Annotated in this window: 53 protein-coding genes, 1 tRNA gene, 1 pseudogene and 1 riboswitch (1 of these 56 cut by a window edge); of the genes and pseudogenes, 27 read left to right on the forward strand and 28 right to left on the reverse strand. The window is 69.9% G+C overall.

Features of this window, described 5'->3' with window-relative positions; genetic code table 11:
- Positions 1-246: 246 nt before the first annotated feature.
- From ACX938_RS12180 to rocF, 3 genes are read right to left on the reverse strand one after another with little or no spacing between them, the layout of a single operon-like run.
- A complete protein-coding gene (locus ACX938_RS12180) occupies positions 247-1,305 on the reverse strand; it encodes an ornithine cyclodeaminase (protein ID WP_459431257.1) in 1,059 nt (352 codons plus the stop codon).
- A complete protein-coding gene (gene ctlX / locus ACX938_RS12185) occupies positions 1,302-2,228 on the reverse strand; it encodes a citrulline utilization hydrolase CtlX (RefSeq protein WP_459431258.1) in 927 nt (308 codons plus the stop codon). Before ctlX ends, ACX938_RS12180 begins: the two co-directional genes overlap by 4 nt.
- Position 2,229: 1 nt before the next feature.
- Positions 2,230-3,150 carry an arginase gene (gene rocF / locus ACX938_RS12190; RefSeq protein ID WP_459431259.1) on the reverse strand — a complete coding sequence of 307 codons (921 nt, stop codon included), beginning with the start codon at positions 3,148-3,150 and terminating at the stop codon, positions 2,230-2,232.
- Positions 3,151-3,269: 119 nt separating this feature from the next.
- Between rocF and ACX938_RS12195 the strand changes: the two genes are divergently transcribed.
- A complete protein-coding gene (locus tag ACX938_RS12195; protein WP_232753164.1) occupies positions 3,270-3,713 on the forward strand; it encodes an Lrp/AsnC family transcriptional regulator in 444 nt (147 codons plus the stop codon).
- A gap of 236 nt (positions 3,714-3,949) precedes the next feature.
- On the opposite strand, the gene ACX938_RS12200 is transcribed toward ACX938_RS12195, so the two are convergent.
- On the reverse strand, positions 3,950-4,408 hold the full coding sequence (locus ACX938_RS12200) for a disulfide bond formation protein B (RefSeq protein WP_459431260.1): 459 nt from the start codon (positions 4,406-4,408) through the stop codon (positions 3,950-3,952).
- A complete protein-coding gene (locus ACX938_RS12205; protein WP_232753162.1) occupies positions 4,405-4,983 on the reverse strand; it encodes a YqaA family protein in 579 nt (192 codons plus the stop codon). The genes ACX938_RS12200 and ACX938_RS12205 overlap by 4 nt, the downstream gene beginning before the upstream one ends.
- A 113-nt stretch (positions 4,984-5,096) precedes the next feature.
- Here ACX938_RS12205 and ACX938_RS12210 point away from each other — a divergent pair.
- Positions 5,097-5,182: transfer RNA gene (locus ACX938_RS12210), tRNA-Leu, on the forward strand.
- Positions 5,183-5,362: 180 nt separating this feature from the next.
- Here ACX938_RS12210 and ACX938_RS12215 read toward each other — a convergent pair.
- From ACX938_RS12215 to ACX938_RS12230, 4 genes and pseudogenes are all read right to left on the reverse strand, one after another.
- Positions 5,363-6,364, reverse strand: a complete 1,002-nt coding sequence (locus ACX938_RS12215; protein ID WP_459431329.1) for a FecCD family ABC transporter permease — start codon at positions 6,362-6,364, stop codon at positions 5,363-5,365.
- 49 nt (positions 6,365-6,413) lie between these two features.
- Positions 6,414-7,352 carry an ABC transporter substrate-binding protein gene (locus tag ACX938_RS12220; protein WP_459431261.1) on the reverse strand — a complete coding sequence of 313 codons (939 nt, stop codon included), beginning with the start codon at positions 7,350-7,352 and terminating at the stop codon, positions 6,414-6,416.
- A gap of 263 nt (positions 7,353-7,615) precedes the next feature.
- Positions 7,616-8,179, reverse strand: a pseudogene (locus ACX938_RS12225) (ABC transporter ATP-binding protein); the annotation flags it as partial.
- Positions 8,176-8,472, reverse strand: coding sequence for a hypothetical protein (locus tag ACX938_RS12230; protein ID WP_459431262.1), 297 nt, complete (start codon positions 8,470-8,472; stop codon positions 8,176-8,178). The gene ACX938_RS12230 and the pseudogene ACX938_RS12225, both read right to left, overlap by 4 nt.
- A gap of 141 nt (positions 8,473-8,613) precedes the next feature.
- Positions 8,614-8,796: riboswitch (cobalamin riboswitch) on the reverse strand.
- A gap of 273 nt (positions 8,797-9,069) precedes the next feature.
- On the opposite strand from ACX938_RS12230, the gene zrgA reads away from it, so the two are divergent.
- From zrgA to ACX938_RS12255, 5 genes are read left to right on the forward strand one after another with little or no spacing between them, the layout of a single operon-like run.
- Positions 9,070-9,750 (forward strand): zinc uptake protein ZrgA, encoded by a 681-nt coding sequence (gene zrgA, locus ACX938_RS12235; RefSeq protein ID WP_459431263.1) that lies wholly within the window; start codon positions 9,070-9,072, stop codon positions 9,748-9,750.
- The gene (locus tag ACX938_RS12240) at positions 9,747-10,433 is read left to right on the forward strand and encodes an ABC transporter ATP-binding protein (RefSeq protein WP_459431264.1); all 687 of its coding nucleotides are present in this window, start codon (positions 9,747-9,749) and stop codon (positions 10,431-10,433) included. The genes zrgA and ACX938_RS12240 overlap by 4 nt, the downstream gene beginning before the upstream one ends.
- Positions 10,430-11,680: an ABC transporter permease gene (locus tag ACX938_RS12245; protein WP_232753156.1), complete on the forward strand. Its 1,251-nt coding sequence runs from the start codon at positions 10,430-10,432 to the stop codon at positions 11,678-11,680. The genes ACX938_RS12240 and ACX938_RS12245 overlap by 4 nt, the downstream gene beginning before the upstream one ends.
- Positions 11,677-12,183 carry a DUF3299 domain-containing protein gene (locus tag ACX938_RS12250; RefSeq protein ID WP_459431265.1) on the forward strand — a complete coding sequence of 169 codons (507 nt, stop codon included), beginning with the start codon at positions 11,677-11,679 and terminating at the stop codon, positions 12,181-12,183. Before ACX938_RS12245 ends, ACX938_RS12250 begins: the two co-directional genes overlap by 4 nt.
- A complete protein-coding gene (locus tag ACX938_RS12255; RefSeq protein ID WP_459431266.1) occupies positions 12,180-12,686 on the forward strand; it encodes a DUF3299 domain-containing protein in 507 nt (168 codons plus the stop codon). Before ACX938_RS12250 ends, ACX938_RS12255 begins: the two co-directional genes overlap by 4 nt.
- A 96-nt stretch (positions 12,687-12,782) precedes the next feature.
- Here the strand turns inward: ACX938_RS12255 and merA are convergent, their stop codons facing one another.
- Entirely contained in the window at positions 12,783-14,195 is a 1,413-nt protein-coding gene (gene merA, locus ACX938_RS12260; protein WP_459431267.1) for a mercury(II) reductase, read from the reverse strand.
- Between the two features lie 12 nt (positions 14,196-14,207).
- Positions 14,208-14,435 carry a mercury resistance system transport protein MerF gene (merF, locus tag ACX938_RS12265; protein ID WP_459431268.1) on the reverse strand — a complete coding sequence of 76 codons (228 nt, stop codon included), beginning with the start codon at positions 14,433-14,435 and terminating at the stop codon, positions 14,208-14,210.
- A gap of 268 nt (positions 14,436-14,703) precedes the next feature.
- On the opposite strand from merF, the gene ACX938_RS12270 reads away from it, so the two are divergent.
- Positions 14,704-15,156, forward strand: coding sequence for a MerR family transcriptional regulator (locus ACX938_RS12270; RefSeq protein ID WP_459431269.1), 453 nt, complete (start codon positions 14,704-14,706; stop codon positions 15,154-15,156).
- Positions 15,157-15,273: 117 nt separating this feature from the next.
- On the opposite strand, the gene ACX938_RS12275 is transcribed toward ACX938_RS12270, so the two are convergent.
- The 6 genes from ACX938_RS12275 to ACX938_RS12300 all read right to left on the reverse strand — a co-directional run bounded on the left by ACX938_RS12275 (position 15,274) and on the right by ACX938_RS12300 (position 22,226).
- Positions 15,274-16,302, reverse strand: a complete 1,029-nt coding sequence (locus tag ACX938_RS12275) for a trans-3-hydroxy-L-proline dehydratase (protein ID WP_459431270.1) — start codon at positions 16,300-16,302, stop codon at positions 15,274-15,276.
- Between the two features lie 207 nt (positions 16,303-16,509).
- The gene (locus ACX938_RS12280) at positions 16,510-18,402 is read right to left on the reverse strand and encodes a bifunctional sugar phosphate isomerase/epimerase/4-hydroxyphenylpyruvate dioxygenase family protein (RefSeq protein WP_459431271.1); all 1,893 of its coding nucleotides are present in this window, start codon (positions 18,400-18,402) and stop codon (positions 16,510-16,512) included.
- A 19-nt stretch (positions 18,403-18,421) separates the two neighbouring features.
- On the reverse strand, positions 18,422-19,696 hold the full coding sequence (locus ACX938_RS12285) for a TRAP transporter large permease (protein ID WP_459431272.1): 1,275 nt from the start codon (positions 19,694-19,696) through the stop codon (positions 18,422-18,424).
- Positions 19,697-19,699: 3 nt separating this feature from the next.
- The gene (locus ACX938_RS12290; protein ID WP_459431273.1) at positions 19,700-20,224 is read right to left on the reverse strand and encodes a TRAP transporter small permease; all 525 of its coding nucleotides are present in this window, start codon (positions 20,222-20,224) and stop codon (positions 19,700-19,702) included.
- Between the two features lie 71 nt (positions 20,225-20,295).
- Positions 20,296-21,306 (reverse strand): TRAP transporter substrate-binding protein DctP, encoded by a 1,011-nt coding sequence (gene dctP, locus ACX938_RS12295; RefSeq protein ID WP_459431274.1) that lies wholly within the window; start codon positions 21,304-21,306, stop codon positions 20,296-20,298.
- Between the two features lie 23 nt (positions 21,307-21,329).
- The gene (locus ACX938_RS12300; protein ID WP_459431275.1) at positions 21,330-22,226 is read right to left on the reverse strand and encodes a shikimate dehydrogenase; all 897 of its coding nucleotides are present in this window, start codon (positions 22,224-22,226) and stop codon (positions 21,330-21,332) included.
- A gap of 141 nt (positions 22,227-22,367) precedes the next feature.
- Between ACX938_RS12300 and ACX938_RS12305 the strand changes: the two genes are divergently transcribed.
- Both ACX938_RS12305 and ACX938_RS12310 read left to right on the forward strand, forming a co-directional pair.
- Positions 22,368-23,027, forward strand: coding sequence for a TetR/AcrR family transcriptional regulator (locus tag ACX938_RS12305; protein WP_232753142.1), 660 nt, complete (start codon positions 22,368-22,370; stop codon positions 23,025-23,027).
- 170 nt (positions 23,028-23,197) lie between these two features.
- The gene (locus ACX938_RS12310) at positions 23,198-24,649 is read left to right on the forward strand and encodes a fused MFS/spermidine synthase (protein WP_459431276.1); all 1,452 of its coding nucleotides are present in this window, start codon (positions 23,198-23,200) and stop codon (positions 24,647-24,649) included.
- Positions 24,650-24,679: 30 nt separating this feature from the next.
- Here ACX938_RS12310 and ACX938_RS12315 read toward each other — a convergent pair whose 3' ends face one another.
- Positions 24,680-25,360, reverse strand: a complete 681-nt coding sequence (locus ACX938_RS12315) for a GntR family transcriptional regulator (protein ID WP_459431277.1) — start codon at positions 25,358-25,360, stop codon at positions 24,680-24,682.
- 194 nt (positions 25,361-25,554) lie between these two features.
- Here ACX938_RS12315 and ACX938_RS12320 point away from each other — a divergent pair, with 194 nt between their 5' ends.
- The 11 genes from ACX938_RS12320 (at position 25,555) to ACX938_RS12370 (ending at position 39,396) form a co-directional block, all read left to right on the forward strand.
- Positions 25,555-26,865 carry a M20 family metallopeptidase gene (locus tag ACX938_RS12320; protein ID WP_459431278.1) on the forward strand — a complete coding sequence of 437 codons (1,311 nt, stop codon included), beginning with the start codon at positions 25,555-25,557 and terminating at the stop codon, positions 26,863-26,865.
- A gap of 69 nt (positions 26,866-26,934) precedes the next feature.
- Positions 26,935-27,780, forward strand: coding sequence for an ABC transporter substrate-binding protein (locus tag ACX938_RS12325; RefSeq protein WP_232753138.1), 846 nt, complete (start codon positions 26,935-26,937; stop codon positions 27,778-27,780).
- Between the two features lie 67 nt (positions 27,781-27,847).
- On the forward strand, positions 27,848-28,576 hold the full coding sequence (locus ACX938_RS12330) for an amino acid ABC transporter permease (protein WP_459431279.1): 729 nt from the start codon (positions 27,848-27,850) through the stop codon (positions 28,574-28,576).
- A gap of 16 nt (positions 28,577-28,592) precedes the next feature.
- Positions 28,593-29,414 carry an amino acid ABC transporter ATP-binding protein gene (locus ACX938_RS12335; RefSeq protein WP_459431280.1) on the forward strand — a complete coding sequence of 274 codons (822 nt, stop codon included), beginning with the start codon at positions 28,593-28,595 and terminating at the stop codon, positions 29,412-29,414.
- Between the two features lie 26 nt (positions 29,415-29,440).
- Positions 29,441-30,448, forward strand: coding sequence for a phosphotriesterase family protein (locus tag ACX938_RS12340; protein ID WP_459431281.1), 1,008 nt, complete (start codon positions 29,441-29,443; stop codon positions 30,446-30,448).
- Complete coding sequence (locus tag ACX938_RS12345; RefSeq protein WP_459431282.1) at positions 30,445-31,338, forward strand: dihydrodipicolinate synthase family protein; 894 nt, start codon at positions 30,445-30,447, stop codon at positions 31,336-31,338. Before ACX938_RS12340 ends, ACX938_RS12345 begins: the two co-directional genes overlap by 4 nt.
- A 5-nt stretch (positions 31,339-31,343) precedes the next feature.
- A complete protein-coding gene (locus tag ACX938_RS12350; protein WP_459431283.1) occupies positions 31,344-34,166 on the forward strand; it encodes an FAD-dependent oxidoreductase in 2,823 nt (940 codons plus the stop codon).
- 13 nt (positions 34,167-34,179) lie between these two features.
- A complete protein-coding gene (locus ACX938_RS12355; protein WP_459431284.1) occupies positions 34,180-34,593 on the forward strand; it encodes a DUF3830 family protein in 414 nt (137 codons plus the stop codon).
- A gap of 368 nt (positions 34,594-34,961) precedes the next feature.
- Positions 34,962-35,303 (forward strand): hypothetical protein, encoded by a 342-nt coding sequence (locus tag ACX938_RS12360; RefSeq protein WP_459431285.1) that lies wholly within the window; start codon positions 34,962-34,964, stop codon positions 35,301-35,303.
- Positions 35,304-35,527: 224 nt separating this feature from the next.
- Positions 35,528-38,200 (forward strand): Hint domain-containing protein, encoded by a 2,673-nt coding sequence (locus tag ACX938_RS12365; protein WP_459431286.1) that lies wholly within the window; start codon positions 35,528-35,530, stop codon positions 38,198-38,200.
- Between the two features lie 533 nt (positions 38,201-38,733).
- Positions 38,734-39,396, forward strand: a complete 663-nt coding sequence (locus ACX938_RS12370; protein ID WP_459431287.1) for a Hint domain-containing protein — start codon at positions 38,734-38,736, stop codon at positions 39,394-39,396.
- 239 nt (positions 39,397-39,635) lie between these two features.
- Here the strand turns inward: ACX938_RS12370 and ACX938_RS12375 are convergent, their stop codons facing one another.
- A complete protein-coding gene (locus ACX938_RS12375) occupies positions 39,636-40,262 on the reverse strand; it encodes a nucleotidyltransferase family protein (protein WP_459431288.1) in 627 nt (208 codons plus the stop codon).
- 226 nt (positions 40,263-40,488) lie between these two features.
- Between ACX938_RS12375 and ACX938_RS12380 the strand changes: the two genes are divergently transcribed.
- Positions 40,489-41,634 (forward strand): sensor histidine kinase, encoded by a 1,146-nt coding sequence (locus ACX938_RS12380; RefSeq protein WP_459431289.1) that lies wholly within the window; start codon positions 40,489-40,491, stop codon positions 41,632-41,634.
- On the opposite strand, the gene ACX938_RS12385 is transcribed toward ACX938_RS12380, so the two are convergent.
- The 4 genes from ACX938_RS12385 to ACX938_RS12400 all read right to left on the reverse strand — a co-directional run bounded on the left by ACX938_RS12385 (position 41,576) and on the right by ACX938_RS12400 (position 45,587).
- Positions 41,576-42,892, reverse strand: a complete 1,317-nt coding sequence (locus ACX938_RS12385; protein ID WP_232753128.1) for an HlyC/CorC family transporter — start codon at positions 42,890-42,892, stop codon at positions 41,576-41,578. The genes ACX938_RS12380 and ACX938_RS12385 overlap by 59 nt on opposite strands.
- A gap of 70 nt (positions 42,893-42,962) precedes the next feature.
- Positions 42,963-43,889: a site-specific tyrosine recombinase XerD gene (locus tag ACX938_RS12390; protein ID WP_459431290.1), complete on the reverse strand. Its 927-nt coding sequence runs from the start codon at positions 43,887-43,889 to the stop codon at positions 42,963-42,965.
- Positions 43,886-45,448, reverse strand: coding sequence for a hypothetical protein (locus ACX938_RS12395; protein ID WP_459431291.1), 1,563 nt, complete (start codon positions 45,446-45,448; stop codon positions 43,886-43,888). Before ACX938_RS12395 ends, ACX938_RS12390 begins: the two co-directional genes overlap by 4 nt.
- Complete coding sequence (locus tag ACX938_RS12400; RefSeq protein ID WP_232753125.1) at positions 45,438-45,587, reverse strand: hypothetical protein; 150 nt, start codon at positions 45,585-45,587, stop codon at positions 45,438-45,440. Before ACX938_RS12400 ends, ACX938_RS12395 begins: the two co-directional genes overlap by 11 nt.
- Before the next feature lie 101 nt (positions 45,588-45,688).
- On the opposite strand from ACX938_RS12400, the gene ACX938_RS12405 reads away from it, so the two are divergent.
- Positions 45,689-46,255, forward strand: a complete 567-nt coding sequence (locus tag ACX938_RS12405) for a shikimate kinase (RefSeq protein ID WP_459431292.1) — start codon at positions 45,689-45,691, stop codon at positions 46,253-46,255.
- Complete coding sequence (aroB, locus tag ACX938_RS12410; protein WP_459431293.1) at positions 46,255-47,373, forward strand: 3-dehydroquinate synthase; 1,119 nt, start codon at positions 46,255-46,257, stop codon at positions 47,371-47,373. The genes ACX938_RS12405 and aroB overlap by 1 nt, the downstream gene beginning before the upstream one ends.
- Here aroB and ACX938_RS12415 read toward each other — a convergent pair.
- Both ACX938_RS12415 and ssb read right to left on the reverse strand, forming a co-directional pair.
- Positions 47,354-48,403, reverse strand: a complete 1,050-nt coding sequence (locus ACX938_RS12415; RefSeq protein WP_459431294.1) for a site-2 protease family protein — start codon at positions 48,401-48,403, stop codon at positions 47,354-47,356. The two genes, aroB and ACX938_RS12415, sit on opposite strands and share 20 nt — an antisense overlap.
- 334 nt (positions 48,404-48,737) lie before the next feature.
- Entirely contained in the window at positions 48,738-49,271 is a 534-nt protein-coding gene (gene ssb, locus ACX938_RS12420; protein ID WP_459431295.1) for a single-stranded DNA-binding protein, read from the reverse strand.
- A 195-nt stretch (positions 49,272-49,466) separates the two neighbouring features.
- On the opposite strand from ssb, the gene ACX938_RS12425 reads away from it, so the two are divergent.
- The gene (locus tag ACX938_RS12425) at positions 49,467-50,054 is read left to right on the forward strand and encodes a lytic transglycosylase domain-containing protein (RefSeq protein WP_232753120.1); all 588 of its coding nucleotides are present in this window, start codon (positions 49,467-49,469) and stop codon (positions 50,052-50,054) included.
- A 150-nt stretch (positions 50,055-50,204) separates the two neighbouring features.
- Here the strand turns inward: ACX938_RS12425 and ACX938_RS12430 are convergent, their stop codons facing one another.
- The 3 genes from ACX938_RS12430 to miaA are packed head-to-tail and all read right to left on the reverse strand — an operon-like array spanning position 50,205 to position 53,607.
- The gene (locus ACX938_RS12430) at positions 50,205-51,863 is read right to left on the reverse strand and encodes an ABC transporter substrate-binding protein (protein WP_459431296.1); all 1,659 of its coding nucleotides are present in this window, start codon (positions 51,861-51,863) and stop codon (positions 50,205-50,207) included.
- Complete coding sequence (locus ACX938_RS12435; RefSeq protein ID WP_232753118.1) at positions 51,860-52,717, reverse strand: AraC family transcriptional regulator; 858 nt, start codon at positions 52,715-52,717, stop codon at positions 51,860-51,862. Before ACX938_RS12435 ends, ACX938_RS12430 begins: the two co-directional genes overlap by 4 nt.
- Positions 52,718-52,719: 2 nt before the next feature.
- Positions 52,720-53,607, reverse strand: coding sequence for a tRNA (adenosine(37)-N6)-dimethylallyltransferase MiaA (gene miaA / locus ACX938_RS12440; RefSeq protein WP_459431297.1), 888 nt, complete (start codon positions 53,605-53,607; stop codon positions 52,720-52,722).
- Between the two features lie 100 nt (positions 53,608-53,707).
- Here miaA and pyrH point away from each other — a divergent pair, with 100 nt between their 5' ends.
- Both pyrH and frr read left to right on the forward strand, forming a co-directional pair.
- Positions 53,708-54,439 (forward strand): UMP kinase, encoded by a 732-nt coding sequence (gene pyrH / locus ACX938_RS12445; RefSeq protein WP_232753116.1) that lies wholly within the window; start codon positions 53,708-53,710, stop codon positions 54,437-54,439.
- 116 nt (positions 54,440-54,555) lie between these two features.
- Positions 54,556-55,078 carry the 5' portion of a ribosome recycling factor gene (gene frr / locus ACX938_RS12450; RefSeq protein WP_459431298.1) on the forward strand. The gene runs 41 nt beyond the window's last position, so only the first 523 of its 564 coding nucleotides appear in the window; it begins with the start codon at positions 54,556-54,558; its stop codon lies beyond the right edge, outside the window.

Consider the following 55,078-nt stretch of genomic DNA (forward strand, 5'->3'; position numbering starts at 1 on the left):
CCGGGGGGCTGTCTGCCCCCCGGACCCCCGAGAGGTATTTGAGGCCCGGTCAGGCCTGTGTGCTGGCGCGTCGGGGGTGGCCGGGGTCTTTCTTGTGAGGGGGGCGCGCGCGTCGCTTTGAGCGCGCGCGGGGAGGCGAGGCCGGGGGCTGTCTGCCCCCGGACCCCCGAGAGGTATTTATGGCCCGGTCAGGCCTGTGTGGCGTGGCGCGAGGGCTGCGGGCGTGGCGCGCGGGATCCCGGCGGGTCAGGCGGCGGGGGTGGGCGTGGCGCGCATCAGCATGCCGTAGAGGTCGCGCGGCTCGTCGGGGTCGGCCAGGAGGTCGAGCGGCGTGTAATAGGGCGTGCCCTCGATGGCGTTCCGCACGAAGCGCAGGGCGGAGAAATCCTCGATCGCGAAGCCCACGCTGTCGAAGAGCGTGACCTCGGCGCTGCCCTGCCGGCCCGGGATCTCGCCCGAGAGGACTCGCCAGAACTCCTGCACCGGGTGGTCGGGATCGAGCTGCTGGATCTCGCCCTCGATGCGGGTCTGCTCGGGGTATTCCACGAAGATCGTCGAGCGGGTCAGGATGCCCGGCGCCAGCTCGGTCTTGCCGGGGCAATCGCCGCCGATGGCGTTCACATGCACCCCGCTGCCGACCATGTTGTCCGACAGGATCGTGGCGTATTGCTTGTCGGCGGTGCAGGTGGTGAGGATCTGCGCGCCCTCGATGGCCTCCTCGGCGGTCGCGCAGGAAACCACGCGCAGCCCGCTGCCCGCGAGGTTGCGGGCGCATTTCTTGGTGGCCTCGGCGTCGATGTCATAGAGGCGGACCTCCTCGAGGCCGACCAGCGCCTTCATGGCGAGGCTCTGGAACTCGGCCTGGGCGCCGTTGCCGATCATCGCCATCACCTTGGCGTTTTTCGGCGCGAGATGCTTGGCCGCGAGGCCCGACATGGCGGCGGTGCGCAGCGCGGTCAGCAGGGTCATCTCGGTCAGGAGCTTCGGATAGCCGGTGTAGACATCGGCCAGAAGCCCGAAGGCGGTCACCGTCTGCAGCCCCTCGCGGGTGTTCTTGGGGTGGCCGTTGACGTATTTGAAGCCATACATCTCGCCGTCGGAGGTGGGCATCAGCTCGATCACCCCCACGGCGCTGTGGCTCGCCACCCGCGGGGTCTTGTCGAAGCTCTCCCAGCGCAGGAAGTCTTCCTCGATATGGGCGGCGAGGCCGCGGATCGTCTCTTCGATGCCGAGGTGATGCACGAGGCCCATCATCTGGTCGACGGAGACGAAGGGCACGAGGGCCTTGTCGGACGGGGTAGTCATCGGGAATCCTCCGGGCTGTGGCGGCGCGAAAGATGCAGCCCGGCGATCATGCACCGGACCGAGCCGCCCGCGGTTTCAATGGTGGGAATGGAGAGCGGCAGGATGCGCGCATCATCCTCGATGCGGGCGATCTGCTCGGGGGTCAGGGCGGCCAGCGCCCTGGCGGACAGCGCCAGGAGGCGCCCCTCGCGGCCCGCAAGCTCGATGGCATTGCCGGCGAAGGCCTCGATCTGCCGCTCGGAGAGCGCGATCACGTCGCGGCCGGTCTCGGTCAGCCGGTCGCGGACCATGGCGCGGCGCGCGGGGTCGCGGATCATCTCGAGCCCCACCAGCGCCACCCGGGTGCCGATCGCCATGAGCACGTTGGTGTGGTAGACTGGGCGGCCCCGCGCGTCCTCGGCCTCGAAGGCGATGGGCTCGAAGTTGAAATGCGTGCAGAAGCGTTCGAGCAGCACCGGGTCGGCGCGATGCGAGCGCGCCACGTAGGCGACCCGGCCGATGTGGTCGAGCACCATGGCGCCGGTGCCCTCGAGCGCCAGCCCGTCGTGTTCCAGCCCCGAGTAGTCGATCACGTCCTGCACCCTGTAGCGGGCCTTCAGCATCTCGATCACATCCGCGCGGCGCTCGCGGCGGCGGTTCTCGGCATACATCGGGTAAAGCGCGACGTGGCCGCCCGCATGGGTCGAGAACCAGTTGTTCGGGAAGACGCTGTCGGGGGTCTCGGCGCCGTGGTCGTCGAAGTCGTGCACGGTCACCCCCGCGGCGCGCAGGGCGGCGACGACACCGTCGAACTCGGCCCGGGCGGCGGGGCCCTGGTCGGCGCCGCCGGCCCTCTGGAAGGCGTTGTCGGCGCGGGTCTCGGGGTTCGAGCGGAAGTGATGCGGGCGGATCATCACCACGTCGCCGGGGCTTTGCACCTGCATCTCAATACCCCCGGGTCGGGCGGTCGAAGACCCGCCGGCCCAGCGCCGAGGCGGCGAGGTCGACCATGAGCTGCGCGGTGCGCCCGCGCTCGTCGAGCATCGGGTTCAGCTCCACCAGGTCGAGCGAGGTCATCAGACCGCTGTCGTAGAGCATCTCCATCACCAGGTGCGCCTCGCGGACGGTGGCGCCGCCGGGCACCGTGGTGCCCACCGCGGGCGCCACGGCGGGGTCGAGGAAATCCACGTCGAGCGAGACATGCAGCGCGCCGCCCGCCGCGGCCACCCGGTCGAGGAAGGCCGAGAGCGGCTTGCCGATGCCGTTCTCGTCGATCTCGCGCATGTCGGCGCGCATCACGCCCGCGGCGTCGAAGGCCTCGCGCTCGGGGCCGTCGACCGAGCGCAGCCCGATCACGCAGACCTGGTCGGCGGGCACCGGGGCGGGCACATCGGGAAAGCCCGGGAAGCCCGCGCGCCCGGTGGCATAGGCCAGGGGCGTGCCGTGCAGGTTGCCGCTGCCGGTGGTCTCGAGGGTGTGGAAGTCCGAATGGGCGTCGAGCCAGAGGACGAACTGCGGTCGTCCCTCGCGGGCGGCATGGGCCGCGACGCCGGGCAGGGTGCCGAGCGAGAGCGCGTGATCGCCGCCCATGAAGATCGGCAGGCCGCGCGCCATGGCCTTCTCGGCCTCGCGCATGAGCGCCCGGGTCCAGCCCACGGTCTCGGGCAGGGCGTAGAGATGCGGGTCCTCGGCAATGTCGGTCACATCGGCGGGCACATTGCCGAGGTCGATGACCTCGTGGCCGAGATCGGAGAGGGCGCCCGGCAGGCGGGCGGTGCGATAGGCGTCGGGGCCCATCAGGCAGCCCCGGCTGCGCTTGCCGGAATCCACCGGCGCGCCGATGAGAAGGATCGTCTTCGCGGTCATGTCGTGCCCCCTTTGCTGCCCGTCTTGCGCGAATTATGCGGCGATGTGAGAAGGGGTAAAGGTGACAGATCGGACAAAATGTTCGAGACTTGGCCGAAACGGAGGCAAGGGGTGGCGATATGGACGAGACGGATCAGCGGATCCTGGCGGCGCTGAGGCGCGACGCGCGGGCCTCCTATTCGGACCTCGCGGGGTTATTGGGGCTGTCGCGGACCACGGTCCGGGCGCGGGTCGAACGGCTGCGCGAGGCCGGGCAGATCCTGGGTTTCACCGTGGTCTTGAAGGAGGACGTGCGCCAGGACCCGGTGCGGGCCCTGATGATGATCGGCATCGAGGGGCGGGGCACCGACCGCATCCTGCGCCAGCTCGGCGGCTTCCCCGAGATCCGCGGGCTGCACACCACCAACGGGCGCTGGGACGTGATCGCCGAGCTTGGCACGCAGGACCTCGAGGCGCTGGACGGGGTGCTGCACCGGATCCGCGCGCTTGGCGGGGTGACAACCTCGGAGACCTCGCTCTTGCTGTCGACGAAGCGCAGCGCGGGGGCGCAGAAGGGGCGCTAGGCGGGGGTGTCGGGGGCGCGCCGGGGCAGGGCGTGTGCTGGTTGTATGCGGGGCCGGGTGCGTGTTGGGCCGTGCGGGGCAGGGCGTGTGTTGAGCGCTATGGTAGAGATTGGGCGGGCAGGGCCTTGGCCGGTTCGCTACCGCACCGAGGGCGCAGCAAGGACGCCGCGCTGCACCTCCCGAAAAGCAGGGCAGGGCGCGCACCGGTCCACCCGGCCGCGCGCCCCGCGCCTCTCTCAGAGCTTCCGGTAGGCCGCGATCCAGAGCCCCGCCAGCGCCAGCGCGGCCAGCATGTTCCAGCTCGCCATGGAGAGCGTCAGGAACTCCCAGGCGATCTCGTCGCAGCGCACCATCGGCGCGGCCATGATCTGGTCCATCAGCTCGTCGGTCGAGAGCCCGCCGATGGCGCCCGAGGTGCAGGTCGAGGGGCCTTCCCACCAGGCCTTCTCGACCCCGGTGTGATAGAGCCCGAACGCCGCGGTCGTCAGCGCCGCCAGCGCCCCGAGCGCCGCCAGCGCCCGGCGCGGCAGCGCCAGCGCCACCGCACCGATCAGCACGGCGGCGACATGCGGATACCGCTGCCAGTAACACAGCTTGCAGGGCGGCAGCCCTCCGAGGTGCTGGAACCCCAGGGCGGCGATCAGAAGCGCGGCGGAGCCGGCGGCGGCGGAGAGGATCAGGATGCGGGCACTCATATCACGCGCAGAACCATGAAACCGCCGATCAGCGCAATGCAGAAGAGCGTGAAGACCAGCCCGAGGCGGCGCTCGATGAAGTCGCGGATCGGCCGCCCGAAGAAATAAAGGAGCCCCGCCACGATGAAGAACCGCGCCGCCCGCGCGATCAGCGCCGAGACGAAGAAGGGCAGGAGCGGCATGGCGGTCCAGCCCGAGAGGATGGTGATCACCTTGAAGGGGAAGGGCGTGAGCCCCGCCACCAGCACCGCCCAGATCCCATAGGTGTTGAAGGTCTCGTTGAAGGCCGCGATCTTCTCGCCCTTGCCGAGCGCCTCGAGGACCGGCGCGCCGATGCCCTCGTAGAAGAAGGCGCCGATGATATAGCCGAGCCCCGCGCCCGCCACCGAGGACAGCGTCGCCACCAGGGCGATCAGCCAGGCCTTGCGTGGCGCGGCGAGGATCATCGGGATCATCATCACGTCGGGCGGGATCGGGAAGACCGAGCTCTCCACGAAGGAGACGAGGGCCAGAAGCCAAAGCGCGCGCGGATGGTCGGCCAGCGCCATGGTGCGGTCGTAGGTTGTGCGGAGCATGCTGCCTGTCCTCGGGGCTCTTCGGCACTTCTCAGCACGGGGCGCGCATGGGGTCAAGAAAGCCGCGATCCCCGCTGGACGCGCGCCGCCCCGAACGGTAGAGGAGTGGCCGGGCCCAAGTGGCGGAATGGTAGACGCAGGGGATTCAAAATCCCCCGGTCGAAAGATCGTGTCGGTTCGAGTCCGACCTTGGGCACCAATGACTTAGCCGATTTCGGCATCCGGCGACGAGGCTTTGCCCCCGGTCGTTGCCCCCGGTCACTTTTCGCCCCCTGTTCGTTCTCCCATGGTTGGAAGCTTCATCATTTCCTCCGTTCCTGCGCCGCTTTTGAAAGGCGGCGACGGCTGGCCTTCTCCCGATACTGCGCCCCGCCGTCCCTCACCGCCGCCGCCCGAGAAGCCACACGAAGAAGATCCCGCCGATCAGGCCGGTGACGATCCCGATGGGCATGTCCTCGGGCGCCATCACGGTGCGCGCGGCGATGTCGGCCCAGAGAAGGAACACCGCGCCGCCCAGCGCGGAGAGGGGCAGCACCCGGGCGTAGTCCCCGCCCGCCAGCAGGCGCACGATATGCGGCACCATCAGGCCGACGAAGCCGATGATCCCGGAGAAGGCCACCATGACCCCGGTGATCAGCGCGCCGACCCCGAAGACGGCCAGCCGGAAGCGCGCCACCGGGATGCCGAGGGTCGCGGCGGTTTCGTCGCCCACAGTCATGGCGTTGAGCGCGCCGGCGCGGCTCAGGAGCCAGGCCCCGGAGCCCGCCAGGATGACCAGCGGGTAGATCAGCTGGTCCCATTGCGCGAGGCCCAGACCGCCCAGCATCCAGAAGACCACCGTGTGCGAGGCCCGCGGATCGCCGAGGAAGATCAGCACATTGGCCGCCGCCATGACGATGAAGGACACCGCGACACCGGCCAGGACCAGCCGGTCGGCGCTGGTCGCCTCGGTGAAGCGCGACACCGCCAGCACGATGCCGGTGGCCATGAGCGCGCCCAGAAAGGCCAGGACCGGGACCGTCAGGAGACCCAGGAACAGCCCGGTGTGCAGAAGCGCCAGGATCGCGCCGAAAGCGCCGCCCGAGGAGATCCCCAGAAGATGCGGATCCGCCAGGGGATTGCGCGTCACCGCCTGCAGGCTGGCGCCGACCAGCGCGAGGCCGGCGCCGACCATCATGGCCAGAAGCGCCCGGGGAAACCGGATCTCCCAGATGATCGCGGCCTGGCCCTCGGACCACTGCGGGGTGATGCTGCCGGGCGCGATCTTCTCGGCCAGCACGCCCCAGACCGTGGTGAAACCGACCTGGACCGCGCCGACCGAGATGGCCAGTGTCAGGGAGGCCACGAGGACCACCACCCCGGCGGCGAGCAGTATAGGCAGCTTGGGCCAGGCGCCTGGGCCTGCGGAGAGATCGGTTCCGCGGATCACCTCACTCTCCCCAGAAGCTCTCGGCGAGCGTCTTGACCGCCGCGATGTTGCGCGGACCGGGGGTTGCCTCGACGTAATCGAGCGTGACGAAACGGTCATTCTTCACCGCCGCGATCCCGGCGAAGGCGGGGTTCGACATCAGGAAGGCGCGCTTCTCCTCCGCGGTGACCTCGCCGTAGTCCACGATCACCACGATCTCGGGATCGCGCGCGACGACCTCCTCCCAGGAGACGGTCGCCCAGCTTTTCTCGAAATCATCCATGACGTTGCGCCCGCCCGCGGCCTCGATCAGCGCGGTCGGCATGGCGTAGCGCCCGGCGGTGAAGGGCGTGTCCTGCCCGCTGTCGTAGACAAAGACCCGCGGGGGCGCGCCGGTCTCGAGCCCGGCGGTGAGCTCGGCAAGCTCGGCGCGGTATCCCGCGACCAGCGCCTCGGCGCGGGCCTCGACCTCGAAGATGCGGCCGAGGTTCATCAGGTCGGCATACATGTCCTCGAGGCTGGCTTTGCCCTTGTCCATGACATGCGTGCAGCTCTCGGTCAGCTCGTAGACCTGGATTCCGAAGGGTGCGAGCGTCTCGGGCGTCACCTCCCCGCCGACCGTCATGCCGTAGTTCCAGCCGGCGAAGAGGAAGTCGGCCTCCGCGCCCAGCAGAACCTCCTTGGTGGGCTTGCGGGCGGCCAGTTCCGGCAGCGCCGCGACCCCGGAGCGCATCCCGGCGTCGAGCGACTTCCAGCCGGAGATGCCGGTGTAGCCCACCATGCGGTCGGCCAGCCCCAGGACCAGCATCATCTCGGTCAGGTTGATGTCGTTGGAGACCGCGCGTTCGGGCGGGGCCTCGAAGGTCACGCGGCGGTCGCAGCTCTGGACGGTGGTCTGCGCGAAGGCGGTGCCGGCGGTGCCGAGCAGGGCGGCGAGGAGGGGGAGATGGAGGAGTTTCATGCCTGTTCCAGGTCTCGTGTCAGGTGAAAGGAGAGATGATCCGCGCCGCTGTGCGACAGGGTTTCCCGGCGCGTGCCGACCTCGAAGGCGCGCGCGACGCCGGCTTCGGTCAGCACCCGGTCCGGCGGGCCGAAGCCGCAGGTCCGGCCGTCTTTCAGCAGCAGAACCTCGTCGCAGTGGCAGAGCGCCATGTTCAGGTCGTGCAGCGAGGTCACGATGGTCATCGGCAGGTCGCGGATCAGCCGCAGCACCTCGAGCTGGTGGCGGATGTCGAGGTGGTTGGTCGGCTCGTCGAGGATCAGGAGGCGCGGCTCCTGCGTCAGAGCGCGGGCCACCATGACCCGCTGCCGCTCGCCGCCCGAGAGGGTGCCGAGGTGCCGATGGGCGAAGCCGCAGAGGTCCATGCGCGTGAGCGCGTCCTCGATGATTGCCCGGTCGGCTGCGCTGGTGCCACCCCCGAAGCCACCCCCAAAGCCGCGCCGATGCGGGGTGCGCCCGAGTGCCACGATCTCCCGCACGGTGAGCGCGAAATCGGTCGGCTGCTCCTGCAGGACGGCGGCGACGCGGCGCGCCACGGCCAAGGCGGAGAGCTGCCAGATGTCCCTGCCGTCGAGACACACACTGCCGCTCTGCGGGCGGAGAAACCGGTAAAGGAGCCGCAGAAGCGTGGTCTTGCCCGCGCCGTTCGGACCCACGACCCCGAGCACCCGCCCGGGGGGCAGGGAAAAACTGGTCTCGTGCAGGACCCTCTGGCGGCCGCCCCGGGGCGCCCAGGACACCCGGTCCAGCGTCAGCGCGGCGGCGGGGGACGAAGATGCCCCGCTCATGTCATCAGCCTGCGGGCCCGCGCCCCGCCGCGCCGCACGCGCTTCGGGACGGAGAGCGCCAAGGGCGCGAGCGGTGTCGCGAGCGACTCGCCCAGGAGCCTGCAGAACCGCGCCACGGCGGGAGAACTCGCGGCCAGCGGCAGCGCCACCGCGCGGGCCCGAAGCGCCTCCTGCCGGTATCCGGCGTCGCCGGGCAGGGCGCCCAGCCATTGCAGGTAGCCGAGCTGCGCCATCTCTTCCGCCCGGTCGGGCGGCAGCGGTCCTACGTCGAGTTGCAGTAAGGTCTGTGCCAATAACATCGCGCCCTCCGCGCTTGATCGCGGAGCGGGCGGGATACCGGCGATGTCACAAGCCCTGTCGGGTCCATCTCTGGCACTCCTCCCACGGCACCCCGCCTGGGTTGAAGGTGACTGCAGGGCCCGTCGGGCCCCGGAGATGGCAGGTCTCCTGACTTGCGGGTCGTCGCTGTCCCGAACCTTCCCGAGCCGTATTGGCCCAGTGGTCAACCTCGGGGTGCTCGCCGCCTACAGTTGCGGGGGCAGTCGCGGAATTGGCGCCCGAGGCGCCGCACCGCGTTCCCTTTTCATCTCTCGGGCCGTCAGCCGTCGAGAACCATCGGGCGCCACAAGCGCAGATCGGGGGCTGTGGGTCAATGGCGGATCAGGGGGGCGGTGCTTGTCGGCGCGAGGTGGATGGCCCGGGTCCGAGGCGTGCGCATCAGAGGCTTTCCGGGTGGTGGATCAGGGAATCAGGGTCGGGTTTCGGCGTTCCACGGTGTCGCGCGCGGTCCGCGACCCGCGGCCGACGCCACTGCGCACAGTAAACACCGCCGCGCGGGTCTTGCCATGGCCTGCGCATTTCATCATCCATATCGGGGTAAAGGAGCGCCCATGAAACCGACCGTTCTGACCCTCGTCCTCGCATCGGCTGCCGCCTCCGCCGCGACCGCCACGCCCGCGCAGGAAGCCCGCGAGATGGGCGCGCATGTGCATGGCGTCTCCACGGCTGAAATCGCAGTCGAACAGGGCCGGGTGGAGATCACCCTCCATTCGCCGGGCGCGGACATCGTCGGCTTCGAATACCCGGCGCGGTCGACCGAGGAGAAGGAGGCCGTCGCCGCGGCCATCCGCCAGTTCCTCGCGCCTGAGACCATCGTGACCCTGCCGGAACCCGCGGGCTGCCGGCTGACCGAGGTTGTGGCGCAGCTTCACGGCGGCGGGCATGACGATGCGCAGGACGCGAACCACGCCGAGAGCGACGACCACGGCCACGACCACGACACACATGCCGAGGGCGAGGACCACGCGCACGAGGCGGGCGAGGATCACGACCACGACGCCCACGGCGAGGACGACGACCACGACCACGCCGAAGAGCACAGCGCGGACCACAGCGAGTTCCACGTCACCTATGGTTTCGCCTGCGACGAGGAAGACGCGCTCACGACCCTGGGCTTTCCCTTCTTCGAGACCTTCGGCAACGCCCGGGAGATCGAGGTGCAATATGTCACCGAGGCGGGCGCCGGTCTGGCGGCGCTGACCCCGGGCGCCGCCGAGCTCACGCTCGAATGACCGAACCGGCGCTGGCGCTCGAGGCTCTGCGCTTCCGCTGGCCGGGGCGGGGATCCTTCGGGCTGTCGGTGCCGGGCTTCACCATGGCGGCGGGCGAGCGCGTCCTGCTTCTGGGCGAAAGCGGGTCCGGCAAGTCGACGCTGCTCTCGCTGATCTGCGGCATCGTCACGGCGGGCTCGGGCCGCGTCCGCGTCGGCGGGCAGGACCTCGCGGCGCTCACTGCGGGCGCGCGCGACCGGTTCCGGGCGGAGCGGATCGGCGTCATCTTCCAGCAGTTCAACCTGCTGCCCTATGCCAGCGTGGCGGACAACATCCTGCTGCCGCTGCGCTTCGCACCGGAGCGGCGCGCGCGGGCCACCCCGGGCGAGGCCCGCGCCCTCTGCGCAGCGCTGGCGCTGCCCGAGAGCGTGCTTGCCAGCAAGGCCGGGCGGCTCTCGGTCGGCCAGCAGCAGCGCGTCGCGGTGGCCCGGGCGCTGATCGGCCAGCCGCCGCTGATCGTCGCCGACGAGCCGACCTCGGCGCTCGATGCCGCGACGCAGGACAGCTTCCTGGGCCTGATGTTCGACCGGCTGGAGGCGACCGGGGCCTCGCTTTTGATGGTCAGCCATGACGAACGCCTCGGCGCCCGCTTCGACCGCGTGGTGCGGCTGGCGGAGATCGCCGACATCGAGGCGCCCGCATGATCCTGCGACTGGCCTTTGCCTCGCTCCTGGCGCGCGCCCTGACCGTGGGCATGACGGTGCTGGCCATCGCGCTGTCGGTGGCGCTGTTCCTCGGTGTCGAGAAGGTGCGCACCGGCGCGCGGGCGAGCTTCGCCGACACGATCTCGGGCACCGACCTGATCGTCGGCGCGCGCTCGGGCTCGGTGCAGCTCTTGCTCTACTCGGTCTTCCGCATCGGCAATGCCACCAACAACGTCACCTGGCAGAGCTACCAGGACATCGCCGCGCGGCCCGAGGTCGACTGGATCGTCCCGATCTCGCTTGGCGACAGCCACCGCCAGTTCCGCGTCATGGGCACCACCGGGGCCTTCTTCGAGCACTACCGCTACCGCGGCGGCCGCGCGCTGGAGATCGCCCAGGGGCAGGGCCTGGGCGACCTCTACGACGCGGTGATCGGCGCCGAGGTGGCGGCCGCGCTGGGATACGCGGTGGGCGATCCGATCGTGGTTAGCCACGGGCTCGCCTCCTTCACCGATCACGGCGACCAGCCGTTCCGGGTCGCGGGCATCGTGGCCCGCACCGGCACGCCGGTGGACCGCACGGTGATCGTCAGCCTCGAGGCGATCGAGGCGATCCATGTCGACTGGCGCTCGGGCGCCCAGCGGCCCGGGCCCGCGACCCCGGTGGAGCGCATCCGCGAGATGGACCTGACGCCCTCGGCGGTGACGGCGGCCTTGGTCGGCACGCAGTCGCGCCTGCAGGTCTTCGGGTTGCAACGCTGGATCAACCAATACCCCGAGGAGCCGCTTCTGGCGGTGCTGCCGGGCGTCGCGCTGCAGGAGCTCTGGCAGATCGTCGGGGTGGCCGAGACGGCGCTGATCGGTGTCTCCGCCATGGTCGTGGTCACCGCGCTTCTGGGCATGATGGCGATGATCTTCTCCTCGCTGAACGAACGCAGGCGCGAGATGGCGATCTGGCGGGCCATGGGCGCGCGGCCGGCCACGATCCTCGGGCTTCTGGTGCTGGAGGCCGCGCTGATGGCGGCCCTCGGCGCGGGCCTCGGGCTGGCGTTGCTTTACGCCGGGCTCGTCATCGCGCAGCCGCTGGTCGACAGCGCCTTCGGCCTCTGGCTGCCGATCGCGCCGCCGACGCTGCGCGAAGCGGCGGTTCTCGCGCTTGTGATCGCCGCGGCGGCGCTGACCAGCCTTCTGCCGGCGCTTCGGGCCTACCGCCTGTCCCTGGCCGATGGCATGATGGTGCGGACATGACACCCGCCCGTCTTTCCCGGCGCCGGCTCTTGGCGCTTTCCGCCGCCTGCCTTGTTCCGGGGCCGGCGCAGGCGGCCAAATACCGGGCGCTGGCCTGGGACGACCTGATGCCGCCCGGTCTGCCCTATGGCGAGATCGTCGGTCCCGGCTTCATCGACGAGGCCAATGACATCTGGAACCCGCAGTATGACGCCAACGGGCTGCAGGTGCGCCGCGATCTCGACGGGGTGCGGATCCGGCTTCCGGGCTACATCATCCCCTTCGAGACCGCGCGCGGCGGCGTGACCGCCTTCATGCTGGTGCCTTACGTCGGCGCCTGCATCCACACCCCGCCGCCGCCGCCGAACCAGCTGGTCTTCGTCCGGACGGACAGGCCCTGGCCCAACGAGTCCATGTGGGACCCGGTCTTCGTCTTCGGGCGGCTCTCCGCCAAACCCATGGCGACGCAGATCGCGGACGCGGGCTACCAGATGAGTGCCGAAAGGATCGAGAGCTACCGATGACACCTCCCAGACCCTGCCGGCGGGCGGTCCTGCTTGGCCTCTCCGCGCTTGCCCTGACCGCCCCGGCGCGGGCCGAGACCGTGAACGATCTGACCTGGGACGACCTGCGGCCCGAGGGCGACAGCGCGCCGCCGGCCTTCCTGAAGGACGTGCTGCCGCACGACGAAAGCGCGATGGCGGCCGGGCAGCCGCAGTCCACGGGGATAAGGACGGATTGGAACGGGGCCATCGTGCGGATGTCCGGTTTCGTCGTGCCCATCGACCAGCGCGCCACGGGCGTCACCGCCTTCATCCTGGTGCCCTATGTCGGCGCCTGCGTGCATGTCCCGCCGCCGCCGGCCAACCAGCTGGTCTTCGTGACCACCGAGACCCCCTATGAGACCTCGGGTCTTTTCGAGGCGGTCACCGTCACCGGCATGTTCGGCACGGCGGCGACCTCGACCCAGCTTGCCGAGATCGGCTACGCGCTCTCGGCGGACGAGATCCGGCCGTATCGGCGGTAGGGGGCTTGGCCCGAGGGCGTTGCGCGCGATGACCTCGAAGGGCGGAGCGCGAGCGGTCCCGTTTCGTGCGTCCTGTGACGGCAGGCGAGCCCCCGGTCACCCGGCACAACAACTGAGCGCGGCCACGTCCTTCTCGAAGGTCTGGGCCGCGAGCTTCAGCCCTTCAACCGTGGTGAGATACGGCATGATCGTGTCGCCCAGCTCCTCGTAGGTCAGCCCCGCCTTCAGCGCCATCACCGCCGTCTGGATGCTGTCGGCGCCCTCGGGGGCGAGGATCTGCGCGCCGAGAAGCCGCTTGCTGTCGGCCTCCGCCACCAGCTTGATCAGCCCGCGCGTGTCGCGGGCGGCGAGGGCGCGCGGCACGGCGTCGAGCGGCAGGACCGAGGTGACCACTTCGTGCCCGGCCGCCCGGGCCTGCGCCTCGCTCAGGCCCACGCCCGCGACCTGCGGGTCGGAGAAGACCACCCAGGGCATCGTGGCGTTGTCGTAGCTGCGCGCCTCATCCGCCACGGCATTGCGGGCGGCGAGCTTGGCGCCATAGGCCGCCATGTAGACGAACTGGTCGCGCCCGGTGACATCGCCCGCGGCCCAGACCCTCGGGTTGGCGGTGCGCATCTGGGCGTCGGTCACGATCCCGCCGCGCGCGTCGGTCTCGATGCCGGCGGCATGCAGGTTCAGCCCGTCGCTGTTCGGCACCCGCCCGGTGGCGCGCAGCAGCCGCTCGGCCTCGAAGCTCTGCCCGTCCGTCGCGGTCAGCCGCACGGCATCGCCGTCGCGCGCCACGCGCTCGTAACCCGAGACCCGCGCCAGCCGGATGCCCTCGTCGGCCAGGTAGTGCTCCAGCGCCTCGGAGACCTCGGGCTCAGCCTCCGGCAGCACGCCCCGGCGGCTGACCAGCGTCACCGCGACACCGGCCCGGGCGAAGAGCTGCGCCAATTCCACGCCGATATAGCCCGCGCCGAGGACCAGCAGCGAGGCGGGCAGGGCGGTCATTTCCAAGGCCGATGTGCTGTCGAGGGCCTCGACCGCTTCGATGCCGGGGATCGCCGGCACATGCGGATGCGACCCGGTGGCGAGGATGATCTTCCGCGCCGGAAAAGCATCGCCGTCCACGGTCAGGCGGCCTTCATCGTCGAACCGGGCCCGGCCCCCGATGTAGTCGATGGTCTCGTGCCGCGGCAGGACATCGCCGTATTTCGCCGCGCGCATCTCCTGTACAAGCGCCTGTTTCTGCGCCATGGTCGCGGCCCAGTCGGTGATCCGGGCCTCTGCCGCGAGGCCGTCGAAGCGGTGTGCGGCGCGGGCCTGGTGCAGGCCCTCCACCGCGCGGATCAGCGCCTTCGAGGGCACGCAGCCCGTGTTGACGCAGGTGCCGCCGAGGGTGCCCGTGCCGATCAGCGCCACGCGCGCCCCGGCCTCGGCGGCGGTGATGGCGGCGGAGAAGCCGGCGGAACCCGCGCCGATGACGGCCAGGTCATAGGCGGGCTTGGGGGTGCGGGTGTCACTCATCTCCGTCTCCCCTCAGGTCCTGCGCGCGCGCCGCCAGAGCGCGTAGAGCGTGAGGCCGATGAAGCCCGCCAGCGCGGGCAGGAGCACCAGGTCCAGCCAACCCAGCATGGCCGAGAGCCCCAGGGCGCCCAGCAGGACCACCAGGATCGGCGTGAAGCAGCAGAGCGCCAGAATGACGGTGCCGAGCAGGCCATAGGACAGGAGGCGGTCGGTCTTGGCGGAACGGGGAGGGCGGTTCATCGGGGGCCACCCTCGGTGAGGGGTGTACCGCAGCTGTGGCCCGTGACGGCGGTGATCCCTGCTTCGCGGCCCGTAAAGGGCCCAGCAAGGTCACCGCCAGAGCGCAACGCGCCATGGCGGCTATCAGCAACCTCTCCGATCCTCTCGCCTAGTGTCCGGGCCTGCCGCCCCGCCTTCTTCGTTTGCCCTGTCATCGCGTCATCCTCGTTGTGGCTCGATGACCGGCAAGATAGGCTCTGTAGCAACTACAGGATCAAGGACAAATCTGATGCCTGACCTTCACGCCACCGCGAGCGCGCTCAGGCGCTCCGATCTCGCCCGCCGGACCGGCTGCAACCTCGAGACCATCCGCTACTACGAGAGCGTCGGCCTGATGCCCGACCCGCCGCGCACCGCGTCGGGCCATCGGCGCTACGGGCCGGCCCATGTGGAGCGGCTGAGCTTCGTGATGCGGGCCCGGGATCTCGGCTTCACGATGGAGGAGATCCGCGGCCTCCTGTCCCTCGTCGATCGCGGCAGCCACACCTGCGCCGAGGTCGCGCGTATGGGGCGGCACCAGCTTGAGGTGGTCCGCGCCAAGATCCGCGATCTCCAGGCGATCGAAGCGGTTCTCTCGGAGACCATATCGCGCTGCACCGGGTCCGACACGCCCGACTGCCCGCTGCTGGATGTTCTCAGTGAGGGGCAGGCGGCGGCGATGCCCGCAGGTGGTGCGGAGTAGGGTTTATTCGAGGGCGGCGGGGCTGTCCGCCGGGATGCAGGACCTCCGGTCTACGCGTCGCGCGAACCGCACAGGCCACATCCGCAGCCCACGTTCGCAATCACCCTACGGAGCAAGTCACCGCGCGCCCCAGGTGTCCGACAGCCGGTAGCCCTCGGGCCAGGGATCGGAGGGGTCGAGCATGTGCTGGTGCATGCCGGTGATCCAGCCGCGCCCGGAGATCTGTGGGCGGATCGCCGGGTGGCCCGCGAGCGTGGTCTCTCCGAGAATCTTCCCGGAGAAGGTCGAGCCGATCACCGAGCGCGCGGTGAGCCTCTCGCCGGTCGTCATCACGCCGCGCGCCTGCAGCACGGCCATGCGCGCCGAAAGCGCGGTGCCGGTGGGCGACCGGTCGACCTTGCCGGGCTGGATCGCGACGGCGGAGCCGGTCTGCAGCCCCTCGGGGCCGTCGGTCAGCGGCCCGGCGAAGAGACAGAAGGAGATGTGCCGCCAGTCCGGGTTCTCGGGATGCTCGAAGCCGATCTGCGCGTTGGCGGCATTGGTGATCCGCACGCCGAGGGTCGCGAGGTCATGCGCCTCGTCCTCCTTCAGCGCGAAGCCAAGCGCCGCGGCGTCGACGATCACGAAGCTGTCGCCGCCGTAGGCGGTGTCCACCGTTAGGGTGCCCAGCCCCTCGACCTCAAGGTTCGCGTCGAGGCGGGCGGCGAAGGAGGGCACGTTTTCCACGAAGATCCGCTCGGCCTTGCCGTCCCGGCACTCCGCGCGCACCCGGACGAGGCCGCCGGGCGCTTCCATCACCAGATGCGTCTCGGGTTCCTGCATCGGCACCAGCCCGCCGTCGAGCAGCACCGTGGCGACGCAGATCGAGTTCGACCCGGACATCGGCGGGGTGTCCTCGGGCTCCATGATGATCCAGGCGGCCTGGGCCTCGGGGTGCTTCGGCGGGACCAGCAGGTTCACATGCCGGAAGACCCCGCCGCGCGGTTCATTCAGGACGAAGTTGCGCAGGGTTTCGTCGCGGGCGATCCAGCGGCTCTGCTCCCAGAGCGTGTCGCCGGGCGGCGGCAGGACGCCCCCGACAATGACGTCGCCGACCTCGCCCTCGGCATGGGCGGAGATCACGTGGATGGTCTTGGTGGAGCGCATGGCGATGGGTCCCGGTGGGTTGCGGCAGGGCGATCATGGGCGGCGGGATGGGGCATGCCAACAGTCGGCGGGATGATACTTTGGGATTAGGGGATCGGGGGGCGGTCCCGGGGGCGGCATGGTTCCTGTGCGGGTGGCGCGGGGCAGGGCACCGGCACCTGCTGGGTGCCCCGCATCGCGACGGGCCTCCACCCGCCACCGCCAACCTCACACCGCCGGCATCCCCTTCGGCCGGGCCAGGCGCTTCTGCGCGGCGATGCGGAACGGGGCGTTGGGGCCGCCGAAGCCGCGGTAGCCGGGGGCGCGTTGCACAATCTCGAAGAACATGCCGCCGGCGAAGGCGCGGGAGTAGAGCTGCAGAAATTCCGCCGCGCCCTCGCGGTCGTAGAGCACGTTCCAGCGCCGCAGCCGGTCGAGCAGCCCCTCGGGCAGGTCGAAGCGGGCGGCGAGGTCGCTGTAGTAGTTCTCGGGGATCGGCAACGGCTCGAAACCGCGCCCGGCGAGGGCTTCCGCGGTGGCGAAGATGTCCTCGGTCGCGAGCGCGACATGCTGCACCGAGCCGCCGAAGCTCTCGGCAAGGAAGCTGCCGGCGAGGGTGCGGTGGGTCTCGGCGCCGTTCAACGTGACCCGCAGGGCGCCGCCCGCGCTCTCGATGGCCTGGCTGCGGACCAGCCCGTCGGGGTCGATGACATCCACCATGGGCGTCTTCGCCATGTCGAAAAGCGTGGTGTAAAAGAGCGTCCAGCTCAGCATCTCCTCGTAGGACATGGTCTGGGCGAGGTGGTCGATGCCGGTGATGCCCACGCCGGGCGCGGGGGGTTCCTCGGAGACGGGCAGGAACTCGACCTCCCAGACCCGGTCGAGGCCGCTCTCGGCGTCGATGAAATGCAGGACCGAGCCGCCGAGGCCGCGGATCGCGGGGATGTCCAGCTCGCCGGGCCCGGTGGGCTGGCGGAAGGGCTTGGAGCCCAGCGCCTCGGCCCGCGCCAGCGTCTCGGCGGCGGAGGTGACCCGCAGGCCGATGTCGCAGATTGAGGTGCCGCGCACGTTCCAGGCATGGGCGGCGTGGCCGGTCTCCTCGGCGTTGACGACGATGCGGACGGCGCCCTGCTGCCAGAGGTCGAGCGCCTTGTTCCGGTGCCGCCCGACCCGCGCGAAACCAAGGCCGGAGAGCGTGTCCGACAGGCGTGAAAGGTCCGTCCGGCGGGCGGCGAACTCGAGGAAGGCGACGCCTTCGACCTGCACGCGCGGCGGGATCGCGGGCAGGGGCATCGGCGTGTCCGGCTCGGCCCGGCGCACCTCGTCCATCACCGCCGTCAGCGCGCGATAGCCGTCGCCCGCCACGACGCGCGGGTCGCTGCCGCGGAACTGGTCGTTGAAGATCTCCAGGCTCATCGGCCCGTCGTAGCCGGTCGCGGCCACGGCGCGGCAGAAGCCCGCCACGTCGAGGTCGCCCTCGCCGGGCATGTTGCGGAAGTGGCGCGACCAGTAGAGCAGGTCCATCTCGATCGCCGGCGCGTCGGCGAGCTGCACGAAGAAGATGCGGTCGCCCGGGATCGCGCGGATCGACTCGGGCGAGAGGCGGCGGCCCAGCGTGTGGAAACTGTCGAGGATCAGCCCGACGTTGGGGTGATCGGCGCGGCGCACGATCTCCCAGGCGTCGCGGTGGTCGTTGACGTGGCGGCCCCAGGCCAGTGCCTCGTAGCCCAGGCGGATGCCCTGGGCGCGGGCGATCTCGCCCAGCTCGGAGAGGTCGTCGGCCGCCCGGTCGATCCCGCCGAGGCTCTCGGGATGCACCGAAGAGCAGATCAGCATCAGGTTGGTGCCAAGCTCGCCCATCAGGTCGAACTTGCGCCGGGCCCGGTCGAAGGCCTTGGCCCGCAGCGACCCGGGCAGGCATTCGAAGTCGCGGAACGGCTGGAAAAGGGTGATCTCGAGCCCGTGGTCGCGCACCATCCGGCCGACCTCGGCGGGGCCGCCGTCATGGGCGATGAAATCCTGCTCGAAGATCTCGATCCCGTCGAAGCCGGCCTTGGCGATGGCCTCGAGCTTTTCCGGCAGCGCGCCCGAGATCGAGACCGTGGCGATGGAGGTCTTCATGCGCGGTTCTCCCTGTCGCTCAGTAGCCCAGCGCGCGCGGCAGCCAGATCACCGTCTGCGGCACGAAGGTCAGGATGATCAGCACCAGCACCTCGACCAGGAAAAGCGGCATGATCGCCCGGATCAGCCGGGCCATGCCGACCTGCGCCACGCCCTCGGCGACGAAGAGGCACAGGCCCAGGGGCGGGGTGATCAGGCCGATCATCAGGTTGAAGATGACCAGGATGCCGAAATGCACCGGGTCGACGCCGAGCGAGACCGCGATCGGGTGCAGGATCGGCACCAGCACCAGCATGGCCGCGATGCCCTCGAGGAAGAGCCCGACGAAGAGGAACAGCAGGATCACAGCCAGAAGGAAGGTGGTCTGGCTGTCGACATTACCGAGCACCCAGTCGGTCAGCATGTTCGGCACGCGGTTATAGGTCAGAAGCCAGTTCCCGGCCGAGACCGCGGCGATGATGATCAGGATGATCGCGCTGTCCTTCATCGCGCCCGAGAAGATGCGCGGCAGGGCCGAGAGCCGGATCTTGCGGTAGACGACGAGGCCCAGGACCAGCGCATAGGCCACGGCGAAGCTCGCGGCCTCGGTCGGGGTCACCACGCCCAGGAGGATCGAGCCCACCACGAAGACAGGCATCAGCAGCGGCAGGATCCCCTGCAGGAGCGCGGTGCTCGCGGGCGTCTCGTCCAGCGCGCCCACGTCCTTGCTTGGATCGACCTTGACCGTCGCCATGACGTAGATCGACAGGAAGATGGCCAGCAGGATGCCCGGCACCACGCCCGCCATGAAGAGCGCGGGCACCGAGACGCCCGAGACGATCAGCGCGTAGATGATCACCGGGATCGAGGGCGGGATGATCGGGCCGATCACCGAGGAGGCGGCGGTCAGCGCGGCGGCGAAGCTGCGGTCGTAGCCGCGTTTCTCCATCTCGGGGATGAAGACCCGGCCGATCGCCGATGTGTCGGCCACGGCGGAGCCGGAGAGCCCCGCGAAGATCACCGAGGCCCAGATGTTGACCAGCGCCAGCCCGGCGCGCAGCCGCCCGACGATGACATTGGCGAAGGCGATGATGCGCGAGGTGATGCCGGATTCGTTCATCACCTCGCCCGCCAGCACGAAAAGCGGGATGGCCAGGAGCGGGAAGGAGTTCAGCCCCTTGAACATCTCGGTCGGCACGATGCGCAGGGTGTAGGGGGCCTCGCCCGTGGACATGAAGACCAGGAGCGCGGCCACGATGGCGATGGCGATGGGGACGCCGGCCAGCAGCCCGACGATGAGGACGGCATAGACCATGGATCAGACCTCCGGGGCGCGGGCGCGCTCGGCGAGTTTCAGGGCGGCGGCGATGGCGAGGATCAGCCCGCCGAAGGCAATCGCGTATTGATAGGGGCCAACGCGGCCAAGCCAGACCAGGGCCTCGATGCCCGTGGTGCTGGCCAGCGCGTCCGCCGTGGCCTTGAGGCCCGAGGCGTCGACATCGCCGCGGCGCACCGCGAAGAGGTGGCCCGCATAGGCCAGCGCGAGGCCCGAGACGACGGTCACGACATCGGCGACCATGAAGAGCCGCCGCTTGGCTCGGGCCGGCAGCATGTCGACGAGGATGGTGAAGCGGATATGCGCGTCGTGCAGATAGGCCAGCGCCAGGCCGAACATCACGCCGTAGATCGTGAGGTAGATGGGCAGCTCCTCGCCCCAGGGCACGGAGCGCCCTACCAGGTAGCGGCGGGTGGAATTGACGAAGATCACCAGGAACACCAGCGCCATCGAAAGCCCGGCGCCGAAGCCGAACACGCGGCGGGCGATTGCGTTGATCCTGTCCATTGTCTCCTCCCTAGGTCTGCCCGGCCCGGGCGGCGCGGCGGTGTGCACGCGGCGCCCGGGCCGGGGTCCGGTCATTCGGTGGCGGCGGCAAGCGCGCTTTGCAGCCGGTCGATCCACTCGGCGTCGTCACCCAGTTCGCCGCGCAGGTAGTCGACCACGGCGGGCTGCGCCTGGTCGGCGAAGGCCTGCAGTTCCTCGGCGGTCGGCGAATAGACCTGCATGCCCTCGGCCTGCACCTTGGTCACGCCCTCGGCGGTGTTCCACTGCTGGATCGCGCGGCCCATGGTGCCCGCGACCGAGGCGGCCTTCTGCACGACCTCCTGCTGGGCGGGATCGAGACCCTGGAAGAACTCGTCCGAGATCAGGATGAAGTCCGCGGCATAGACGTGGCCGTCGAGCGTCATGTAGCTCTGCAGCTTGTGCAGGCCGTTGTTGTAGATCACGCCGACCGGGTTCTCCTGCCCGTCGACCACGCCGGTCGACAGCGCGTTCGGCAGCTCGGTCCAGGCAATCGGGGTCGGTTCCCCGCCGAGGCCCTCGACCATCTCGACATAAAGCGGAATGGGCTGGACCCGGAACTTCAAGCCCTCCATATCCGCGGGGCTGCGGATCTCGCGGGTGTTGTTGGTGAAGTTGCGGAAGCCGGTCTCGCCGTAGGCCAGCGTGCGCAACCCGGTCTCCTCCAGGCAATGCTGGCCGAGGGCCTGGCCGAACTCCCCGTCAAGGACCTCCCAGGCCACCGGGGCCGAGGGGAAGGTATAGGGGATGTCCAGCACCGAGGCGGCCGGGCAGACCTTGGACATGGCGCCCGAGACCAGCACGACCTGGGTGAGGTTGTCCTGCGCCTGGGCGATCAGCTCGTCCTCGTTCCCGAGCGCGCCTGCGGGGAACAGCTCGACCGTCATGTCGGTCTCGCCCTCGACGATGTTCTTGAAGATCTGCGCGGCGGCGCCCTTCTTCGACCCGGTCCAGTCGTCGGGGTCCACATGGGCGACCCGCAGGGTCTGGGCCGAGGCCGCGCCGGCGACCAGCGTGCCGCAAAGCGCGGCAACGCCAATCAGGGTTTTCGGTTCGATACGCATGGATGCTCCTCCCTTTTGCGTTCTCAGGTGCCCGCCGCGACGGGGGCGGGGTGATCGAAAGTGTCGAAAGTGGCGGCCATGCGCGCGGGGTCGGCGGGCCGGCCGGTGAAGAGCTCGAAGGCGCGGACGGCCTGGAAGACCGCCATGCCGGACCCCGGCAGGACCCGGCAGCCCGCGGCGCGGGCGGCGCGCAGAAGCTCGGTCTCGAGCGGGAAATAGACGATGTCCGCGACCCAGAGCGCGGGGTCGAGAAGGGCGGCCGGAAGCGCCATGCCGGGCAGCTTGGCCATGCCCATGGGCGTCGCGTTGACGAGGCCGTCGGGCCGGTCGGTCTCGAAGAGCGCGTCTAGGTCCGTCACCGCGGCGGTCGCGGTCTCGGGCCGGTTGGCGGCCACCTGCGTAGCGAGCCGCTCGGCCCGGTCGGGATCGCTGTCGTGGATGGAGAGCCGCCGCACGCCGCAATCGGACAGCGCATGCGCCACCGCGACCCCGGCGCCGCCCGCGCCGATCAGCAGGGCGTGGTCGCGCGTCACCTCGGGCAGCCCGGTGCGGAAGCTCTGCGCGAAACCCCAGAGGTCGGTGTTGTGCCCGACCCGGCGGCCATCCTTCAGCACCACCGTGTTCACCGCGCCGATGGTGCGGGCGTTCTCGGAAAGATCGTCAAGAAGGCCCATGACCTCGATCTTGAAGGGATAGGTCACGTTCAGCCCGTCGAAGCCGCTGGCCTCGGCGGCCTTCAGCATGTCCGACAGCGACAGTTCGGCGCGCTCCGGGGCGTCCATGTCGAGGATCCGGTAGACCGACGACAGCCCCTGCGCGGCGCCTTCGGCCATATGCATGCGCGGCGTGCGCGAGGCCGCGATGCCCCGGCCGATCAGGCCGGCCAGCAGGGTCTCTCGGGGTCTGTCGAGCTGCGCCACGCCGCCCTCCGTCGTTTGCCGAAGTGATTCTGAGGCTCAAAATGAACCCGCAGGTTAATTCTGTCAACGGAATTGATCCCACGGGTTAATTGTGCTGAACTGCGCGCATCGAGCAGGGGTGGACGGCCGGAGGGACGACAGGTGAACGAGACCGCCAAGTCACGGAGCTGGAAGCAGAATCCCGAAGCGGTGAAGGCCGACATCCTGCGCGTGGCGCGCGAGGAGTTCGCCCGCGGGGGCCTCTCCCGCACGCGGATCGAGGACATCACGGCGCGCACCAAGACCTCGAAGCGGATGGTCTTCTACTATTTCGGCGACAAGGAATCGCTTTACCGCGCGGTGCTCGAGGACGCCTATGCCGAGGTCCGCGCCGCCGAGGCCGAGCTCGACATCGACGGGCTGGCGCCGGACGCGGCCTTGCAGAAGCTCGCCGAGTTCACCTTCGACCACCACCGGGCGCATCCCGATTTCATCCGCCTGGTGATGGTCGAAAACATCCACGGCGGCTGCCACATCGCGGAATCCGACCGGTTCGCCGAGCAGAACGTCGGCGCCATTCGCATGCTGGAGCGCATCTGCCAGGCGGGGATCGAGGCCGGGCTGTTCCGGCCCGACGTCTCGGCCCTGGCGCTGCACTGGCAGATCAGCGCGATGAGCTTTTTCAACGTCTCGAACCGCACGACCTTCGCGGCCAATTTCGGCAATGCGCTCTTCGAGGAGGCCGGCCAGGACATGCTCCGCCGCGAGGCCGCCCGCGCCGTGGTGCGCGGCGCGTTGAAGACGCCCGAGGGCGAGGGCTGAGCGGACGCGCGGCGGCGGTCGGGGGGCTGTCCGGGGCAGGGGGCGTTCCAACCCGATGCCGCGACGGGCAGGCTAAAATACCAACCGCCCCAACCGCTCCGTGACCTCGACGCCCGGGGCCCCACATAGCACCGCACGTCATCGACACCGCGCCGCCCGAGGGAGACCCCATGCGCTTCTGGACCATCATCGCGCTCATCCTTGTCCTCTCGGCGGTCGGGCTGACCTACGAGATCGCGGCGGGCCGGGTGCTGGCGCCCTTCTTCGGCACCTCGCTTTTAACCTGGACCACGGTGATCGCCACGGTCCTCGCGGGCTTTTCGCTGGGCAGCGCGCTCGGCGGGCTGATCGCGGAGCGGGAGCGGCCCGCGGCGCTCTCGGCGATCCGCAAGGCGCTCCTGGCGACGGCGGCGCTCATGGCGCTCTCGCCGGTGATCCTGGGGCTGGTCTACACGCTGGGCGCGCGGGGCACCGCGGGCATGGTCGTCTCGGTCCTGGTGGCCTTCTTCCCGGCCTCGGTGCTGGTCACGCTGCCGTCGCCTTTCCTCGCCAAGCTGGCCGTCGAGGCGCGCCCGGGGCGCGAGGGCTCCTCGCTGGGCGTGGTGCTGGCGGCGGGTTCGGTGGGGGCGATCGCGGGGGCGGTGCTCTCGGGCTTCGTGACCCTGCCGCTGATCGGCTCGGCGGCGACCTTCACGCTCTGCGGCGCGGTGGCGCTGGCCTGCCTGCCGGTCCTGCGTGCGGCCGACCGCGGGGCCCGGCACGAGGCGCCGGGGATCAATGCGGTGGTGGCGACCGTGCTCCTGGTCGGCGCCTCGCTCCTGTCCGGGCCGATCTGCCGCTACGAATCCGGGCTCTCCTGCATCGACGTGGCGCAGCAGGGCAGCGCCACCTACCTGGTCTCGGACGGCACCGCCCAGGCCGCCGAACGTCCGGGCGAGGGGCCGGAGGACAGGCTGGTCCTGAGCTATACGCAATGGCTCTGGCAGCGCATGGACCGCGACCTCGGGCCCGCGCCCTCGGTGCTTTTCATCGGCGGCGGGGGCTACAGCCTGCCGACGCGGCTTCTGGACGACCGCCCCGAAGCCCGCGCACTGGCGGTGGAGATCGACCCGCTGGTCACCGAGGTCGTCCGCCGCCACCTGCCCGAGGCCGGCGCGATGATCGAGAAGACCGGTGTTGTCCTTGGCGACGACAGGAACCCCGGCGACGGGCGGCTGAAGATCCGGCACGCGGACGGGCGGGTCATCATCAACGAGACCGACCGGCGCTTCGACGCGGCGGTGATGGACGCTTTCTCCTCGGGCTCGGTGCCGGCGCATCTCGCCACGCTGGAGACCTATGCCCGGCTGCGCGAGATTGTCGACGGGCCGGTCTATGTGAACCTTCTGGACTATCCCGACGGGCGGCTCGCCGGGGGCATCCACGCCATCCTGGCCGAGCTCTACCCCCATGTGCGCGCCGTTCAGAGCCCGCTCTGGCAGACCGGCCGCGCCAATATCGTGCTGGTCGCCTCGGATGCGCCGATCGCGCCGCTGGAGGAGATGCCGAAGGATTACGCCGCCGTGCAGATCTCTGAAGCGCGCGCCTTCACCGACGACCGCGGGTGGAGCGGGCACCGGTAGCGCGCCCCTCCAAGGCGGCGCGGCGCGCCCTCACGACACCGTCTCGATCGCGAAGCGGAAGAGCGAGCGGATATGCCCGCCCACGGCCTTGCGCGCGGCGCGGGCGTCGCGGGTCTCGAGCGCGTCGAGGATCGCGGCGTGCTGGCGGCTGTCGGGCTCGAGCCGTTCGGCCAGGCGGTCGATCTCGAACATCTTGGTGCCCGCGCGCAGGGCGTGGATCATGTCGGCCATCACGCGGTTGCCGCAGTTCTCGATGAAGAGCCCGTGCACCTCGTCGTCCGAGCGCCAATGCGCCAGCATGTCGTAGGGCCTGCGAGTCTCGACCGCGTGCAGGGTCTCGCGGGCGCGCTGGATGTCGGCGGGGTCGACCCGGTCGACGCAGAGCGCCGCGGCCTCGGCCTCGAGCAGCTCGCGCACCTTCAGGCTTTGCAGGTATTCGCGCAGCTCGACCTTGCGCACCTGGAAGGAGCGGTTGGCGGATTTCACCAGCACGCCCTCGGCCTCGAGCCGCTGCAGCGCCTGGCGCAGGGGCGTGCGCGAGATGCCCAGAAGGTCGGCGATCTGCTGTTCGACGATGACGCTTCCGGCGGCGAGCTGGCGCTGTTCGATCATCGTCGAGAGCGCCTCGTAGGCGCGGCCCGAGAGCGTGCCACGCTTGGCGGCGGCGGGCGATTCGGTGCTGGCCACAGGCCGCGGGCTGGTTTTGCTCATGGCGTCACTCTTCGTTTCGCGGCTGCCCGGAAGCCGGGCAACCAACTGTCGCGGCGATGAAAACCGCGGCGCTGCGGAGGCCTCTGCCGCGGGTCTTCCCGTGTATTTCATGTATGCCACCAAAAATCTATTGCGTTTTTATCGTGCACTATGAATGTTGAATTGTATACCGTCGGGACGCGACGGAGGGGAGAATGATGATGACCACCGCCAGGCCGCCCGAAACCCGCAGCGACAGCGCGATTGCCTTTCTGCGCGAATTGATCGCGCTCCAGCCCAAGGGCGAGGCCGCCGTGCAGGCCGCCATCGCCGCGCGGCTCGCGCAGGCCGGCTGCAGCGTCGAGACCCGCGACTACGATCCCGCCGAGGTGCCGGTGAAGGGCGAGTTCGCCGCCGATGCCTCCCGCGCCACCGAACGGCGCAGCGCCGTGGTGGGCACGCTCACGGGGCAGGCGGATCTGCCGAGCCTCCTAATCTTCGCCCATCCCGACGGCGAGCCCATGCGCGATGCCGAGGCCTGGCGCCACGACGCCTTCGCCGGCGCGGTCGAGGACGGGAAGCTCTACGGCTGGGGTGTCGCCGACGATCTGGCGGGCTGCGCCGCCGCGGTCCTGGCGATCGAGGCCGCCGCCGCCCATGGCGCGCCCTTGGGCCGGGCGGTCTTCGCCTCCACGCCCTCGAAGCGCTACGCCCGGGGCGTGGCGGCGCTCTTGCACGACGGGCTCTCCGCCGATGCCGCGCTCTACCTGCATCCCGCCGAATCCGGCGTCGGCATGCGCGAGATCAAGGCGCTGGCCTCGGGGCAGGTGGAGTTCCGCATCACCGTGACCGGCCAGGCGCCAGACACCACCGAGCCCGGCCAGACCGCCTTTTCCCATCTCGCGGCCAATCCCGTCGACAAGGCGGTGCTGGTGCATGCCGCGCTGATGGCGCTGGCCGAGGACCGCGCCCGCCGCATCCGCCAGCCGCAGATCGAAGCCCGGGTCGGCCGCGCCACCAACCTGCACATTTCGCGCATCCGCTGCGGCGAGATGAGCAAACTCGCCCGCATCGCCGAGACCTGCGAGATGGGCGGCGCGCTGTCCTTCCCGCCCGGCGAGACGCTGGCCGAGGTCCGCGCCGAGGTCGAGGAGGCCGTCGCCCGCGCCGCCCAGGCCGACGACTGGCTGCGCGACAATCCTCCGCGCATCGACTGGCTGACCGGCGTGACCGGCGCCCATGTGCCCGAGGAGCACCCGCTCTACCAGGTGACCGCGCGGGCGGTCTCGGATGTCACCGGCGAGGCGCCCTATGTGAACGTGATGCACACCTCCTCGGACATCCGCAATCCGCCGGTCGAGGCGGGCATCCCCTGCGTCGCCTTCGGCTGTCTCTGCGGCGATCTCAGCCAGAACGAGAAGCGCGACGAATGGGTCGATGTGGCCGATTTCCTGCGCATGGTCGAGGTCACGACCCGGGTCGTGACCGACTGGTGCAGCGGCGCGCGCCCCGGCGCCCCCTCCTGACATTTCCAGATTTAACAGAGGGCCGATGAAGCGGCCCCGACCCCATCCCACCAACAGAGGAACGACACGATGACCAAGACCTTGATGACAGGGACGGCGCTGGCCACCCTTCTGAGCCTTTCGACCGGCGCCGCGCTGGCGCAGGACTGCCCGGCGGATCTGCCGCTTGTCGAGGACGGCAAGCTGACCATGTCGATCAACGCGACGATCCCGCCCAAGCAGTATATCGACAAGGACGGCAATATCGCGGGTCTGCACCGCGACATGGGCGACGAGATCGCCAAGCGTCTCTGCCTCGAGCCGGTCTACCGCAACGTCGACTTCGCGGTGCAGATCCCCGGCCTCGATGCCGACCGCTGGGACATGATCAACACCGGGCTCTATTTCACCGACGAACGCGCGGGCTTCATGCAGCTCGTGCCCTATTCGGTGAACGCCCTGGCGCTGATCGCCGCGGCCGGCAACCCCGAGGGTTTCTCCGCGCCCAAGGACCTCGCGGGCCATCCCGTCGGCGTCGAGATTGCGGGCTTCGAGGAGAAGAAGCTCAACGAGATCAACGACGCCCAGGTGGCCGAGGGGCTCGACCCGATGGATATCCGCGCCTTCAACACCTACGGCGAGGTCTTCCTCGCGCTTGGCGGCGGGCAGATCTCGGCGGTCTTCGCGGGCGATGCCATCGGCTCTTACTACCAGGAGCAGGGGCAGTTCTCGAAGGCGGCGACGGGGCTGTATCCCGGCACCCCTGGGGCCTTCGCCTTCGACGAGCCCGACCTGGCCCAGGCCGTGGCCGATGCGCTGAACGCGATGAAGGCCGACGGCACCTATGACGCGATGATGGATGCCTATGGCACCACCAAGATCGACGTCTGGGACCGCTGGCCCGGCGAGTTCACCTATTTCTACTCCGGCAACTGATCCGGCCGAGGCATGACCACACCGGGGGCGGCAGCATCCTGCCGCCCCGAATCCGGAGGGAAACCACATGTCCTGGAGCTGGGACCACTTCATGCAATTCCTGTTCAGCGACTACATGCTGAGCGGGGTCTGGACGACGATCTGGCTGTCGATCGTGGCCATGGTGCTGGGCTGTTCGCTGGGGGTCGTCGTGGCCTTCATGAAGATGTCCAAGAACCTCGTGCTGCGGCAGATCGCCAATACCTACATCTGGATCTGGCGCGGCACGCCGCTCTTGGTGCAGATGGTTATCATCTACACCGTCCTGCCCAAGGTCGGGATCAAGCTCGGCGTGGTGGAAAGCGCGATCATCGCGCTCTCGCTGCACGAGGCCGCCTATTTCGCCGAGATCGTCCGCTCGGGCATCCTGTCGGTCAACAAGGGCCAGGAGGACGCCAGCCTCGCGCTTGGCATGACCTGGGCGCAGCGCATGCGGATCGTGATCATACCGCAGGCGACGCGGGTGATCATTCCGCCGCTCGGCAACCAGTTCAACCTGATGATCAAGACCACCTCGCTGGCCTCGGTGATCTCCATGGAGGAGCTCTTCCGACGCACCCAGCAGCTCGCGCAGCTCGAGTTCAAGGTGCTCGAGGCCTATATGTGCGCCGCCTGCTGGTACCTCCTGATGACCACCGTCTGGGGCCTGGTGCAGAAGCGGCTCGAGGCGCATTACGACCGGCCCTTCGGCCCCGTGGCCGCGGACGACGGCAAGCGCCCCGACCCGGTGCTCACCGGCCAGGCGGCCCAGGTCTGAGATGGAGGACGAGAAGATGACCCATATGAACGCCGAAGTCCTGCCGGTCGCCCCGGCAGGCCCCCGCGACCTCGGCCCGCCCATCGTCGAGATCCGCGACGTCGAGAAGCGTTTCGGATCCAACGTGGTGCTGCGCGACGTCAGCCTGACGGTGCGCACCGGAGAGGTGGTGGTGATCGCCGGCCGCTCGGGCTCGGGCAAATCCACGCTCCTGCGCTGCATCGACCACCTGGAGACCATCGAGGGCGGCTCGATCCTGGCCTGCGGAGAGCTCATGGGCTACCGCCAGGACCAGGGCGGCAAGCGCGTGGCGCTGAGCGACCGCAAGGTCGCGCGCCAGCGCCGCAACATGGGCATGGTGTTCCAGTCCTTCAATCTCTTCCCGCATCTCGACGTGATGAAGAACATCACCGTCGGGCCGGTGAAGATCCTCGGCGAGGCGCCCGCCAAGGCCGAGGAACACGCCCGCGAACTCCTGGCCCGCGTCGGGCTGCCGGACAAGGCCGACGCCTTCCCGAGCCAGCTTTCGGGCGGCCAGCAGCAGCGCGTCGCCATCGCCCGGGCGCTGGCCATGCGGCCGCAGGTCATGCTCTTCGACGAGCCGACCTCGGCGCTCGACCCCGAGATGATCTCGGAGGTGCTCGAGGTGATGATCGACCTGTCGCGCCAGGGCATGACGATGATCGTGGTCACCCACGAGATGGGCTTCGCCCGCGCCGCCGCCGACCGCGTTCTGATGATGGCCGACGGCATGATCGTCGAGGAGGCCCCGCCCGAGGAGTTCTTCACCAACCCCCAGAGCGAGCACACCAAGCTCTTCCTGTCGAAGATCCTGTAAGGGGCGGTGGGGTGATACGAACGGTATTGGGTGACCTGTCCCCGGACGCGATCGGGCCGGTCATGCTGCACGAACATGTCCTTTTCGACATCGTGCCGCCGGGGGCCTCGGGCGATCCCGAGGCGCCGATCCCGCCCGAGGCGCGCTGGCAGGCCGACTACCGCTCGAACGAGCTGGCGGCCAATGCCTGCCAGCGCGACGTGGGCGTGGCCACGCGGGAGCTGGCGCTTTTCGCCGAGGACGGCGGCGGGCTGGTGGTCGACCAATCTGTGCGCGGGCTGGCCCGCGACGCCCAAGGTCTGGCCCGCACGGCGCGCGAGAGCGGCGTGCATCTCGTGGCCGCCGCCGGCACCTATGTCGAGGACCGGGTGCCGCCCGATGTCCGCGCCCTGTCCGCCGAGGCGCTCTGTGACCTCTTCACCGCCGAGGTGACCGAGGGCCTCGACGGCACCGAGATCCGCGCGGGCATCATCGGAGAGATGGGCTGCAGCTGGCCGCTCACCCCCTTCGAGGCCCGGGCGCTCTCGGCCGCCGCGGGCGCGCAGGCCGCGACAGGTGCTGCGATCTCGGTGCATCCCGGGCGCCACGCTACGGCCTGCGGTGAGATCCTCGACATCCTCGCGAGCAACGGCGCCGACCTCGGCCGGGTGGTGCTCTGCCACATGGACCGCACCCATCCCGAGGGCCGGGGCATCGCGCCGCTTCTGGAACGCGGGGCGGTGGTGGAATGGGATTTCTTCGGCATCGAACAGTCGCATTACTGGATGACCGAGACCGTCGAACTGCCCACCGACCTTGGACGCCTGCGCCAGATCGCCGATCTGGCCGCGCAGGGCTTCGGCGCGCAGATCGCGATCTCGCAGGACATCTGCACCAAGACCCGCCTGCGCCGCTGGGGCGGGCATGGCTACGGACACATCCTGCGCAATGTCACCGGGCTGATGCGCCGCCTGGCCTTTCCTCCGGGGCTGATCGCGGCGCTGATCCGCGACACGCCCCTTCGACTTCTGAACCTTAAGGAGATCCCGCAATGACCCGATTTCGCGGCACCTATTCCGTGATGGTCACGGCCTATGACGACGCGGGCACCTTCGATGCGGCCCGCATGGCGCGCTTCACCGACTGGCAGGTCCGCGAGGGCATCCACGGGCTGATCCCGCTGGGCTCCACCGGAGAATTCCTCTCGCTCAGCCCCGCCGAGCGCGAGGCGGTGGCGCGCTGCGTCGTCGACACCGTGGCGGGCCGGGTGCCGGTGCTTCTGGGCGCGGGCGCCGAAAGCACCGAGGCGGTGATCGAGAACTGCCGCATGGCCGAGGCGGTGGGCGCCGACGGGGTGATGATCATCCCGCCCTTCTATTCGACCCCCACCGAAGAGGAGCTCTACCGCCATTACGCCCGGATCAGCGAGGCGACGGTGCTGCCGATCATGCTCTACAACAACCCTGCGACCGCCAATGTCGACCTGACCCCGCCAGTGGTGGCGCGGCTCTCGACGCTGCGCGGGGTGGATTACATCAAGGAAAGCACGATGGATGTGACTCGCGTGCGCGACATCCTCGATCTCTGCGGCGACCGGATGACCGTCTTCGGCGGCATCATGGGCTTCGAGAGCTTCGTGAACGGCGCCGAGGGCTGGGTCGCGGTCGGCTCCAACATCCTGCCGCGGGGCTGCGCGCGGCTCTTCAGCCTGACCGCGGATGCGCAGGACTACGACGCGGCCCGGGCGCTTTACGCGCGCATCCTGCCGGTGATACGGCTGGTGGGCGGGCATCGCTATGTCTCGGCGACCAAGGCGGCGCTCGAGATCATGGGCCTGCCGACCGGCGCGCCGCGCAGCCCGCGCCTGCCGCTGCCCGAGGCCGAGATGCCCGAGCTGCGCCAGGCTTTGGCGGCGGTGGGGCTTCTGGAAGGCGCCGAGGCCTGACCGCCATGAGGTTCACCTGGAACGGCGCGCCGCTCGAGGGACGGCCCGGCGACAGCATCGCCGCGGCGCTGACCGCCGCCGGCGTGCGCTGTCTGGGGACAGGTTGCGCCGGGCAGGACCGCGCGATGTTCTGCGGCATGGGCGTCTGCCAGGACTGCCTGGTCTCCGTCGACGGCGGCGCCGGGCGGCTGGCCTGCATGACCAAGCTCTCCCCGGGCATGGTGGTCCGCGCCATGCACGACCGCGACGGCGCGCCCGACCCTTGGGCCGGCGAGGCGCCGCCGCCCGAGACGCGCCGCGTCGACGTGGTGGTCATCGGCGCGGGGCCGGCGGGCCTGCGCGCGGCGCTGGTGATGGCCGGGGCAGGGGCCTCGGTCTTGGTGCTCGACGAACGCGACGCCCCGGGTGGGCAGTATTTCAAGCCGAGGAGTGCGGGGTTTCGGGGCAAAACCCCCGCCGATGCGCAGCACCGCGCGGGCGATGCGCTCCGCGCCGAGGTCACCCGCGCGGGCGTCGGGATCCTGCAGGGCCAGACCGTCTGGCACGCCCGCGCGGACGGCGGCTTCACCCTGCGCAGCGACGGCGCCCGGTCTTTGACGCTCAGCGCGGCGCAGGTCGTGCTGGCTACGGGCGGCTACGAGCTGCCGCCCGTAGTGCCCGGCTGGACCGGCTCCAATGTCCTCAGCATCGGCGGGGCGCAGACGCTGGTCCGCCGCTACGGCGTCCTGCCGCCCGGCCCGGTGCTGATCGCCGGGCATGGGCCGCTTGGCTGGCAGCTCGCCGACGAGATCCTGCGCCTCGGCGGCGAGGTCGTGGCGCTGGTCGAGCGCGCGCGGCTCGACCGCCCCGGGGCCTTCCTGCGCGCCGCGATGCGCGCGCCCTCGCTCATCGGCGCGGGGCTGCGGCAGCGGCTGGCGCTGGCCCGCGCGCGGGTGCCGGTCCTGACCGGCTGGGAGCTGCGCGGGATCACCGAGGAGGGCGCGCGCCTGGCCCGGGTCGGCGGCGACGCCACGCGCGAGATTGCCGCGGCCACCGTCTGCATCGGCGCGGGCTTCCAGCCGCAGATGGAGCTCGCCCGCCAGCTTGGTGCGCGCCTCACGCCCGAGCCCCGAAGCGGATTGCCGGTGCCCGAGCGCGGCCCCGCGGGCGAGACCTCGGTGCCCGGCTTCTGGATCGCGGGCGACGCGGGCGGCATGGGCGGCGCGCCCGCCGCCGAGGCGCAGGGCGCGCTCTGCGGTGCCGGTGTGGCCCGCGCGCTGGGGCACACAGCACCCGAGGTCTCCGACGCACCGCTCCGCGCCGCGCGCCGCTTCCAGACCGCGCTCTGGCAGCTCTTCGACGCCCCGCCGCCGGTCCCGCCCGCGCCTGACGCCATGGTCTGCCGCTGCGAGGCCGTGAGCGCCGGGCAGCTCTCGAAGGCCATCTCTGCGGGCGCCCGCGACCCCGGCGCGCTGAAACGCGCGACGCGCATGGGCATGGGCCGCTGCCAGGGCCGCTATTGCCTGCCCGTGGCGCTGCGGATGCTCTCGGAGGTGGGCACTTCGCCCGCGCCCGAGCGGCTTTTCGCGCCGCAGATCCCCGGCAAGCCCGTGCCGCTTTCCGCGCTCTCGCGGGAGAAGCCGGAATGGGGCGGGCACCGCGAAAGCGCCCCTGCGGCCCGGCCCGGCGCGCCGGAGCGCGCGCCGCTGCCGCAGGACGCTGTCGACCTTCTGGTGATCGGCGGCGGCGTGACCGGCATCTCCGCGGCGCTTTTTGCCGCCCGCGAGGGCGCGCGTGTCTCGGTGCTCGAGCGCGGCTGGCTCAACGCCGAAGCCTCGGGCGGCAACGCCGGCAGCCTGCATCTCCAGCTGCTGTCCTGGGACTTCGGCCAGAAGGCCGTGGGCGGCGGCGACCTGCAGCTGCGCACCCTGCCGCTGCAACAGGAAAGCATCGCGCTCTGGCAGGAGCTGGAAACCGGCCTCGGCGCGGATTTCGAGATGGCCACCACCGGCGGGCTCATGGTCGCCGAGACCGCCGAGCAGATCCCCTTCCTCGAGGAGAAGGCCCGCTCCGAGGCGCGGGTCGGCGTCGAGACCGAGATCATCGGCCCCGAGCGCCTGCGCCAGATCGCGCCCGCCATCTCGGAGCGCATGGTCGCCGCCGCCTGGTGCCCGGGCGAGGGCAAGATCAACCCGCTGGCGGCCTCGCTCGCGCTGATCGCCGAGGCCCGCGCCCTGGGCGTGGCCTTCGAGGAACAGACCCCGGTGACGGCGCTGGCGCGCGACGGCGCGGGCTACGTCGCCGAGACCCCGCGCGGAACCCTGCGCGCGCGCCGCGTGCTGATCGCCGCGGGCGGCTGGTCGGCGGAGCTTGGCGCCATGCTGGGCGCCCGCGTGCCCGTGCGCGGCGCGCCGCTGCAGATGGTGGTCACCGAACGCACCGGCCCGGTGCTGCCCTGCCTCGTCGCCCATGCGGACCGACATCTGACCATGAAGCAGACCCAGGCGGGCACCGTCTTGATCGGCGGCGCCTGGACCGCCGAGACCGGCCCGGGCGGCCAGTCGCGGGTGCTGCCAGAGAGCCTCGAGGGCAACCTCTGGGTCGCCGCGCGCACGGTGCCGGCGGTCGGCGGCCTCCGGGTGTTGCGCAGCTGGGCGGCGATGAACATCGACATCGACGGCGCACCGCTGATCGGCGCGCTGCCGGGCGCGCCCGGTGTCACCGTCGCGGCCACCGCCAACGGCTACACGCTTGGCCCGCTCATGGGCCGCGAGGCGGCCGCGGCGGCGCTTTCGGGCCAGTTGCGGCAGGACCTCGCCGCCTTCTCCTTCGACCGTTTCACCACCTGAGGAAAGGATTCCCATGACCAAGCTCAAGATCCACGCCGGGCCCTTCGAGTTCGACGCCGTGCTCGAGGAAGAGGACGCCCCGAAGACCTGCGCCGCCTTCAAGAAAACGCTGCCCTACAAGAGTCAGCTCGTTCATGTCCGCTGGAGCGGCGAGGGCGTCTGGATCCCGCTCGGCGACCACGACTTCGGCGTCTACTACGAGAACCACACCTCGCATCCCGCGCCGGGGCATTTCATTCTCTATCCCGGCGGCATCTCCGAGACCGAGATCCTTCTGGCCTACGGCGGCGTGGATTTCTCCTCGAAGATGGGCCAGCTCGCGGGCAACCACTTCATCACCGTGACCAGCGGACAGGAGAACCTGAAGACGCTGGGCAACCTGGTGCTCTGGGAAGGGGCGCAGGACATCCGGTTCGAGCTGGCCTGAGGCCGGTCCTTAGGGGCGCTGCCCGCTCGCGCGGGCCGGCCCCATGCAGTCGCGCTGCCGTCCGGGCCCCTGGCACTCCCGCCCGGGGTCCGGCGGGGGCCCGCCGGGCGAGACGCACCCAGCGTGCCCGGCGGGCATCCCGCGGATCCCGCGCCGAAATTTTCCGCGACAGTCTACGGTCTTGATCCGTCCCGCACCGGGGCGCCTGCGCCCGCGCGCCGGGGTGCGGGCGCGCGCCCGGCGCCGATTGTGGCCGAAGCAAGGCGGGGTGCCGCTCTGCCAGTATGGCGGGAATGTGTCGCCGCGCCGCTGCACGTCCTGCGCGATTCGGCGCCTCCGGGCGGCCCGTCCGCGCGAAAGCCGCGCCAATGGCCCGGAAAGCCGCGCATTGGGCGGCAAGCGCGAACAAATGGCCGGAGAACTGCGGCGGAGATATGGCACGCCCGCGTCCGGGCAAGCCACGCGCCGCCATCGTCCTCGATAAAGAAACAAACGGCAGGCACATCCCGCGAAAACCTGAGTTTATTGGCAGCATGACCCGTTTTGACGCAGCAAAACGGAAACAATTCACTCCGTTTCGACGCAAGATTTGGGCGGGATTGCGGCGGCCCGACGGCTCATCGCCCCGATTTCGAACACTTTTCGGACAAATTTTTCTTCCTGCAGGGCACGGCTTCCCGTATTTCTTAATCAAGCCCACTGGGGGGTGACATCTGCTGGCCACGGGGGCGGCCACCGAAAAACGAACATCCTGATGGATGCGTCAGATTGCGGCACGGCCTGGCCGGACGCCGCGTGAGCCTTTGTGTCCGAATTTCGGATCCGGGGGGCGCGTCTTTCGGGATGGTCACGGAGCCTGAGTGCAGCCGCGCGATGCGGCACCCGCGAAGGCGGGACGGGGGTGCACCCCGAGGAACGGTGAGAGGGTGAGAGAATGGCTGATCTCTGTCTTGAGTGGAGAGAACTGGCGGCGGTCGAGTCGCGGCTGAGCCCGTCGAACGGCGTCGACGGAGCGGTCTCGGTCGACCTGGGCGGGCTCGCGGTGGATGTGAACTTCGACGCGATCAGCGACGAGGCGACCGCCTATTACGTGTCCTTCGAGGGCTATGTGGCCCCGGGCGAGGACTTCGATCCGCGCTCGCATCTGAAGCTCTACGCGGGCGGCAACAACACCAACACGCCCTCGCCGGAGCTGACTTCGAAGACGACCTTCGACTTCCGCGCGACCAATGACCTTTATGCCGACGCGGCGCAGAACGTCAGCTTCCGTCTGAACGACGTCGACACCGACCCCGCGGCCTTCGGCGGCATCGGCGCGGGCGACATCGTGACGATCAACGCCTTCGACGCCATGGGCAACCCGGCGACCATCACCATCGACAGTTCCGGCGCGGCGACCGTCTCGGGCAACAGCGCGATTGGCCAGGTCTCGACCTCCTTCGACAGCCCCGACGGCTCGCTCCGGGTCGACATCGAGGGCCCGATCTCGCGGATGGAGATCGACTACGACAACTCCGGCACCGAACAGCAGGCGATCCTGGTCTCGGACATCAAGATCTCGACCGTGGACAAGAACGCCGATCCCGACGCGCAGGACGACACCGCCTCGGGCGACATCGACACGCCCCTGGTCATCGACGTGCGTGCCAATGACAGCGACCCCGACGGCGACCCGCTGACCGTGACCTCGGTCACCGACGGCAGCAACGGCACCGCGACGATCAACGGCGACGGCGACGTGGTCTACACGCCGAACTCCGGCTTCACCGGCGACGACGAGATCACCTACACCATTTCGGACGGCAACGGCGGCACCGACACCGCCACCGTGCGGATCACCGTGGGTGATCCCGACCTCGAGGGCCGCATCGACACCGATGTCTTCCCCGTGCCGCCGGCCGACCAGCCCTTCGATCCCTTCGACGGCCTGGACGAGGACCCCGATCCGCTCGACGACGCCGAGGACATCCAGGGCACCGGCGGTGCCGACACGATCTTCGGCGGCGACGATGCCGACACCATCCGCGGCGACGGCGGTGACGACCTGATCCGTCCCGGCATCGACGACGATGACGTGCGCGGCGGCGGCGGGGCCGATACCATCATCGACGTGCAGGGCGCCGACACGATCTACGGCGGCAACGGCAACGACAGCATCGTGGCGGGTGTCGACACCTTCTCGGACTACGAGAACGACGACCCGAACCTGCCCCTGAGCGTCGGCGGCACCACCTTCACCAGCGATCCCAACACCGAGGACGGCCGCGACTACGTCGAGGGCAACGCCGGCAACGACACGATCTTCACCGGCGACGACCGCGACACGATCGACGGCGGCGGGGACGACGACTACATCGACGCCGGCATCGACGACGACTCGGTCATGGGCGGCCAGGGCAACGACGAGATCTACGGCGGCCACGGCTCGGACACGCTCGACGGCGGGCAGGGCGACGACACGCTCGACGGCTCGGCCCCGGCCGCGCTCGAGATCCCCGACGACAGCGACCCGCAGACCGAGAACGACCGCGACCTCTTGCAGGGCTTCCTGGGCGATGACCTGCTGATCGGCGGCGATGACGACGACACGCTGGAAGGCGGCTCGGGCAGCGACACGCTGGACGGCGGCATCGACGAGGACCTCCTGGGCGGCGGCGATGACGCCGACACGCTCCTGGGCGGGGCGGGCGACGACACGCTGAACGGCGACGGCGGGCTCGACAGCATCGACGGCGGGGCCGACCGCGACACCATCGTGGTCTCCTCGGTCTCCGATGCCTCGCAGTCCGACGGCGCGGGCGGCTTCCTGGGCGACACCGTGCAGGGCGGCAACGCCGGCGACGACTTCGACACGCTCGATCTCTCGGCCATCGGGGCGCGGGACGTCGACTGGCGGATCGTCAACGAGCGGCCCGACGACGACGGCGGGCGACCCTCGAACGGCATCGACGGCACGGTCGAGTTCCTCTCGGGCGACCGGGTCACCGGCAGCTTCGACTTCTTCAACATCGAGGAAATCGTGCCCTGTTTCACCCCCGGCACCAAGGTCGCCACGCCCAAGGGCGAGCGCCTGGTCGAGGAACTGCGCGAGGGCGACCGGATCATCACCCGCGACAACGGCATCCAGGAGATCCGCTGGGTCGGGCGCAAGGATCTGACCGGCTTCGAGCTGGCGCGCAAGCCGCACATGAAGCCGGTGCTGATCCGGGCGGGCAGCCTCGGGCACAACCTGCCGGAGCATGACATGCTGGTCAGCCCGAACCACCGGATGCTGGTCAACAACGACAAGACCGCGCTCTACTTCGAAGAGAACGAGGTCCTGGCGGCGGCCAAGCACCTGACCGGCCTGGCCGGGGTGGACGAGGTCACCTCGCTCGGGGTGAGCTACATCCACTTCATGTTCGACCGTCACGAGGTGGTCCTGGCCAACGGCGCCTGGACCGAGAGCTTCCAGCCCGGCGATTACAGCCTCAAGGGCATCGGCAATGCGCAGCGCAACGAGATCCTCGAGCTCTTCCCCGAGCTGGCCGAGACCGAGGGACTGCGCAGCTACGCATCGGCGCGTCGCTCGCTCAAGAAGCACGAGGCACAGCTTCTGACCAAGTGACACGCCATTGCAGCGACCCGGCGCGCCGGGGGCCTTCGGGCCCGCGGTGACGGGCAAGGCGGGGCGGGATGTGTGGGGCATCCCGCCCCGATCTGTTTTGCGGGGTGGTTTGGGGGCGCGGGCAGGCTGGCGGAGAGCGGCGAAGGTGCGCCGCATCGGATGATTTTCTGAGAAAGACGGCTGTGGTTGGCAGCGTGGCGCTCGGCCTAGGACGCTCTGCTTTCTTAGCATCGGCGCTCCCGCAGGAAGGCCCTTTATTCACACGACCCTGCCGAAGACCCGCCGCATTTCACTCCGCACCACCCGCGCCGTTTCCGACAAATCGCGCAAAATCCCGAAGATTTTTCGCCGGAAAACCATCTCCTTGCCGCGTGACGCTCAAACAATGCTCACGCTTTGGTCCCATTGTCGCCCCGAAGCCCGGCAATACGGGGGACGGCGAAACCGGGCGCTCAATGCGCCCGTGGCTTGGCCCGGGATCAGGCCGCAGGCCAAGCGGCGCGTAAGCGGTGAAAGGGGTAAAGGTGAGCCAGGTGATCGACAGGATCGGACCAGAGGGGCAGGCGGATGGCAGCGGGCTCTCGCCCGTCGCCGCGGCCTGCACGCCCTGTTTCACCGGCGGCACGCTGATCAAGACCCTGACCGGCGAACGCCCGGTCGAGGAACTGCTGCCCGGCGACCGCGTGCTGACCCGCGACAACGGCTTCCAGACCATCCGCTGGGTCGGCAAGCGGCATTTCCCGCGCCCCGCGCTCGAGGCGATGCGGTCTCTCGCCCCGGTGCGCATCCCCGCGGGCAGCCTTGGACGCGGCTTGCCGGCGCGCGACATGATGGTCTCGCCCGAACACCGGGTGCTGGTCGGCAACGCCTGGACGGAGCTCTTCTTCGCGCAGGAAGAGGTGCTGATCCCCGCCCGCAGCCTGCGCGCCTTCGAGGGCGTCGAAAGCGTGATCCCCGAGGAGGGCGTGCTCTACGTCAACTTCCTCTTCGCCGGCCACGAGCTGGTGCAGAGCGACGGCCTCTGGACCGAGAGCTTCCAGCCCGGAGAGGTGCTCTTCGACGAGGAAGAGGCCCCGGTCCGGGCCGAGATCTTCCAGATCTTCCCCGAGCTCGAGGCGCATCTCGGCGAGATGCGCTTCTCCGCCGCCCGCCCGACGCTCGACGCGCATCAATGCCGGGTGTTGTTTGCGGCGTGAGGTGTGAGATGCGGGCATGGGGCGCCACACGGGCGGCCGCACGCGCTTTCAGGTTTGAGAATGTTTGGTAATAATAGGGCGTTACGCGCCATTCTTTCTGCGATGCGATAACTAAGAAGGCAGAAGCGACGAGGCTCTCGGGGTCTGTATTTCTCCCAGTGAGCGACACCCCAAGCGCCCCGAAAAACGCCACAACGCCAGCCTCGCCACACCGCCCACGCAAAGCCTCAGCCCCGCCGTCATTCCCGACCAGTCGTCCCCGCCGCCTGCGCCTTGCGCCACGCGGCCCAGTCCTCCGGCGTGTCGAGGTCGACCAGGGCGCGGCGGCCCGGCAGGGTCACGCTCTCCAGCCGGTCGCGGTTGGCCCTCAGCACCTCGCGGGCGCCTGCGTCCCCCGAAAGCGCCAGGAGCGCCGGACGGCAGTCGGCGGGAAAGATCACCGGGTGGCCGGGCCTCCCCTCACCATCCGTCGCGCGCACCAGCCGCCGCCCGCCACCGGCCCGAAAGGCCGCGGCCAGCCGGGCGAGGTCCTCCTCGGTGATCTCGGGCATGTCGGCGGGCAACACCAGGTAGGCGCTGCCTTCGGGCGCGGCCGCCACCCCCGCGACCAGCGAGGCGGACATGCCGTCCTCGGGCCGCTTGACGGTTGCGACTGTCAGGTTCAGACCCGAAAGGGCCTCCGCGCGGGCACCATCGGGCGCGGGCAGGGCGACCACCACATGATCCAGAACCCGCCCCGCCATGCGCGCCAGACGGCGCAACAGGGGCTCGCCCGAGACCTGCTCGAGCAGCTTGTCACCGCCCCGCATGCGCTGCCCGAAGCCCGCGGCGGGCAGCACCGCGGTGATCGTCAGTGGCTCTTGCACGGAAGCGGGGCTCTCTGCCATGGAAGTCTTGCCCATTTGTATAATATGGAAAATTGACAGAATTAATTGTATCTTTTAACTGACAAGTAACCATTCGTGCCGGTTGACGGCTCGACAGAAGGATTTTCACCTAGGCTCCCAAAGCAGGCAATCCGGCGCGTGGCAAGTCATGCCGCGGGTCAGATACGGACTGCCGCGCCCTCGGGGCACAGGAAAGGCATAGTTGATGCGTGCACCCACGCCCGGAAATCAGAAAGAGCGTCTGGAAGAGCTCCGGGACTTCGAGGTACTCGACACCGGACCGGAGGAGAGCTTCGACGAGATCACCACGCTGATCAAGGATCTCTGCGACGCGCCCATCGCGCTGGTCTCCTTCGTGGATCAGGACCGCCAGTGGTTCAAGGCCCGCTGCGGCTACGATTACCCCGAAACCCCGATCGACCAGGCGATCTGCGCCCATACGATCCTCGAGGACGGCATCCTCGAGATCCCCGACACCCATGCCGACGCCCGCACCGCCGACAACCCGCTTTGCATCGAGGGCGAGGAGCCGATCCGCTTCTACGCCGGTGCGCCGCTGGTCTCGGACCGGGGGCATTCTCTGGGTGCGCTCTGCGTGCTGGATACCCGCCCGCGCGAGCTGACGGCGCGGCAGCGGCGCAGCCTCTCGGCGCTGGCCGAACAGGTCATGCGGCTTCTGGAACTGCGCCGCGCGATCCGCAACGAAGAGGTGCTGCGCAGCGAGATGGACCACCGGGTGAAGAACTCGCTGCAGACCGTGGCCAGCTTCATCCGCATCTACACCAGCCGCGCCAAGAGCCCCGAGACCAAGGAGGCGCTGGCCGCCATCTCGCGGCGGGTGAACGCCATCTCCCAGCTGCACGCCGAGCTCTACAACACCAACCAGACCAACCGCGTGCGGCTTGATACCTACATCGACCGGGTGGTGGAGCTGCTGCGCCCGCAGATGCCCGCCAACGTCGGGATAGAGACCCGGCTGGCCCGGCTCGAGACCGAGAGCCGCACCGCCTCGCAGATCGCCATGATCGTCAGCGAGTTCGCGGCCAATGCCGCCAAGCATGCCTTCCCCGACGGCCGCAAGGGCGCGGTGCGGGTGGTGATCGAGGACCGCGAGGACGGCGGCTTCCGGCTTCTCTGCGAGGACAACGGCATCGGCGGCGCGGCGACCACGCTGCCCACCGAGGAGACCGAGATCGCCTCGATCGGCATGCGGCTCATGGAAAGCGCCGCCGAACAGATCGGCGCCGAGGTCGAGATGGGCGCGGGCGAGGGCGGCTACCGGCTGGAGCTGGTCACGTCGCCTCAGCCGGACGCGGCGCCATATCGAGCGCGCGCACTTTCAGCCGAGTGATCCGGTTGTTCTCGCGGGCGACCACCTCGAAGCGGAACCCGTGGAACACGAAAGCCTGGCCGACGGTCGGGATCATCTGCGCCTCGTGGATCACCAGCCCGGCGACGGTATTGGCTTCCTCGTCGGGAAGCTGGTGGTCGGTCGCGCGGTTGAAGTCGCGGATCGTCATCAGGCCGTCGATCCAGTAATAGCCGTCTTCCGCCATGGTGATCGCATGGTCGGCATCGGGGTCGAACTCGTCGGTGATCTCGCCGACGATCTCTTCGAGGATGTCCTCGAGGGTGATCAGCCCCTGCAGCGCGCCGTATTCGTCGACCACCAGCGCGAAATGCGTGCGGCGGCGCAGGAACTGGCGCATCTGGTCGTCGAGCGAGGTGGTGTCGGGGATGAAATAGGGCTTCATCGCCACTTCCGCGATGTTGAAGTCCTGCAGCGCCTGCATCGAGGCCTCGCGGCCCTCCATCAGCTTGTACATGGCGCGCAACAGGTCCTTGGCGTGCACCACGCCGATGATGTTCTCGGGGTCGTCCCGGAAGATCGGCAGCCGCGTGTGCGGGCTTTCGAGGCACTGCTGCAGGATGTCCGAAGGGTCCGAGGCGGCGTCGATCATCTCGATCGAGGAGCGGTGCAGCATGATCTCCTCGACGGTGCGCTCGCCCAGGTCGAGCGCGCCGAGGATGCGGTCGCGGTCCTCCTTCTCGACCACGCCCTCGGAATGGCCGAGGTTGATCGCGCCGGCGATTTCCTCCCGCACCGCGAGGACATGGCTGTCGGGGTCGGTCTTCACGCCGACCAGCGCCAGGATGCCGCGCACCAGCGCGCGCACCGCGCCCACCACGGGGGCGAAGACCAGGATCACCACCTGGATCACCGGCGAGACGCGGCTGGCGGCGCTTTCGGGATTGGTGATCGCATAGGTCTTGGGCAGCACCTCGGCGAAGATCAGCACCAGCAGCGTCATGATCAGCGTGGCCAGCGCCACGCCCGATTCACCGAAGAGATTGGTGAAAAGCGCGGTCGCGAGCGAGGTCGCCAGGATGTTCACCAGGTTGTTGCCGAGCAGCACCGAGCCGATCAGCCGCTCGTTGTCCTCGGTGATCTTCAGCGCCCGTTCGGCCCCCTTGTTGCCCTTGTCCACGGCGGCGCGCAGCTTGCCGCGCGAGGCGGCCGTCAGCGCGGTCTCGGAGCCCGAGAAGAAGCCCGACAAGACGAGCAGGGCCAGGATGGCGAAGGCGGTGATCCAGAAAGCGGCGTCCAAGGTCGCGTCCTCTTAGGTAACTGATGCTTGGGTTATGTGGTCCCGCGCGCCCCGGAACAAGAGGTGCGGCTCAATCACCTGCCAGGGGGTGGTGATCCAGCACGAGCGCGCGCAGCCGTTCCTCGAGAACATGGGTGTAGATCTCGGTGGTGGCCACATCGGCATGGCCGAGGAAGGTCTGGATCGCCCGGAGGTCGGCGCCGTTCTCCAGAAGATGTGTGGCGAAGGCGTGGCGCAGCCGGTGCGGTGTGACCCGGGCGGGCGAGATGCCGGCGGCCACCGCGATCTCCTTGATCAGCGCGTAGAAGCCGTGGCGCGTCAGATGCCCGGATTTCCCGCGCGAGGCGAAGAGATGCGGCGAGGGCTTTTCGCCGCCCAAGCGCCGGGCCTCCTCGGTGGCCTCGCGGTGGTCGAGCCAGTCGGCCAGCGCCTCGCGGGCGGGCGGCGAAAGCGGCACCATGCGCTCCTTGCCGCCCTTGCCGCGGATCAGCAGCATGCGCGGATCGCCCCGCGCCGCCGAGAGCGGCAGCGAGACCAGCTCCGAGACCCGCATGCCGGTGGCGTAGAGCAGCTCCATCAGGCAGGTGTTGCGCAGCCGGTCGGCCTCGGTCCGGCCGAGCCGGGTGGCGGCGTCCAAGAGGCGGTCGACCTCGGCGAGGTCCAGCGTCTCGGGCAGGCGCTTGTCGCGGCCGGGCCCGGCGATCTGCAGCGTCGGGTTGTCGCCGCGCAGGCCCTCCTCGAAGGCGAAGCGGTAGATCTGCTTCAAGGCCGAAAGCCGCCGCGCGCGGGTGGCGCGGGAAAAGCCCTGGGCGTCGCAATGGACCAGATAGGCCTCGATGTCGCTGCGCCCGGCGCGGGTGAAATCGAGCCCCCGGCCCGCGAGCCACTCCGAGGCGTCCTTGAGGTCTCGGCCATAGGCCAGAAGCGTGTTCTCCGCGCCGCCCCGTTCGGCGGCCTGGGCCTCGAGAAAGGCCGAGATCATCCGCCCGTCGCTCATCGCCCGCCGTGTTCTTCGGACAAGAGCGCCAGTTGCAGCGCGGCGCGGCGGGCGGTGTCCTCGAGCCCCACGGCCCGGAAGGTCGCGATGGCGTCGATCAGCTGGGCGTCATTGCCCTGGGCGCCGGTGTCGAACAGCTCGATGGCGCGCAGGATCGCCTCGCCCAGCCGCCCGGCGTCGAGCAACGCCTGCAGCCCGGCGGGCGGCGCGGCCTGGCCGAAGCCCGCGGCGATGGCGGCGGCATGGGGCAGGTCGGGCACCCCCTCGGGCGCCGCGCCCCGCGCCACGGCGGCGAGAAAGCGCATCTCGGGGCGCTCGGTGTCCACCTCGGCGGCGGCGCGCTCGTAGCTCTCGGAAAGAAGCCCCGCCTGCAGCGCGAGCTGCCGCGCCGCGCCGGTCAGCGGCAGCGACATGAGCCGGTCGCCGTAAAGCGCGGCAAAGGGAATCAGCAGATCGGCCTCGGCCATCTCGGGCCAGATCCGCGAGAGCGCATTGGCGACCGAGGTCGGATTGCGCGCGGTCATGGCGATGTCGAAGCGTTGCAGCGCCTCGACCCGGTCCCAGACCCCGCCCGAGGCCGCGGGCCGGCGCAGGGTGTAGATGCCCAGGAGCCGGTTCTCCGACAGCGCCCCGGCGCGGGCCAGCCGTTCGGCGGCCATGATCTGTGCCTTCCAGCCCTGGTCGCCGGAGAGATCCGTCGCCGCGAAGGCGCGGGGCAGGGGGCCGGTCGGCAGGGGCTCTCCGATCGCCTCGAAGAGCTGGAACTGCAGCGCGCTCGGGGTCGAGGGCGGCGGCAGCGAGGGCAGCCCGCCCGCCAGCTCGGGATCGAGGAAGCGCTCCAGAAGGTCGCGGTCGCGCGGACCCAGGGTGTCGAGCGCGCCGGCGGTCTGGAAGGTCAGATAGGCGCGCGGCCAGTCGCCCTGCCGCGCCGCGCAGAAGATGTCCGAGACCAGGTCGTCGGTCAGCTTGGGGTCGGCGTTGAGCGCCTCGCAGGGCTCGGTCAGCCGCCCTTCGAGCAGCGAGGCCTCGAACCAGAGCGGAAACAGATCGGGATGCTCGGGACCCGCGCGTTCAAGCAGCGCCAGCGCCGGATCGACCGAGCCATTGGCGATCAGCCGCTCCGCCCGCGCGGCCACGAAGGCCGCGCCGTCGCCCGCGCCCGAGGGCGGCCGCGCCTCGGCCAGCAGGAGCGTGTTGATCAGCGCGGCGATGGCGGGCACCGGCGCCTCGGCCTCGGCGATGCGGCGGGTCAGCCGCTCGGCCTCGCTTGCCTCCCAGAGCGAGGGCGGCAGCCCGGTCGTGGCACTGGGCAGAAGCCCGACCGCGCCCAGCGTCGGCTCGCCCAGCGTCGCCTCGGAGACATCCGGGGTGGAGACCGCATCGGCCACCGGCGGCTCGTCGCGGGGCAGGGGCTCCCCCTCGGGGCCCGCGCGCGGCTCGCGCGGGGCGGCCACCGGCGGGGCGTCCTCGCTCAGCCAGTCGATCGCCGACAGGGGCCCCTGGGCCGCGGCGGGCGCCGCGGCCAGCAGGAGCGCCGTCAGATGCGCTTCAATCCGCATCCAGATCGACCGGCTGGCGAATCTCCGCCTGCGGCGGCGAGAAGTCGGCGCCGAAGAACTCACCCAGGTAGGCATAGGCGACAAGCGCGATGCCGCCCAGAATAACCAGGTAAAACAGCCATTTTAGAAGTCGCCCCATGGATCCGTCCGCCTTCTGCCTCGGCAATTTTTTGCAGTTATAACTGGCCTTTTGAGCGAGTTCACGTCATTCACGCCGAAAACTTGTGAAGTGAGCAGGTGATGGCCGAGACAGCGCGAAAATACCGGCGCGCCCTTAGGAAACCGGTGGTTCTCGTGGGCATGATGGGCGCGGGCAAGACCGCGGTCGGCCGCGCGCTGTCGCAGATGCTGGATGTGCCGTTCCTCGATTCCGACGCCGAGATCGAGGCCGCCGCGCAGATGAGCATCGCCGAGATTTTCGAACGCGACGGAGAGCCCTTCTTCCGGCGCCGTGAAAGCGAGGTGCTGGCCCGTCTCCTGGACGGCGCGCCGGCGCTGCTGTCGACCGGCGGCGGGGCCTTCCTGCAGGACCGCAACCGGCGGATGATCAGCGACAAGGGCGTCTCGGTCTGGCTCAAGGCCGACCTGGACCTGCTGTGGTCGCGCGTCCGCCACAAGGACACCCGGCCGCTTCTGCGGACGCCCGATCCCTACCGGACGCTGGGCGATCTGTTCGAGGCGCGGGTGCCGATCTATTCCGAGGCCGATCTGACCGTGGCGACCGAGCCCGGCTTTTCGATCGACGACACGGCGCGGGCGGTGCTGGACGCGCTGACGACCCGGCCCGACGTGATGGGAGCGAAGTGATGAGTGAAACCGTGCATGTGGCGCTTGGGGCCCGGTCCTACGAGGTGCGGATCGGCCCCGGCCTGATCGAGGCCGCCGGCCGCGAGATCGCGCCGGTCCTGGCGCGCCCCCGGGTGGCCATCGTGACCGACGACAACGTCGGGCCCTTGCACCTGGCGCGGCTGCAGGCGGCCATGTCTGAGGCGGGTATCGCCTCGGAGGCGCTGAGCCTGCCCGCGGGCGAGGCCACGAAAAGCTGGGCGCATCTGCAGGAGGTGGTCGAATGGCTGCTCGCCCAGCGGATCGAGCGGCGCGACGTGGTGATCGCGCTCGGCGGCGGGGTGATCGGCGACCTCGTCGGCTTTGCCGCGGCGATCCTGCGGCGCGGCGTGCGTTTCGTGCAGATCCCGACCTCGCTCCTGGCCCAGGTCGACAGTTCGGTCGGCGGCAAGACCGGGATCAACTCGCCGCACGGCAAGAACCTGGTCGGCGCCTTCCACCAGCCCGCGCGGGTCTTGGCCGACATCTCGGTCCTCGACAGCCTGCCCGGGCGCGACTTCCTCGCGGGCTACGGCGAGGTGGTGAAATACGGCCTTCTGGGTGACGCGGAATTCTTCGACTGGCTCGAAGCGCAGGGCCCGGCCTTGGCCGCGGGCGATGCCGCGGGGCGGCTTTATGCCGTCCGCCGCTCGGTCGAGATGAAGGCCGAGATCGTCGCCCGCGACGAGACCGAACAGGGCGACCGGGCGCTTCTGAACCTCGGCCACACTTTCTGCCACGCGCTCGAGGCGGCCACGGGCTATTCCGACCGGCTCCTGCACGGCGAGGGCGTGGCGCTTGGCTGCGCGCTGGCCTTCGAGCTCTCCGCCCGGCTGGGCCTCTGCCCGCAGGAGGAGCCAAGCCGCGTGCGCGCGCATCTGAGCGCCATGGGCATGAAGACCGACCTTTCCGACATTCCCGGGCCCCTGCCGGATGCGGCGGGGCTTCTGGACCTCATGGGCCAGGACAAGAAGGTCGTGGACGGTGCGCTGCGCTTCATCCTGGCGCGCGGCATCGGGCGGGCCTTCGTGACCTCGGATGTCCCGCGCGAGATGGTGCTGGGGCTGCTCGAGGAGGCGCTCAGCCGCCGCGCTGCCTGAAGAGCCGCGCCGCGCTCTCGCGGGTGACATATCCCAGAAGCCGCCCCGAGGGTCCGGTCACGCCCACCGCCGGGTATTGATCGAGGAGCGTGATCAGCTGCACCGCCGGGCGGCTCATCGGCAGGCTCGGGGCCTCGGGCGACATGACCTCGGAGACCCGCGCCGCTGCGGGGGCGCGCAGGAGCGCGTCGGGCGTGGCGAAGCCGCCGAGCCGCCCGTCGGGCCCGATCACCGGAAAGATGTCCTGCGGGCTCGACCGGGCCAGCTCGGCGGCGGGGCCGGCGGGTGCCTCGGGCGAGAGATGGGTGAACTCGCCGATCATCGCGTCGCCGACGCTCAGGTGATCGAAGCGGGACCGGGCGCGCATCTCGGTCAGCTCGGCATTGCCCGCGAAGAAGACAAACAGCGCCACGAGCCCCAGCAGGAAGCTGCCGGTCCAGAGCGCATAGGCGGCAAAGAGGATTGCCAGCCCCTGGCCCAGCCGCACCGCGTAACGCGTGGCGCGCAGGCGCGGCAGGAAGATCGCCAGCACCCCGCGCAGCACCCGCCCGCCGTCCATCGGGAAGGCCGGGATCATGTTGAAGACGACCAGCAGGATGTTGACGCTCAGGAGCCCGCCCATGAGCCCCGCCAGCGTGCCGCCGAGGCCCGTGGCCTGGGTCATCGGCCCGAAGCCCGCGAGCCAGAGCACCAGCGCGATGCCGACGTTGACCGCGGGGCCCGCCAGCGCCACGGCGATCTCCTGGCCGGGGCGTTCGGGCATGCGTTCGAGCCGCGCCAGCCCGCCGATCGGCAGAAGCGTGATGTCCGGGGTGCGGATGCCGTAGCGCCGCGCCATGAGCGCATGGCCGAACTCATGCGCCAGGACGCAGGCGAAGAGCAGCAGGATGAAGGTGATGTTCAGCGCCGCCGCCGCCGGACCGCCGCTGCCCCAGGCCGAGACGCCGATCCAGAGAAGCAGCAGGAAGAATGTCGCGTGGACGCGCAGCTCCGAGCCGAGGAGCCGCCCGATGCGGAAGGACCATGCCATGCGTCTGCCCGTGGTGGTTGTTGCCTTTGTCCTGACATGGGGCCCGGGAGGGCGGAGGCCAAGGGCGCCGGGGTGCGGCGGGCTGTCGGAGGGGCGCGGCGATGGAATTGGGCGAAGCGAGGCGTGGGCGCGCGCGAGGCCCCGCCGCGTGAGGCACGCTGATCTGCCCGGAGCAATTTAACCGCGTTCGGCGAGGCCCGGCTGCGGACGCGCCGAACCCGCATTTTCTCAGAAAAAAGACCCGCCTTGCCCGCGCGCGCCCGCCCCCAAAGAAAAACGCCGCGCCCCAAAGCCCGGGACGCGGCGCATGTTCTTTGCCAGAAGGCGGAAAGGCTTAGAACGGGATCTCGTCGTCAAGATCGCGCGAGGGCGCGCGCGAGCCACCGCCGCCGCCGCCCTGGTCGCCGCCGAAGCCGCCACCACCGCCGCCGCCGTAGCCGCCGCCGCCATAGCCGCCCTGGTCGTCCTGGTAGCCGCCGCCACCGCCGCCGAAGCCGCCGCCGTCACCGCCGCCTCCGCGGCTGTCGAGCAGCGTCAGCTCGCTGCGGTAGGGGCGCAGCACGACCTCGGTCGAATAGCGGTCCTGGCCCGACTGGTCCTGCCACTTGCGGGTCTCGAGCTGGCCTTCGATGTAGACCTTGGAGCCCTTTCGCAGGTATTGCTCGGCGATGCGCGCCAGCGGCTCGGCGAAGATCGCCACCGAATGCCATTCGGTCTTCTCGCGGCGCTCGCCGGTGTTGCGGTCCTTCCATTGTTCCGAGGTGGCGATGCGCAGGTTGCACACCTTGCCGCCGTTCTGGAACGTGCGCGTCTCGGGGTCCCGGCCCAGATTGCCCACGATGATCACCTTGTTCACGGATCCGGCCATGACATCCCTTTCTAGCTTTCCCGATTCCGGACCCCGTGGGCCCGCGTCGACGAGAGGTTACACATTTGCCGGATCGACCAAAACCGGGGAATTCACAAGGTGGCCTTAACCCTGACCTCGGGACTCGCAAAATCACGCGAAGCGGGTATAGTCCGCGCCCAGCACGACAGTGAACGTGACAGGGACGGGGGAACCATGGGACGGATGATCGGCGCGGCCGTGATCCTGGCCGTGGCGGCCAGCGGCGCCTCGGCGGATATTTTGTCGACCCAAGGGCGGGCCAAGCTCTTCAGCAGCCAGACCGGCGTGCTCGACAAGCGCGCCTCGGAGCAATACCGCGCCTCGGTGCGGCTGCAGCCGGCGCGGGTCAAGACACCGACGAAATGGGATGACGAGGGCCCGGCCTTCCAGGGCCGTTACTCGGGCGCCTATCTCGCTCCGGCGCGGGCGGCGGCGCGGCGGCACGGGGTGCCCGAGGACCTCTTTTTGCGGCTGGTGCAGCAGGAATCGGGCTGGAACCCCAAAGCGGTCTCGCACAAGGGCGCGATCGGGCTGGCGCAGCTCATGCCCGCCACGGCGCGGCGGCTCGGCGTCGATCCGCATGATCCCGGCCAGAACCTCGAGGGCGGGGCGCGGTACCTCAAGGCGCAATACACCCGCTTCCGCTCCTGGCGGCTGGCGCTGGCGGCCTATAACGCCGGGCCCGGCGCGGTGGAGAAATACGGCGGCGTGCCGCCCTACAAGGAAACCACGCATTACGTGAAGGTGATCTGGGGGTCGTGAGCCGGGCTAGGTGCACGGTGCGGGTGCGCGCTTCGGGCCTGTGTCGCGGCACGACCAGCGGATTTCAGCTGCGGGTGCGATGCGGGCGATTCACGTCCATGCACAGCCCGCGTGGCCGAGCAGCCCTCAAGCCACCACACAAACCCGGCTTCAGTCCTCCGCCCAGCCCAGCTGGTAGAGATGGATCTCGAAGGCCGGGTGCATCTCGGCCCCGACCAGCCCCGGGCGGTAGTGCCGGAACAGCGAGCGCCAATAGGGCTGCACGATCACCGCGTCCTCGACCAGCATGGTCTCGAGCCGGGCCATGACCTCGGCCCGCTCCTCGGCGTCGGCCAGCGCCCGAGCCTCGTCGAGCGCGGCGTCGAAGGCGGGATTGGCATAGGCGGATTCGTTCCAGACCGCGTTCGAGCGATAGGCCAGCGTCAGCGTCTGTACGCCCAGAGGCCGATGGTTCCACTCGGTGATCGACAGCGGGAACGCCTTCCAGTTGGCCCAGAAGCGCGAGCCCGGCAGCACCTGCTGACGCGCGGGGATGCCCGCGTCCAGAAGCAGCGCCACCACCGCCTCGCCGGTGCGCCGCGCCACGCCGTCGTCCAGCGTGACCACCTCGTGTTCGACGGAAATCTTGCCCGACTGCACGATCAGCGCGCGCCCCTGCGAGGGGTTGTAGCGCGCTGGCCCGATGTCGGCGTAATCGGGCTGGATCGGCGCGACATGGTGGTTGGCGGCGACCTCGCCACGGTTGCCGTAGCCGAGCTCCAGGCAGATGCCGTTGTCGATGGCCAAAGCCAGCCCGCGCCGCAGCCGCGCGTCGGCGTAAAGCGGGCGGCCGCCGACCTTGGCCTCCTGGTTGCCGCGCAGCACCACGGTGGCCGAGGTCTGCACCTCGGCGCTGTCCCAGCCCAGCTCGGTCGCCGCATCGATGAAGCGCCCGACGTTTTCATAAAGCATGTCGACGCGGTCTTCCTCGATCGCCGCCACCCAGGAGGCCGGGTCGCTGCCGAGGTCGATGAACTCCACCCGGTCGAGCGTCGCGGGCCCGAAGCCCGGCACCTTGTCGCCCCACCACTCGAAGCCCTCGCGGCGGACCAGCACCGCGATCTCGCCGGTGCGGATCGTCTCGGGGCGGTAAGGGCCGGTGCCGACCGGCGCCTCGAGCATGGTCTCGGGGTCGAAGCCCGGCGGGATCACCGCGGCGGGATAATCCGCCAGCGCCACCATGAGCGTCACGTCGGGCCGGGCCGGGCGCACCCGCAGCCGCCCGTCGGGCGCGAGGCTCACCGCGCCCTTGCGCAGGCGCTGGGTCTCGGGGTCGACGAGGCTCGAGAGACTCGCCGACATGACGTTGCCGGGCACCGTGCCGTCGCACCAGTAGTCGAACATCCGCAGGACGTCCTCACCGGTGAAGGCCTTGCCGTCGGACCAGAGGACGCCGGGCCGCACGGTCAGGAGATACTCGGTGGCGTCGTCGTTCACCTCCCAGTCGCTGAGCAGCATCCCCCGGATCGAGCCGTCGGGGCGGTATTCCACCAGGTATTCGAGCCAGCCGCGGGTGACATTGGCGATATGCGGCCAGTCGGCGGTGCGCGGATCCTTGAGCGCGCGCACGTCCTGCTGGATCCGCAAAGTGCCGCCGCGCCGGCGCTTCGGGGCGGATTGCGCTTGGGCCGGGCGCGGCAGGCCAAGCGCGCCGAGAAGGCCCGCGCCGGCCCCGAGCGCCGTGGCGCGGGTCAGGAACTCCCGGCGCGAGAGCTGGCCCGCGCGGTATTCCGCGCCAAGCCGGGGCAGGGCGGGATGGGCGCGGCTCATGGGCGCCCCGCGCCAAGCGCGCGCCGCCGTAGCGAGGAGGGCGTCTGCCCGGTGTGGCTTTGCACGAAGCGGCTGAAATAGGCCGCCGAATGAAACCCCAGCGCCTCGGCCACGCCCGAGATCGGCGGCTCGCTTCGGCCCAGCATGACGCGCGCCTCGTAGAGCTTGCGCTCGGTGATCATCTCGGCGGCGGTCTTGCCCGCCGCCGCCCGGCAGGTGCGGGTCAGATGCGTCGGCGTCACGCCGAGCGCCGCGGCGTAATCGGCCATCACCCGGTCGGAGCGGTAGTCGCGCACGAGGATCTCCGAGAAGCGCCGGGTCAGCCGCTGGCTCGCGCTTTCGTCGGGCCGGTCGGCGGTGCCCTCGGCGAGCTGGCGGCGCAGCCAGACCGAGACGAGCCGCAGATGCGCGCCAAGCGCGTCGCGCAGATAGAGCCGGTCGCGGCCGATCTCGCGCATCATCGCCTCGATCGCGGCGGTCAGCTCGGCCTGGGCCAGGCTGTCGCGCGAGCGGATGTGTTCCGGGCGCCGCTCGGAGAGGGCGAACATGCCCGAGGGCGCCTCGATCACGCTGCCCAGGACCTGCGGGCCGAGCTCCAGCGCGAAGAGCGTGCCGGCGGGCACGAAGATCGCGTTGTGGCTGCCGTAGCCGCGCATCACCCCGCCGATATTGGCGCGGCCCTGGCCCTTGGTGATCCAGATCAGCAGGTCGGTGTCGCGGTCGTGCAGGTCCGACAGCCGCCAGGGCGCGCCCTGGGTGAACTGCGCGATGTTCTGGCAGCGCACAGGGCCCGCCTCGGGCGTGGTCTCGTGGATGCGCGCGGGTTTGCGCAGGAAGCTGGGGCCGGCGCTCATGCTCAGGCCTCCGCGCGTTCCGGGTCGAGCCAGCGCCAGCCCGCCATGTTCGAGCGGAACCAGCTGCGCTGGCGCTTGGCGAATTGCCGCGTCTGGATGATCGCGCGGGTCATGGCGTCCTCGAGGCTCATCTCGCCCCTAACATGCGCAATCAGCTCGCGCGCGCCAATGGCTTTTGCCGAGGGCAGGGCGGTCGTGAAGCCCGGCGCGTTGGTCTCTGCCTCATCGAGCGCCCCTTCGGCGATCATCTGCTCAAAACGTGTCGCGATCCGGGGGGTGAGCCAGCCCTTGTCGGCGCCGATCACGAAGGCCTGGGCGCGCGCCAGCGGCAGGAGCGGCGGCGGCGTGTCGGCCTGCCAGGCGGCGAGCCCGCGGCCGGTGGCGCGCAGGACCTCCCAGGCGCGCTGCACGCGCATCGGGTTCTGCCGGTCGATGCCGCGCGCGGTTTCGGCGTCGATCTCGGGCAGGAGCGCCGCGGGGCCATCGGCCTCGAGCCGGGCCATGGCCTCCTCGCGGATCGCCTGGGGGATGGGCGGGATCTGCGCCAGACCGCGCGTGAGCGCGGTGAAGTAAAGCCCCGTGCCGCCGACGAAAATCGGCCTTGGCCCGGCCTCGAGATAGGGCACCGCCTCGCGCAGCCAGGCGCCGACGGAATAGGGCTCATGGCCCGGCACATGACCATAGAGCGCATGCGGCGCGCGGGCTTCGTCACCGGGTGCGGGGCGGGCGGTCAGCACCCGCCAGTCCGAGAAGACCTGGATCGCGTCGGCGTTCACGATCACCCCGCCCTGGGCCTCGGCGATGCGCAACGCCAGGCCGGATTTCCCCGAGGCCGTGGGCCCGGCGATCAGCACGGGCCGGTGGGGATCAAGCGCGGAAAGATCGATCATCGGCGGAAAGCCTTTGTCCGGGGCCCGCGCCATTGTCATCGGGCGGGAATTCCGACATCTATGGCCGCGATCCTAGACCGCCACAGGGACGGAGCGCAACATGACCGCCAGCGACGAGCACACCACCACCTTCAAGCGCGTGCTCCTGAAGATTTCAGGCGAGGCGCTCATGGGCGACCAGGGCTACGGGCTGCACCCGCCGACGGTCGAGCGCATCGCCCGCGAGGTGAAGTCGGTGCACGACATGGGCGTCGAGATCTGCATGGTCATCGGCGGCGGCAACATCTTCCGCGGGCTCGCGGGCTCGGCCCAGGGCATGGAGCGCACCACCGCCGACTACATGGGCATGCTGGCGACGGTGATGAACGCGCTGGCGATGCAATCGGCCCTGGAAAGCCTCGGGGTCTTCACCCGGGTGATCTCGGCGATCCGCATGGACGAGGTGGCCGAACCCTACATCCGCCGCCGCGCCGTGCGTCACCTCGAGAAGAAGCGCGTCTGCATCTTCGCCGCGGGCACCGGCAACCCCTATTTCACCACCGACACCGCGGCCACGCTGCGCGCCAACGAGATGGCCTGCGAGGCGATCTTTAAGGGCACCAAGGTCGACGGCGTCTACGACAAGGACCCGATGCAGCACCCCGACGCGGTGCGCTACGAGACGGTCTCTTTCGACGACTGCCTGGCCAAGCACCTGAAGGTCATGGATGCCTCCGCCATCGCGCTGGCGCGGGACAACAACCTGCCGATCATCGTCTTCTCGCTCGATGAGCCGGGCGGCTTCCGGGGCATCCTCGCGGGTAAGGGAACCTACACCCGCGTGCAGGGCTGAGCGGGGCCGCGGCGGGCCCTCGGCGGGCCCGGATTTGCGGCAAATGCCTATACATCCGCCCCTGCCTGTCCTAGAAGGCGGGAGGAAGAAAAAATCATCCGAGCGGGCACTTTACCATGTCAGACGATTTCGAGCTTGATACCGACGACCTGAAACGCCGGATGGACGGCGCGATGAGCAATCTTCGCACCGAGTTCGCCTCGCTCCGCACCGGACGCGCCTCGGCCTCGATGCTGGAGCCGGTCCAGGTCGAAGCCTACGGCCAGATGACGCCGATCAACCAGGTCGGCACGGTGAACGTCCCCGAGCCGCGCATGGTCACCGTAAACGTCTGGGACAAGAGCCTGGTCAACAAGGTGGAGAAGGCGATCCGGGAAAGCGGGCTGGGCATCAACCCGCAGATGAACGGCACGATCATCATGCTGCCGATCCCCGAGCTGAACGAGGAACGCCGCCGCGAGCTCGGCAAGGTCGCCGGCCAATACGCCGAAAGCGCCCGCGTCGCGATCCGCAACGTGCGCCGCGACGGCATGGACCAGGTCAAGAAGGCCAAGGGCGACGGCATCTCCGAGGACGACCAGAAGTTCTGGGAGACCGAGATCCAGGAGCTGACCGACGACTACATCAAGCGGGTCGACG

The sequence above is a fragment of the Roseivivax sp. genome, assembly GCF_054552075.1.

Coding starts and splice junctions, on each gene's coding strand:
- ACX938_RS12180 (WP_459431257.1), bottom strand. CDS start 1,305: ATGACTACCCCGTCCGACAAGGCCCTCGTGCCCTTCGTCTCCGTCGAC.
- ctlX (WP_459431258.1), bottom strand. CDS start 2,228: ATGCAGGTGCAAAGCCCCGGCGACGTGGTGATGATCCGCCCGCATCAC.
- rocF (WP_459431259.1), bottom strand. CDS start 3,150: ATGACCGCGAAGACGATCCTTCTCATCGGCGCGCCGGTGGATTCCGGC.
- ACX938_RS12195 (WP_232753164.1), top strand. CDS start 3,270: ATGGACGAGACGGATCAGCGGATCCTGGCGGCGCTGAGGCGCGACGCG.
- ACX938_RS12200 (WP_459431260.1), bottom strand. CDS start 4,408: ATGAGTGCCCGCATCCTGATCCTCTCCGCCGCCGCCGGCTCCGCCGCG.
- ACX938_RS12205 (WP_232753162.1), bottom strand. CDS start 4,983: ATGCTCCGCACAACCTACGACCGCACCATGGCGCTGGCCGACCATCCG.
- ACX938_RS12220 (WP_459431261.1), bottom strand. CDS start 7,352: ATGAAACTCCTCCATCTCCCCCTCCTCGCCGCCCTGCTCGGCACCGCC.
- zrgA (WP_459431263.1), top strand. CDS start 9,070: ATGAAACCGACCGTTCTGACCCTCGTCCTCGCATCGGCTGCCGCCTCC.
- ACX938_RS12240 (WP_459431264.1), top strand. CDS start 9,747: ATGACCGAACCGGCGCTGGCGCTCGAGGCTCTGCGCTTCCGCTGGCCG.
- ACX938_RS12245 (WP_232753156.1), top strand. CDS start 10,430: ATGATCCTGCGACTGGCCTTTGCCTCGCTCCTGGCGCGCGCCCTGACC.
- ACX938_RS12250 (WP_459431265.1), top strand. CDS start 11,677: ATGACACCCGCCCGTCTTTCCCGGCGCCGGCTCTTGGCGCTTTCCGCC.
- ACX938_RS12255 (WP_459431266.1), top strand. CDS start 12,180: ATGACACCTCCCAGACCCTGCCGGCGGGCGGTCCTGCTTGGCCTCTCC.
- merA (WP_459431267.1), bottom strand. CDS start 14,195: ATGAGTGACACCCGCACCCCCAAGCCCGCCTATGACCTGGCCGTCATC.
- merF (WP_459431268.1), bottom strand. CDS start 14,435: ATGAACCGCCCTCCCCGTTCCGCCAAGACCGACCGCCTCCTGTCCTAT.
- ACX938_RS12270 (WP_459431269.1), top strand. CDS start 14,704: ATGCCTGACCTTCACGCCACCGCGAGCGCGCTCAGGCGCTCCGATCTC.
- ACX938_RS12275 (WP_459431270.1), bottom strand. CDS start 16,302: ATGCGCTCCACCAAGACCATCCACGTGATCTCCGCCCATGCCGAGGGC.
- ACX938_RS12280 (WP_459431271.1), bottom strand. CDS start 18,402: ATGAAGACCTCCATCGCCACGGTCTCGATCTCGGGCGCGCTGCCGGAA.
- ACX938_RS12285 (WP_459431272.1), bottom strand. CDS start 19,696: ATGGTCTATGCCGTCCTCATCGTCGGGCTGCTGGCCGGCGTCCCCATC.
- ACX938_RS12290 (WP_459431273.1), bottom strand. CDS start 20,224: ATGGACAGGATCAACGCAATCGCCCGCCGCGTGTTCGGCTTCGGCGCC.
- dctP (WP_459431274.1), bottom strand. CDS start 21,306: ATGCGTATCGAACCGAAAACCCTGATTGGCGTTGCCGCGCTTTGCGGC.
- ACX938_RS12310 (WP_459431276.1), top strand. CDS start 23,198: ATGCGCTTCTGGACCATCATCGCGCTCATCCTTGTCCTCTCGGCGGTC.
- ACX938_RS12315 (WP_459431277.1), bottom strand. CDS start 25,360: ATGAGCAAAACCAGCCCGCGGCCTGTGGCCAGCACCGAATCGCCCGCC.
- ACX938_RS12320 (WP_459431278.1), top strand. CDS start 25,555: ATGATGATGACCACCGCCAGGCCGCCCGAAACCCGCAGCGACAGCGCG.
- ACX938_RS12325 (WP_232753138.1), top strand. CDS start 26,935: ATGACCAAGACCTTGATGACAGGGACGGCGCTGGCCACCCTTCTGAGC.
- ACX938_RS12330 (WP_459431279.1), top strand. CDS start 27,848: ATGTCCTGGAGCTGGGACCACTTCATGCAATTCCTGTTCAGCGACTAC.
- ACX938_RS12335 (WP_459431280.1), top strand. CDS start 28,593: ATGACCCATATGAACGCCGAAGTCCTGCCGGTCGCCCCGGCAGGCCCC.
- ACX938_RS12345 (WP_459431282.1), top strand. CDS start 30,445: ATGACCCGATTTCGCGGCACCTATTCCGTGATGGTCACGGCCTATGAC.
- ACX938_RS12350 (WP_459431283.1), top strand. CDS start 31,344: ATGAGGTTCACCTGGAACGGCGCGCCGCTCGAGGGACGGCCCGGCGAC.
- ACX938_RS12355 (WP_459431284.1), top strand. CDS start 34,180: ATGACCAAGCTCAAGATCCACGCCGGGCCCTTCGAGTTCGACGCCGTG.
- ACX938_RS12360 (WP_459431285.1), top strand. CDS start 34,962: ATGGCCCGGAAAGCCGCGCATTGGGCGGCAAGCGCGAACAAATGGCCG.
- ACX938_RS12365 (WP_459431286.1), top strand. CDS start 35,528: ATGGCTGATCTCTGTCTTGAGTGGAGAGAACTGGCGGCGGTCGAGTCG.
- ACX938_RS12380 (WP_459431289.1), top strand. CDS start 40,489: ATGCGTGCACCCACGCCCGGAAATCAGAAAGAGCGTCTGGAAGAGCTC.
- ACX938_RS12390 (WP_459431290.1), bottom strand. CDS start 43,889: ATGAGCGACGGGCGGATGATCTCGGCCTTTCTCGAGGCCCAGGCCGCC.
- ACX938_RS12395 (WP_459431291.1), bottom strand. CDS start 45,448: ATGCGGATTGAAGCGCATCTGACGGCGCTCCTGCTGGCCGCGGCGCCC.
- ACX938_RS12400 (WP_232753125.1), bottom strand. CDS start 45,587: ATGGGGCGACTTCTAAAATGGCTGTTTTACCTGGTTATTCTGGGCGGC.
- ACX938_RS12405 (WP_459431292.1), top strand. CDS start 45,689: ATGGCCGAGACAGCGCGAAAATACCGGCGCGCCCTTAGGAAACCGGTG.
- aroB (WP_459431293.1), top strand. CDS start 46,255: ATGAGTGAAACCGTGCATGTGGCGCTTGGGGCCCGGTCCTACGAGGTG.
- ACX938_RS12415 (WP_459431294.1), bottom strand. CDS start 48,403: ATGGCATGGTCCTTCCGCATCGGGCGGCTCCTCGGCTCGGAGCTGCGC.
- ssb (WP_459431295.1), bottom strand. CDS start 49,271: ATGGCCGGATCCGTGAACAAGGTGATCATCGTGGGCAATCTGGGCCGG.
- ACX938_RS12425 (WP_232753120.1), top strand. CDS start 49,467: ATGGGACGGATGATCGGCGCGGCCGTGATCCTGGCCGTGGCGGCCAGC.
- ACX938_RS12430 (WP_459431296.1), bottom strand. CDS start 51,863: ATGAGCCGCGCCCATCCCGCCCTGCCCCGGCTTGGCGCGGAATACCGC.
- ACX938_RS12435 (WP_232753118.1), bottom strand. CDS start 52,717: ATGAGCGCCGGCCCCAGCTTCCTGCGCAAACCCGCGCGCATCCACGAG.
- miaA (WP_459431297.1), bottom strand. CDS start 53,607: ATGATCGATCTTTCCGCGCTTGATCCCCACCGGCCCGTGCTGATCGCC.
- pyrH (WP_232753116.1), top strand. CDS start 53,708: ATGACCGCCAGCGACGAGCACACCACCACCTTCAAGCGCGTGCTCCTG.